48 protein-coding genes, 1 pseudogene and 1 riboswitch (1 of these 50 cut by a window edge) are annotated in these 56005 nt (G+C 73.3%); of the genes and pseudogenes, 16 read left to right on the top strand and 33 right to left on the bottom strand.

Features of this window, described 5'->3' with window-relative positions; all coding sequences use genetic code 11:
- Positions 1 to 2159, top strand: the 3' portion of a protein-coding gene (locus ACIRD3_RS26800) for an RICIN domain-containing protein (RefSeq protein ID WP_402221392.1). The gene continues 463 nt to the left of window position 1, outside the view; the window shows 2159 of its 2622 coding nt (coding positions 464-2622); its start codon lies beyond the left edge, outside the window; it ends in the stop codon at positions 2157 to 2159.
- A gap of 309 nt (positions 2160 to 2468) precedes the next feature.
- Complete coding sequence (locus ACIRD3_RS26795) at positions 2469 to 5138, top strand: protease pro-enzyme activation domain-containing protein (RefSeq protein ID WP_402221389.1); 2670 nt, start codon at positions 2469 to 2471, stop codon at positions 5136 to 5138.
- A gap of 135 nt (positions 5139 to 5273) precedes the next feature.
- On the opposite strand, the gene ACIRD3_RS26790 is transcribed toward ACIRD3_RS26795, so the two are convergent.
- Positions 5274 to 5507 carry a hypothetical protein gene (locus tag ACIRD3_RS26790; protein ID WP_402221388.1) on the bottom strand — a complete coding sequence of 78 codons (234 nt, stop codon included), beginning with the start codon at positions 5505 to 5507 and terminating at the stop codon, positions 5274 to 5276.
- Positions 5508 to 5705: 198 nt separating this feature from the next.
- On the opposite strand from ACIRD3_RS26790, the gene ACIRD3_RS26785 reads away from it, so the two are divergent.
- Positions 5706 to 6551, top strand: coding sequence for an HAD family hydrolase (locus tag ACIRD3_RS26785; RefSeq protein WP_402221385.1), 846 nt, complete (start codon positions 5706 to 5708; stop codon positions 6549 to 6551).
- Between the two features lie 253 nt (positions 6552 to 6804).
- Here ACIRD3_RS26785 and ACIRD3_RS26780 read toward each other — a convergent pair whose 3' ends face one another.
- The 10 genes and pseudogenes from ACIRD3_RS26780 to ACIRD3_RS26735 form a co-directional block, all read right to left on the bottom strand.
- Positions 6805 to 8613, bottom strand: coding sequence for a GAF domain-containing protein (locus tag ACIRD3_RS26780; protein WP_402221382.1), 1809 nt, complete (start codon positions 8611 to 8613; stop codon positions 6805 to 6807).
- 80 nt (positions 8614 to 8693) lie between these two features.
- Positions 8694 to 12188, bottom strand: a complete 3495-nt coding sequence (gene cydD / locus ACIRD3_RS26775) for a thiol reductant ABC exporter subunit CydD (protein ID WP_402221380.1) — start codon at positions 12186 to 12188, stop codon at positions 8694 to 8696.
- A gap of 4 nt (positions 12189 to 12192) precedes the next feature.
- Positions 12193 to 13245 carry a cytochrome d ubiquinol oxidase subunit II gene (gene cydB / locus ACIRD3_RS26770; protein ID WP_402221378.1) on the bottom strand — a complete coding sequence of 351 codons (1053 nt, stop codon included), beginning with the start codon at positions 13243 to 13245 and terminating at the stop codon, positions 12193 to 12195.
- 30 nt (positions 13246 to 13275) lie between these two features.
- Positions 13276 to 14820, bottom strand: coding sequence for a cytochrome ubiquinol oxidase subunit I (locus ACIRD3_RS26765; protein WP_402221377.1), 1545 nt, complete (start codon positions 14818 to 14820; stop codon positions 13276 to 13278).
- Between the two features lie 372 nt (positions 14821 to 15192).
- On the bottom strand, positions 15193 to 16560 hold the full coding sequence (locus tag ACIRD3_RS26760) for an oxygenase MpaB family protein (RefSeq protein WP_402221375.1): 1368 nt from the start codon (positions 16558 to 16560) through the stop codon (positions 15193 to 15195).
- Complete coding sequence (locus ACIRD3_RS26755; protein WP_402221373.1) at positions 16553 to 17134, bottom strand: Uma2 family endonuclease; 582 nt, start codon at positions 17132 to 17134, stop codon at positions 16553 to 16555. Before ACIRD3_RS26755 ends, ACIRD3_RS26760 begins: the two co-directional genes overlap by 8 nt.
- A gap of 279 nt (positions 17135 to 17413) precedes the next feature.
- Positions 17414 to 18373 (bottom strand): LAETG motif-containing sortase-dependent surface protein, encoded by a 960-nt coding sequence (locus ACIRD3_RS26750; protein WP_402221370.1) that lies wholly within the window; start codon positions 18371 to 18373, stop codon positions 17414 to 17416.
- A 173-nt stretch (positions 18374 to 18546) separates the two neighbouring features.
- Complete coding sequence (locus ACIRD3_RS26745; RefSeq protein WP_402221368.1) at positions 18547 to 20055, bottom strand: sensor histidine kinase; 1509 nt, start codon at positions 20053 to 20055, stop codon at positions 18547 to 18549.
- A 15-nt stretch (positions 20056 to 20070) separates the two neighbouring features.
- A complete protein-coding gene (locus ACIRD3_RS26740) occupies positions 20071 to 20898 on the bottom strand; it encodes a response regulator transcription factor (protein ID WP_402221365.1) in 828 nt (275 codons plus the stop codon).
- A gap of 254 nt (positions 20899 to 21152) precedes the next feature.
- A pseudogene (locus ACIRD3_RS26735) lies at positions 21153 to 21779 on the bottom strand (sigma-70 family RNA polymerase sigma factor); the annotation flags it as partial.
- Positions 21780 to 21950: 171 nt separating this feature from the next.
- Here ACIRD3_RS26735 and ACIRD3_RS26730 point away from each other — a divergent pair.
- A complete protein-coding gene (locus tag ACIRD3_RS26730; protein WP_402221362.1) occupies positions 21951 to 23003 on the top strand; it encodes an LUD domain-containing protein in 1053 nt (350 codons plus the stop codon).
- 65 nt (positions 23004 to 23068) lie between these two features.
- Here ACIRD3_RS26730 and ACIRD3_RS26725 read toward each other — a convergent pair whose 3' ends face one another.
- The 5 genes from ACIRD3_RS26725 to ACIRD3_RS26705 form a co-directional block, all read right to left on the bottom strand.
- Positions 23069 to 23482, bottom strand: coding sequence for a hypothetical protein (locus ACIRD3_RS26725; RefSeq protein WP_402221359.1), 414 nt, complete (start codon positions 23480 to 23482; stop codon positions 23069 to 23071).
- Between the two features lie 106 nt (positions 23483 to 23588).
- A complete protein-coding gene (locus ACIRD3_RS26720) occupies positions 23589 to 24167 on the bottom strand; it encodes a GNAT family N-acetyltransferase (RefSeq protein WP_402221357.1) in 579 nt (192 codons plus the stop codon).
- 39 nt (positions 24168 to 24206) lie between these two features.
- Positions 24207 to 24770, bottom strand: coding sequence for a hypothetical protein (locus ACIRD3_RS26715; protein WP_402221355.1), 564 nt, complete (start codon positions 24768 to 24770; stop codon positions 24207 to 24209).
- An 85-nt stretch (positions 24771 to 24855) separates the two neighbouring features.
- Complete coding sequence (locus ACIRD3_RS26710) at positions 24856 to 25053, bottom strand: DUF397 domain-containing protein (RefSeq protein ID WP_402221352.1); 198 nt, start codon at positions 25051 to 25053, stop codon at positions 24856 to 24858.
- Entirely contained in the window at positions 25046 to 25912 is an 867-nt protein-coding gene (locus ACIRD3_RS26705) for a helix-turn-helix domain-containing protein (protein ID WP_402221349.1), read from the bottom strand. The genes ACIRD3_RS26710 and ACIRD3_RS26705 overlap by 8 nt, the downstream gene beginning before the upstream one ends.
- A gap of 202 nt (positions 25913 to 26114) precedes the next feature.
- On the opposite strand from ACIRD3_RS26705, the gene ACIRD3_RS26700 reads away from it, so the two are divergent.
- Complete coding sequence (locus ACIRD3_RS26700; protein ID WP_402221346.1) at positions 26115 to 26480, top strand: ATP-binding protein; 366 nt, start codon at positions 26115 to 26117, stop codon at positions 26478 to 26480.
- Complete coding sequence (locus ACIRD3_RS26695; RefSeq protein WP_402221343.1) at positions 26477 to 26737, top strand: hypothetical protein; 261 nt, start codon at positions 26477 to 26479, stop codon at positions 26735 to 26737. Before ACIRD3_RS26700 ends, ACIRD3_RS26695 begins: the two co-directional genes overlap by 4 nt.
- A 65-nt stretch (positions 26738 to 26802) precedes the next feature.
- Here the strand turns inward: ACIRD3_RS26695 and ACIRD3_RS26690 are convergent, their stop codons facing one another.
- The 5 genes from ACIRD3_RS26690 to hisC form a co-directional block, all read right to left on the bottom strand.
- The gene (locus ACIRD3_RS26690; RefSeq protein ID WP_402221340.1) at positions 26803 to 27498 is read right to left on the bottom strand and encodes a hypothetical protein; all 696 of its coding nucleotides are present in this window, start codon (positions 27496 to 27498) and stop codon (positions 26803 to 26805) included.
- Positions 27499 to 27513: 15 nt separating this feature from the next.
- The gene (locus ACIRD3_RS26685) at positions 27514 to 28728 is read right to left on the bottom strand and encodes an ABC transporter permease (RefSeq protein WP_402221337.1); all 1215 of its coding nucleotides are present in this window, start codon (positions 28726 to 28728) and stop codon (positions 27514 to 27516) included.
- Positions 28725 to 29528 carry an ABC transporter ATP-binding protein gene (locus ACIRD3_RS26680; RefSeq protein ID WP_402221334.1) on the bottom strand — a complete coding sequence of 268 codons (804 nt, stop codon included), beginning with the start codon at positions 29526 to 29528 and terminating at the stop codon, positions 28725 to 28727. Before ACIRD3_RS26680 ends, ACIRD3_RS26685 begins: the two co-directional genes overlap by 4 nt.
- Positions 29529 to 29530: 2 nt before the next feature.
- Positions 29531 to 30952: an efflux RND transporter periplasmic adaptor subunit gene (locus ACIRD3_RS26675; protein ID WP_402221331.1), complete on the bottom strand. Its 1422-nt coding sequence runs from the start codon at positions 30950 to 30952 to the stop codon at positions 29531 to 29533.
- Between the two features lie 336 nt (positions 30953 to 31288).
- The gene (gene hisC, locus ACIRD3_RS26670; protein WP_402221328.1) at positions 31289 to 32368 is read right to left on the bottom strand and encodes a histidinol-phosphate transaminase; all 1080 of its coding nucleotides are present in this window, start codon (positions 32366 to 32368) and stop codon (positions 31289 to 31291) included.
- Between the two features lie 346 nt (positions 32369 to 32714).
- On the opposite strand from hisC, the gene ACIRD3_RS26665 reads away from it, so the two are divergent.
- The 3 genes from ACIRD3_RS26665 to ACIRD3_RS26655 all read left to right on the top strand — a co-directional run bounded on the left by ACIRD3_RS26665 (position 32715) and on the right by ACIRD3_RS26655 (position 36622).
- Positions 32715 to 33872, top strand: coding sequence for a LacI family DNA-binding transcriptional regulator (locus ACIRD3_RS26665; RefSeq protein ID WP_402221326.1), 1158 nt, complete (start codon positions 32715 to 32717; stop codon positions 33870 to 33872).
- Positions 33873 to 34125: 253 nt separating this feature from the next.
- Entirely contained in the window at positions 34126 to 35478 is a 1353-nt protein-coding gene (locus tag ACIRD3_RS26660; RefSeq protein ID WP_402221323.1) for a metallophosphoesterase, read from the top strand.
- Between the two features lie 229 nt (positions 35479 to 35707).
- Complete coding sequence (locus tag ACIRD3_RS26655) at positions 35708 to 36622, top strand: hypothetical protein (RefSeq protein ID WP_402221321.1); 915 nt, start codon at positions 35708 to 35710, stop codon at positions 36620 to 36622.
- 37 nt (positions 36623 to 36659) lie between these two features.
- Here ACIRD3_RS26655 and ACIRD3_RS26650 read toward each other — a convergent pair whose 3' ends face one another.
- Both ACIRD3_RS26650 and ACIRD3_RS26645 read right to left on the bottom strand, forming a co-directional pair.
- Positions 36660 to 37148: a hypothetical protein gene (locus ACIRD3_RS26650; protein ID WP_402221319.1), complete on the bottom strand. Its 489-nt coding sequence runs from the start codon at positions 37146 to 37148 to the stop codon at positions 36660 to 36662.
- Between the two features lie 90 nt (positions 37149 to 37238).
- Complete coding sequence (locus ACIRD3_RS26645) at positions 37239 to 38147, bottom strand: LysR family transcriptional regulator (protein ID WP_402221316.1); 909 nt, start codon at positions 38145 to 38147, stop codon at positions 37239 to 37241.
- A 170-nt stretch (positions 38148 to 38317) separates the two neighbouring features.
- Between ACIRD3_RS26645 and ACIRD3_RS26640 the strand changes: the two genes are divergently transcribed.
- Positions 38318 to 38704, top strand: coding sequence for a VOC family protein (locus ACIRD3_RS26640; protein ID WP_402221632.1), 387 nt, complete (start codon positions 38318 to 38320; stop codon positions 38702 to 38704).
- A 152-nt stretch (positions 38705 to 38856) separates the two neighbouring features.
- Here the strand turns inward: ACIRD3_RS26640 and thiC are convergent, their stop codons facing one another.
- The 4 genes from thiC to ACIRD3_RS26620 all read right to left on the bottom strand — a co-directional run bounded on the left by thiC (position 38857) and on the right by ACIRD3_RS26620 (position 42477).
- Positions 38857 to 40671: a phosphomethylpyrimidine synthase ThiC gene (thiC, locus tag ACIRD3_RS26635; protein WP_402221313.1), complete on the bottom strand. Its 1815-nt coding sequence runs from the start codon at positions 40669 to 40671 to the stop codon at positions 38857 to 38859.
- Positions 40666 to 40801: riboswitch (TPP riboswitch) on the bottom strand. It overlaps the preceding gene by 6 nt.
- A 163-nt stretch (positions 40802 to 40964) precedes the next feature.
- Positions 40965 to 41165: a DUF5326 family protein gene (locus ACIRD3_RS26630; RefSeq protein WP_402221312.1), complete on the bottom strand. Its 201-nt coding sequence runs from the start codon at positions 41163 to 41165 to the stop codon at positions 40965 to 40967.
- 248 nt (positions 41166 to 41413) lie between these two features.
- On the bottom strand, positions 41414 to 42082 hold the full coding sequence (gene tenA / locus ACIRD3_RS26625) for a thiaminase II (protein ID WP_402221310.1): 669 nt from the start codon (positions 42080 to 42082) through the stop codon (positions 41414 to 41416).
- A 77-nt stretch (positions 42083 to 42159) separates the two neighbouring features.
- Entirely contained in the window at positions 42160 to 42477 is a 318-nt protein-coding gene (locus ACIRD3_RS26620) for a cupin domain-containing protein (protein WP_402221308.1), read from the bottom strand.
- A gap of 109 nt (positions 42478 to 42586) precedes the next feature.
- On the opposite strand from ACIRD3_RS26620, the gene ACIRD3_RS26615 reads away from it, so the two are divergent.
- Positions 42587 to 42967: a phage holin family protein gene (locus ACIRD3_RS26615; RefSeq protein WP_402221305.1), complete on the top strand. Its 381-nt coding sequence runs from the start codon at positions 42587 to 42589 to the stop codon at positions 42965 to 42967.
- Between the two features lie 136 nt (positions 42968 to 43103).
- On the opposite strand, the gene ACIRD3_RS26610 is transcribed toward ACIRD3_RS26615, so the two are convergent.
- Entirely contained in the window at positions 43104 to 43529 is a 426-nt protein-coding gene (locus ACIRD3_RS26610; protein WP_402221303.1) for an SsgA family sporulation/cell division regulator, read from the bottom strand.
- Between the two features lie 137 nt (positions 43530 to 43666).
- Between ACIRD3_RS26610 and ACIRD3_RS26605 the strand changes: the two genes are divergently transcribed.
- Positions 43667 to 44209, top strand: coding sequence for an NUDIX domain-containing protein (locus ACIRD3_RS26605; protein ID WP_402221301.1), 543 nt, complete (start codon positions 43667 to 43669; stop codon positions 44207 to 44209).
- Between the two features lie 12 nt (positions 44210 to 44221).
- On the opposite strand, the gene ACIRD3_RS26600 is transcribed toward ACIRD3_RS26605, so the two are convergent.
- From ACIRD3_RS26600 to pdhA, 4 genes are all read right to left on the bottom strand, one after another.
- Complete coding sequence (locus ACIRD3_RS26600; protein ID WP_402221298.1) at positions 44222 to 45880, bottom strand: globin domain-containing protein; 1659 nt, start codon at positions 45878 to 45880, stop codon at positions 44222 to 44224.
- Between the two features lie 274 nt (positions 45881 to 46154).
- Positions 46155 to 47513: a dihydrolipoamide acetyltransferase family protein gene (locus tag ACIRD3_RS26595; RefSeq protein WP_402221629.1), complete on the bottom strand. Its 1359-nt coding sequence runs from the start codon at positions 47511 to 47513 to the stop codon at positions 46155 to 46157.
- A gap of 5 nt (positions 47514 to 47518) precedes the next feature.
- The gene (locus tag ACIRD3_RS26590; protein ID WP_402221295.1) at positions 47519 to 48520 is read right to left on the bottom strand and encodes an alpha-ketoacid dehydrogenase subunit beta; all 1002 of its coding nucleotides are present in this window, start codon (positions 48518 to 48520) and stop codon (positions 47519 to 47521) included.
- A complete protein-coding gene (gene pdhA / locus ACIRD3_RS26585) occupies positions 48520 to 49659 on the bottom strand; it encodes a pyruvate dehydrogenase (acetyl-transferring) E1 component subunit alpha (protein WP_402221294.1) in 1140 nt (379 codons plus the stop codon). The genes ACIRD3_RS26590 and pdhA overlap by 1 nt, the downstream gene beginning before the upstream one ends.
- Before the next feature lie 164 nt (positions 49660 to 49823).
- Here pdhA and ACIRD3_RS26580 point away from each other — a divergent pair, with 164 nt between their 5' ends.
- Complete coding sequence (locus ACIRD3_RS26580) at positions 49824 to 50279, top strand: Lrp/AsnC family transcriptional regulator (RefSeq protein WP_402221292.1); 456 nt, start codon at positions 49824 to 49826, stop codon at positions 50277 to 50279.
- 42 nt (positions 50280 to 50321) lie between these two features.
- Here the strand turns inward: ACIRD3_RS26580 and ACIRD3_RS26575 are convergent, their stop codons facing one another.
- Positions 50322 to 50906, bottom strand: a complete 585-nt coding sequence (locus ACIRD3_RS26575; RefSeq protein ID WP_402221289.1) for a TetR/AcrR family transcriptional regulator — start codon at positions 50904 to 50906, stop codon at positions 50322 to 50324.
- A 145-nt stretch (positions 50907 to 51051) separates the two neighbouring features.
- On the opposite strand from ACIRD3_RS26575, the gene ACIRD3_RS26570 reads away from it, so the two are divergent.
- From ACIRD3_RS26570 to ACIRD3_RS26560, 3 genes are all read left to right on the top strand, one after another.
- Positions 51052 to 52314 (top strand): hypothetical protein, encoded by a 1263-nt coding sequence (locus ACIRD3_RS26570; protein ID WP_402221286.1) that lies wholly within the window; start codon positions 51052 to 51054, stop codon positions 52312 to 52314.
- Between the two features lie 151 nt (positions 52315 to 52465).
- Positions 52466 to 54166, top strand: coding sequence for a phenylacetic acid degradation protein PaaN (gene paaN / locus ACIRD3_RS26565; RefSeq protein WP_402221284.1), 1701 nt, complete (start codon positions 52466 to 52468; stop codon positions 54164 to 54166).
- A 145-nt stretch (positions 54167 to 54311) separates the two neighbouring features.
- Positions 54312 to 55802, top strand: coding sequence for an FAD-dependent monooxygenase (locus tag ACIRD3_RS26560; protein WP_402221281.1), 1491 nt, complete (start codon positions 54312 to 54314; stop codon positions 55800 to 55802).
- Positions 55803 to 56005: the final 203 nt, after the last annotated feature.

Here is a 56005-nt window from a genome sequence, read left to right as displayed (position 1 = left end):
AGGCCCTGGACGTCTCCGGGTACTCCCCGGACCGGGGCGCGCAGATCATCCAGTGGCCCGGCACGGGCGGCGCCAACCAGCAGTGGAAGCTGGTGAAGTCGGGCGGCAGCCAGACCTCCGGGAACGGCTCGTACGTGTGGAAGAACGCCCCGGTGGCGGGCGGCGGTTACGTCACCGGGCTGGTCTTCAACCAGAAGGAGAAGGGCCTGCTGTACGCGCGCACCGACATGGGTGGCGCCTACCGCTGGGACACCGCGGCCGAGCAGTGGATCCCGCTGACCGACTGGGTGGGCGAGAAGGACTGGAACCTGCTGGGCATCGAGTCCCTGGCCACCGACCCGGTCGCCCCCGACCGGCTCTACCTCGCGGCGGGCACCTACACCAACGACTGGGCCGGCAACGGCGCGATCCTGCGCTCCACCGACCGCGGCCGCACCTTCCAGCGCACCGACCTGCCGTTCAAGCTGGGCGGCAACGAGGACGGCCGCGGCGCGGGCGAACGGCTGGTGGTCGACCCCGCGAACCACGACACCCTGCTGCTGGGCACCCGCAAGAACGGCCTGTGGCGCAGCACCGACGCCGGTGCGACCTGGAGCCAGGTCTCCTCGTTCCCGGTCAAGGACGGGGCGAGCTTCGGCACGGGCATCTCCTTCGTGACGTACGGCCCGGCCGGCAGCAGGACGGTCTACGTCGGCGTCGCCGACAAGTCCACCAACCTCTACCGCTCCACCGACGGCGGCAGCACCTGGCAGGCCGTCGCCGGGCAGCCCACCGGCTACGTGCCGCAGCACGGCGTGCTGTCCGGTGACGGCTCGCTGTACGTGACGTACTCCAACAACCCCGGCCCCAACAACGTGACGGCGGGTGCGGTCTGGAAGTACGCGACGAACGGCGGAGCGTGGAAGAACGTCTCCCCGTCCCAGGGCAACTACGGGTTCGCCGGCCTGGCCGTCGACCCGCAGAAGCCGTCGACGGTGATGGTCACCACCCTCGACCGCTGGTGGCCCGCGGACGAGCTCTACCGCTCCACCGACGGCGGTGCGACCTGGAAGACCCAGTCCGACAAGTCGGTGCGGGACGCCTCCGCCGCCCCGTACGTCGGCACCGGCATCGGGCACTGGATGACGGCCCTGTCCATCGACCCGTTCGACTCCGGGCACGTCCTGTACGGCACCGGCAGCGGCCTGTGGGGCAGCAAGGACGCCAACGCGACCGACAACGGCGGCACCAGCCACTGGACCGTTCCGGCCCGTGGCCTGGAGGAGACGGCGCTGTACGACGCGGTCTCCCCGCCCGGCGCCGCCGCCCTCATCACCTCGCTGGGCGACCAGGGCGGCTTCGTGTACGACGACCTGACGAAGGAGCCCACCGGGCGGCTGGTCAACCCGACGATCTACAACAGCACTTCCGTCGACTTCGCCCAGTCCAACCCCTCGCTGGTGGTCCGGGTCGGCAGGGGCGGCGAGCAGGACGGCGCCCTCTCCACCGACGGCGGCCACACCTGGAACGGCTTCAAGGGCGAGCCGGTGCCCGGTGCGGACAGCGGCCACATCGCGATCGCGGCGGACGGCTCCGGCTTCGTCTGGACCGAGGCCGGCCAGGCCCCGTACCGGTCCACCGACCGGGGCGCGAGCTGGTCGAAGGTCAACGGCCTGGGCAACGGGGCCGTGGTCGTCGCCGACCGGTCCTCGGCGGCCACCTTCTACTCGCTGTCCAACGGCACCCTCTACGCCAGCACCGACGGTGGCGCGAACTTCAGCGCCCGCGCCGGGAACCTGCCCGGCGGCAAGCTCAGCGCCGTCCCCGGCGTCGCGGGTGACCTGTGGATCTCCGCCGGCGGCAGGGGCCTGCTGCACTCCACCGACGGCGGCCGCAGCTTCAGCACGGTCTCCTCGGTGGAGTCCGCCTCCGGCCTCGGCTTCGGCAAGGCCGCGCCGGGCGCCTCGTACCAGGCGCTCTACCTGATCGGCCACGTGAAGGGGGTCGCCGGCGTCTTCCGCTCCACCGACGGGGGCGCCAGCTGGGTCCGCGTCAACGACGACGCCCACCAGTGGGGCAACTTCGCCGGAACCGCCCTCGTCACCGGCGACCCCGACGTCTACGGTCGCGTCTACGTCGGCACCAACGGACGCGGTCTCCAGTACGGCGACCCGTCCTGACCACGTCCTGATCCCGGGCCGGCCCCGGAACCCGAGCGGGGCCGCAGGCACGACTGCCTGCGGCCCCGCCGTGGTTCGGGGAAGGCCCCTCGTCCCGCCGATCCGACGGGGGAGGTGCTCCCACCGCGGTCACCAAAGGGACTTGAGCGGACATACGGGGACGCGGCGCCGGGGCCGGACCCACGGCCGGCGGCCGCGGACGGGGTCAACGGGGTATTCGCTTGCGGAGGCGTCGGCACGGCCTGATAGAACACCCGTCGGGCTCTCGTTCGAGGGTTCCTCTGATCATCCACATTGGGGGGAGCGCGGATGTCTCATCCGGCGCCACACGCCCGGCCCCTCTGGACGGCGAACCCGCTGTCCCGTGCGGCCACCCTGGCCATAGCCACCGCGGCTCTGGTCACCTACGCCGGCCTGCCGGCCGCGCACGCCGACGCGCCCACGACGCAGCGCGTGGGCAGCGTGCCGAACGCGATCCCGGCCGACGCGACCAAGACCGCCGCTCCGGCGGACGACACCCCGGTGCAGCTGAGCGTGCACCTGAAGTCGCGTGACGAGGCCGGCGCCAACGCGCTGGCCGCCGCGGTGAGCGACAAGTCGTCGCCGCTGTACCACCGCTTCCTGAAGACCGGTGAGTTCGCGCAGCGCTTCGGCGCCGACCCGGCCACCGTCGCCAAGGTCAAGCAGGCCCTCACCGCGCAGGGCCTGAAGCCCGGCGACCTCGCCGCCGACGGCCTGACCATCCCGGTCTCCACCACCGTCGCCCAGGCCAAGCGCGCCTTCGACGTCGAGCTGGCCGGCTACCAGACCTCCGACGGCCGCACCGGATTCCTGAACACCGCGGCCCCCGCGGTGCGTTCGGACGTTGCCGGGGCGATCACCGGCGTCGTCGGCCTGAACACCCTGGCGCAGGCGCACAGCAACCACGTGATCGGGGCCAAGGGCGCCGGCGCCACCGGGCTCGCGCACCCGGCCGCCACCCCCGCCGCGACCTCCGGCTACCCGACCCTGTGCGGCGGCGTGGCCATGCAGTTCGGCGGCAAGACCGACGGCAAGGACTACTTCAGCCCGGCCGCGCTCGCCTCGGCCTACGGGCTCAACGGCCTGACCGACGGCGGCTACGGCACGACCGTCGCCATCTTCGCCCTGGAGGACTACTCGGACGCCGGTCTGAGCGCCTTCCAGTCCTGCTACGGCACCAACGCCTCGGTGCAGCGGGTCCGGGTCAACAGCGGTGTCCAGGCCCCGCCGAGCGACAACGGCGTCGGCGTCGAGACCGCGCTGGACCTCGACACCGTCATCGGCCTCGCGCCCCGCGCGAACGTGCTGGTCTACCAGGGCCCGGACGCCTCGCGCGCCACCCAGGCGGACATCCAGAACACCTACCGCCAGATCGTCTCGGACAACCGCGCCCAGGTCGTCTCCACCAGCTGGGGCGTCTGCGACCAGGTGATGGCGGGCAGCGACCTCGCGGCCGAGCGGGACATCTTCCTCCAGGCGGCGCTGCAGGGCCAGACCGTCGTGGCGGCTTCCGGTGACGACGGCTCCAGCGGCTGCAACTACCTGAAGAACATGGGCGCTCCGGCGAACATCACCAACCTGCTGAGCACCTCCGACCCGGCGAGCCAGCCGCTGGTCACCGGCGTCGGCGGCACCAGCCTGAGCAGCAACGGCGGCACCGTCACCGAGACGGTGTGGAACCGCAACGGCGGCGCGAGCGGCGGCGGCGTCTCCCGCTGGTCCCTCGCGGCCAACGCCTACCAGGGCGGCTTCACCGGCCCGGGCTACACCACCACCAACTGCCAGGCCACCGGCACCAACATCTGCCGCCAGGTGCCCGACGTGGCCGCCGACGCCGACCCGGCGACCGGTTACATGGTCGCCACCGGCGCCGGCTCCTGGATGATCATCGGCGGCACCAGCGGCGCCGCTCCGCTCTGGGCCGCCATCACGGCGCACCAGAACAACCCGGGCTGCTCCGGCCGCGTGGGCTTCATCGCCCCGGCGTTCTACTGGGCCGCCAAGCACGGTCTCGGCGCGCTGCGCGACGTCACCTCCGGCAACAACGACATCGGCATCCAGGGCGGCCTGTACTGGGCCGGTTCGGGCTACGACATGGCCACCGGCCTGGGCACCCCGAACGCCGACAAGGTCATGAAGCTGGTCTGCAACCCGGACGCCGGCATGGACCGGACGATCGAGGTCGTGGAGAACGGCCAGCTGCACGAGGTCTACACCGACACCACCGGCTGGCACGACGGCACCGTTCCGGGCGTCACCGGCGTCTCCGCGCTGAGCTTCACCTACAACGCCAACGGCGCGCGGGTGATCGAGGCCATCGAGAACGGTGAGCTGCACGAGATCTACACCGACGCGACCGGCTGGCACGACGGCGCGATCCCGGGCCTGTCCGGCATCACCGCGATGAGCTTCAGCTACAGCCCCTCGGGCGCCCGCGTCATCGAGGCCATCAAGGACGGCGAGCTGCACGAGGTCTACAGCGCGGCCGACGGCTGGCACGACGGCGTGATCCCCGGCCTGTCCGGCATCACCGCGATGAGCTTCAGCTACAGCCCCTCGGGCGCCCGCGTCATCGAGGCCATCAAGAACGGCGAGCTGCACGAGGTCTACAGCGCGGCCGACGGCTGGCACGACGGCGTGATCCCCGGCCTGTCCGGCATCACCACGCTGAGCTTCAACTACAACGCGTCCGGTGTCCGCGTGATCGAGGCCATCAAGAACAACCAGCTGCACGAGGTCTACAGCGCCTCCGACGGCTGGCACGACGGCGTGATCCCCGGCATCGGCGGCAACATCACCGCGCTGTCGGGCAAGATCAACCCGAAGAACGACCGCGTGATCGAGGCGATCATGGACGGCCAGCTGCACGAGGTGCACAGCGCCGACGGTTACTGGTTCGAGGGCGCGCTGCCCGTCCCGAGCTCCGGCTCGACGGCCCTGTCGCTGGCGCTCCACTAAGGACGCCGCGGGGCCCGTGAAGGGGCCTCCCGGCAGCTCGCACCGCGGGCTGCCGGGAGGCCCCCGGCGTTTTCCGGCCCCGGCGTTCTCCCGGCCCCCGGCGTTCCCCAGGCCGGCCCCCGTCCGGCGACGCGGCTACGGGTGCGGGCGGGTGCGCTGGGCCGGGAGGCCGGGGGCGGCGGTGCGGCGGGCGAGGTCCGCGAGGGTGTGGAACAGGACGTCACCGAGCAGGACCGGGTCGCGCGCAGCGTCGCTCGCGTCCGGGCCGGAGGACCCGGAGTGGACGGACCCGGAGTGGACGGACCCGGGGCGGACGGACCCGGGGCGGACGGTCGGGGGCGGCTGGTCACGGAGCTGGCGAGTGGGCATGGCTCTTCCTGCCGACGGGGTGGCCGTGGGCAGTCCTGCCCTCCGTACCGCGCCGGGACACCCCGGGTGGCGGCGGATCGGCCGGAAAGCTCGTACGAAGGGCCGGATCGAGCCGCGCACGGCTCCCCACGGCACCCGGGAACGCCCGGGAGCGCCCGGTGCCCCGGCCCCGACCGCGCCGGTGACCGGGTGGCGCCGATGGGCGAAGATGGACCGGTGACCGAACCCCGCACCGCTCCCCGTCTCGTCGCCACCGATCTGGACGGCACCCTGCTCTGCTCCGGCGGCACCGTGACCGACCGCACCGCCGCGGCGCTGGCGGCGGCCGAGGCGGCCGGGGTGCAGGTGGTGTTCGTCACCGGGCGCCCGCCGCGCTGGATGCAGCAGGTGAGCCCGCACATCGGCGGCCACGGCGTGGCGATCTGCTCGAACGGCGGCGCGGTGGTGGACGTGCGGCGCGGCGAGCTGCTGGAGTCCTTCCCGCTGCCGGTGGAGACCACCCTGGCGGTGGTCGAGGTGCTGCGGGCCAAGCTGCCCGGCACCGCCTTCGCCTTCGAGTACCCGGACGGCTGGGCCCGCGAGGACGACTACGTGGTGCCGATGTGGGGCGACGAGCTGGAGCACGCGGTCGGCTCGGCCGAGGAGCTGCTGGGGCCCGACGGTCCGGTCCGGGGCCTGTTCAAGCTGCTGGCCAAGCACCCGGAGCTCGACCCGGACACCTTCCTGGTCGAGGCCCGGGCGGCGGCCGGGCACCTGGCCGAGATCACCCGCTCGGCGCCGATCCCGCTGCTGGAGATCAGCGCGCCCGGCGTCACCAAGGCCAGCACGCTGGCCCGCTGGTGCGCCGGGCACGGGATCGACCGCACCGAGGTGGTGGCCTTCGGCGACATGCCGAACGACCTGGAGATGCTGGCCTGGGCCGGCACCGCGTACGCCGTCGCCAACGCCCACCCGCAGGTGCTGGCGGCGGTGGCGCAGCACACGGTGAGCAACGAGCAGGACGGCGTCGCGGCGGTGCTGGAGGAGCTGCTCGGGCTCGGCTGACGCACCCGGGCGAGCCGACCGGCCCGCCGAAGCGCCCCACCCCAGGCGCCCGCCCCGCCCCAGGCGCCCTGCCCGAAGTGCCCTATCCGAAGCGCCCGTTGACGTAGTCCGAGGTCCGCTGGTCGCGCGGACCGCCGAAGACCTGCTCGGTCGGCCCGGCTTCGACGATCCGGCCCGGGGTGTCGTGGGTGGCCAGGAAGAACGCGCAGGTCCGGTCCGGGACGTCCCGGACCCAGCCGGGCTGCGAACCAGGTCAGAGCCGGGCCGTCCAGCGCACCACGGTGCCCTTCCGGTAGGGCCCGCGCTCGTGCCAGGCGTCGCCGCCCAGCGCCTCGGCGCGCCGGGTCAGGTTGCGCAGTCCGCTGCGCCGGCCGCCCTCCGGGATGCCCACGCCGTCGTCGGTCACGCTGAGCAGCACGCCGGGCCGCCCGCCCCGGTCCAGCGACTCCGGGTCGCCGCCCACCGGCCGGCCGTCGTCGCCCAGGTGGACGGTCGCGTCGACCTCCACGCCGACCCGGGAGGCCCGCGCGTGCCGGGCCGTGTTGGAGAGCATCTCCCGCAGCGCGGCCAGGAGTTGACGGCCGGTCTGCTCGCCGACCAGGCTCTCCACCGGCCCGACGAAGCTCACCGAGGGCTTGAAGCCGAGCGCCGCAGCGGCCTGGCTGGCCTCCCGCAGCACCCGGGTGCGCAGGGTGTCGGGCGCGTCACCGTGGTTGTCGTGCTGCAGGGCGTAGATGGTGGTGCGGACCTCCTGGATGGTGGCGTCCAGCTCGTCCACCGCCTTGCCGATGCCGGTCCTCACCTCGGGCACGACGGCCCGCCGGGCCGCGCTCTCCAGCATCATCCCGGTGGCGAACAGCCGCTGGATCACCAGGTCGTGGAGGTCGCGGGCGATCCGGTCGCGGTCCTGGAAGACGGCCAGCCGCTGCTGGTCCCGCTGGCCCTCGGCGAGCCGCAGGGCCAGCGCGGCCTGCGAGGCGAAGGTCCCGGCGAGCTGCTTCTCGGTGTCGGTGAACGGCAGGGCGCCGAGCGGGCGCCAGACGCAGAGGCCGCCGAGCACCCGCCCCGCGGCGACCATCGGCACGGCCATGGACGGGCCGAAGCGACGGGCGAGGCGCATCACCACGGTCGGGTCGGTGGACATGTCGTCCAGGTAGACACTCTCCCCCGCCAGCAACCGGGCCCCGAAGCTCTCCTTGGGCAGCAGCTCGCCGCGGACGAACTCGGCCACCTCGCCGGAGGCGTGGGCGACCCGCATCTGCCCGTCGCCGTCGCCCTCCGGACCGGTCGGCAGCAGGATCATGCCGAGCGCGGCGTCCGCCAGCTCCCGTACCTGCTCGGCCGCGACGGTGAGCGCGGCCTCGGCCTGCTCGGCGGAGAGCAGCGCGGTGGTGACGGCTGCCGCGCCCGCGATCCAGCGCTCGCGGCGGCGGCCCTCCTCGTAGAGCCGGGAGTTCTCGATCGCCACGCCGGCCGCCGCGGCGAGGGCGTGCACCACCTGCTCGTCCTCGGGGGTGAAGGCGCCGCCGCCCTTCTTCTCGGTGAGGTAGAGGTTGCCGAAGACCTCCTCGCGGACCCGGATCGGCACGCCCAGGAAGGTCCTCATCTGCGGGTGGTGCGACGGGAACCCGGAGGAGCGCGGGTCGGCGCCGAGGTCGGTGAGCCGCAGCGGCTCGGGGCGGTCGATGAGGACGCCGAGGATGCCGCGCCCGTCGGGCAGTTCGCCGATCTCGGCGCGGGTCTCGTCGTCCACGCCGACGTGGATGAAGTCGGCCAGGCCGGTGCCGCCGGGCGCGATCACGCCGAGCGCCGCGTAGCGGGCGTCGACCAGTTCGGCGGCGCCGGTAGCGATCCGGTGCAGGGTGGCGTGCAGGTCCAGCCCGGCGCCGATGGCGACCACCGCCTCCAGCAGCCGCTGCATCCGGTCGGTGACGGCGGCGGCCGACTGCAGGCGCTCGGCGACCTCGGTGACCAGGGTGTCCAGGCCGAGCGAGGCGATCTCGGGCACCCGGTGGGGTGTCGGCTCGGGAGTGGCCTCGGGGAGGTCCGGCGTGGGGTCCATGAAGAAAGCCTAGTTTGTACGCTTTTCAGGCGAAGGGCGGCGCGACGTCGAGGCGAAGGGCGGCGCGACGGCAGGCCGGGTCAGCGGGCCCCGGCCGGCTCCAGCAGGCCGTCCGCCTCCCGCTCCCGCCGCCACATCGCGTGCAGCCGCCCGTCCGGGTCGGCGAGCAACTCGGACCAGCGGCCCCGCTCGGCCACCCGGCCGCCGTCCAGCACCAGCACCTCGTCCACCGTGCCGTCGTCCAGCCCGGCCAGCCGGTGGGTGATCAGCACGGTGGTGCGGCCCTCGGTGGCGGCCAGCAGGTCGGCGGTGAGCGCGTCGGCGGTGGGCAGGTCGAGGTGCTCGGCGGGCTCGTCCAGGACCAGGACGGGGAAGTCCGCGAGCAGCGCCCGGGCCAGCGCGAGCCGCTGACGCTGGCCGCCGGAGAGCCGGGCGCCGTGCTCGCCGACCATCGTGTCCAGGCCGTCCGGCAGGCCCTCGGTCCACTCCAGCAGCCGGGCGGCGGCCAGCGCGGCGCGCAGCTCCTCCTCCCCCGCACCCGGCCGGGCCAGCCGCAGGTTCTCCCGCAGCGAGCTGTCGAAGACATGGGCGTCCTGCGCGCAGAGCCCGATCACCCGGCGGACGTCCTCCCCGGCGAGCGCGCGGCTGTCCACAGCCTGTGGACGGCCGTCGGCGAACCGCACCGACCCGGCGCCCGGCTCCAGGAAGCGCAGCAACGCCTGGGCGAGGGTGGTCTTGCCGGAGCCGGACGGGCCGACCACGGCGATCCGGCGCCCGGCGGCGAGGTCGAGGTCCACCCCGGTGAGCGTGTCCACCGCCTGCCCGGGGTGCCGTACGGTCAGCCCGCGCACGGCGACGGGCAGCGGCCGCTCGGGCAGCCGCGCCGGCTCCGCGGGTTCGCGGACCGAGGGTTCGGCGGAGAGCACCTCGTCCAGCCGGGCCCGGGCGGCGCGGCTGCGCTGGCGGGCCTGCACGGCGAGCGGCATCCCGGTGACCGCCTCGAAGGCGGCCAGCGGGGTCAGCACCACCAGGGCCAGGCAGACCGGCGCGAGCAACCCGGCTCGCACCCCCTGGACGCCGACGGCCGCCGCGGCGGTCACGGTCAAGCCGGTGAGCAGCGTGATCAGCCCGGTGCCGAGCGCCGTGGTGGCGGCCGACCGGGCGGCCAGCCGGGTCAGCGCGGCGTCGGCGGTGCGGACCGCGGCCAGCCGGCCGGGCAGCGCGCCGGCCACGGTGAGTTCGGCGGTGCCGGTGAAGGCGTCCACCACGGCGGTGGCGAGCCGGCCGCGGGCCGGGGCCTGCCGCCGCTCGGCGCCGGCCGACCAGCGGGCGGCCAGCGCGGGCACCAGCACGCCCGCGAGCAGCAGCCCCAGGCCGAGCACCGCCCCGGCGGCGGGCAGGAAGGCGGCCAGGGCCGCCGTCGAGGCGAGCCCGACCACGCCCGCGACGGCGGCGGGCAGCCGCCAGCGCAGGTAGTGGTCCTGCACCGCGTCCACGTCGGCGACCAGCCGGGAGAGCAGGTCGCCGCGGCGGAAGGCGGGCAGCCCGGCCGGGGCGAGCACGCTCAGCCGCCGGTACACGGCGGCCCGCAGGGTGCCGAGGGTGCGCAGCACGGCGTCGTGCGAGACCAGCCGTTCGGCGTAGCGGAAGACGCTGCGGCCGATGCCGAAGGCCCGCACCGAGGTGACGGCCATCATCAGGTAGAGCACCGGCGGCATCTGCGAGGCGCGGGAGATGAGGTACCCGGAGGTGGCCATCAGCGCGACGGCGCAGCCGAGGGCGAGCGCGCCGAGCAGCACGGACAGCGCCAGCCGGGGCGTCGCACCGGTCCCGGAGTCCTCGGCCTCCTCGGGTACCTCGGGGGCGGCCGTCGGCTGCCCGCTGTGGGCGAGCGGGGCCACCGGCCCGGCGGCCGGAACGGTGGCGGGTCCGGCCAGCCGGACCCGCTCGTCCACGACGGCCAGCAGGGCGGGCCGGTGCGCGACGATCAGCACGGTGCGGGCCGGGTCCTCGGCGAGGGTCCGGACGGCGTCCACGACGGCCTCCTCGGAGGCGCCGTCCAGGTGGGCGGTCGGCTCGTCCAGCAGCACCAGCGGCCGGTCGTCGGCGAGCAGCACCCGGGCGAGGGCGAGGCGCTGGCGCTGGCCGGCGGAGAGCCCGGCGCCGTCCTCGCCGAGTCCGGCGGCCAGGTCGGTCACGAAGTCGAGGGCGTGCGCGGCCTCCAGCGCCGTCCACAGCTGCTCGTCGGAGGCGTCCGGCCGGTAGAGCCGCAGGTTGTCGGCGACCGTTCCGGCGAACAGGTGGGGGTGCTGCGGCACCCAGGCGATCTGCCGGCGCCAGCTCGCCGGGTCCAGCTCGGCCAGGTCGTAGCAGCGGCCGTCGGCGGCGGTGATCCGGACGGTGCCGGCGGTGGGGGCGGTGAGACCGAGCAGGACCGCCAGCAGGGTGGACTTGCCGGCACCGCTGGGGCCGGTGAGGGCCGTGCCGGAGCCCGGACGCAGGGTCAGTCCGGCGCCGTCCAGGGCGGGTTCGGCGCGTCCGGGGTGCCGGACGACCAGGCCCTCGGCGGTGATCTCGGCCCCGGCGAGCGCGGGCGCCGGGGTGGTCCCGGCGGCGGGCAGCGGGGTCTCCAGCACCCGGAACAGCTCGTCGGCGGCGGTCAGGCCCTCGACGCTGGAGTGGTAGAGCGCGCCGACCTGGCGGATCGGGGCGTACACCTCGGGGGCGAGGACCAGGATCAGCAGCCCGGTCTCCAGGTCGAGGGTGCCGTCCACCAGCCGGAAGCCGACGGTGACCGCGACCAGGGCGACGGACAGGGTGGAGAGCAGTTCCAGGGTGAAGGAGGAGATGAAGGCGATCCGCAGGGTGCGCAGGGTGGCCCGGCGGTAGTCGGCGGTGATCCGGGCGATGCCGGCGGCCTGGGCGCGGGCCCGGTTGAACACCTTGAGGGTGGGCAGCCCGGCGACCACGTCGAGGAAGTGGTGCGAGAGCCGGGCCAGGGTGTCCCACTGCCGGTCCATCCGGGCCTGGGTGGCCATCCCGATCAGCACCATGAACAGCGGGATCAGCGGCAGCGTCCCGGCGATGATCGCGGCCGAGGTGAAGTCGGCGCCGACGATCCGCAGCAGCACGATCACCGGGACGACCACGGCCAGCGCCAGCTGCGGCAGGTACCGGGCGAAGTAGTCGTCCAGCGCGTCGACGCCGCGGGTGGCGAGGGTGGTGAGTTCGCCGGTGCGCCGGCCCGCCAGGTAGGCCGGGCCGAGCGCGGTGGCGTGGTCGAGCAGCCGGCGCCGCAGGGTGGACTTCACCCGGGCGACGGACCGGTGCGCGGTGAGTTCGGTGAGCCAGCCGACCAGCCCGCGCCCGACGGCCGTCAGGGCGAGCAGCAGCATCGGCGTGGTCAGTTCGGCGAGCGTCGCCCCGCGCTGGAAGGCGCGGACGACGATCTCGGCGATCAGACTCGCCTGGGCGACCACCAGGGCCGCGCCGGCCGCGCCGAGGAGCACGGATCCGGCGAGGAAGACCCGGGTGGTGCGGGCGTACCCGAGGAGTCGGGGGTCGACCGGCTTCATCGCGTCAGGCCCGGTCGGTGCGGCCGGCCGGCGCGCCGGGGTCGCCGGGCGCGGCGGGCGCGTGCCCGGGGATGTGCTGGACGCCGATCCGCTTGCGGAACACCCAGTACGTCCAGCCCTGGTACAGCAGCACCAGCGGGGTGAACACCGCCGCCACGACGGTCATCAGCTTCAGCGTGTACGGCGAGGAGGCCGCGTTGCCCACGGTCAGGCTCCAGCCGGCGTTCAGGGTGGACGGCATGACGTTCGGGAAGAGCGCCAGGAAGAGCGTCGCGACCGCGGCCGCGACGGTCACCCCGGAGAGGGCGAACGCCCAGCCCTCGCGGCCGCGCTGGTTGGCGGCCAGGGCGCCGAGCAGGGCGAGCACGGCGATCACCAGCGCGGCGAGGCTGCGGCCGTTGCCGCTGTCGTGCTGGGTCCAGATGAGGAAGAACAGCGCCAGCACGGCGGCGGCCAGCCCGGCCCGCAGGGCGGCCGCGCGGGCCCGCTCGCGGATCTCGCCGACCGTCTTGAGCGCGGCGAACACCGCGCCGTGGAAGGTGAACAGGGCGAGCGTCACCAGGCCGCCGAGCAGCGCGTACGGGTTCAGCAGGTCCCCGAGGCCGCCGACGTAGTTCTTCTGCGCGTCGATGTCCACGCCGCGCACGATGTCGGCGAAGACCACCCCCCAGAGGAAGGCCGGGAGGAGCGAGCTCCAGAAGATGGCCTCCTCCCAGTTCCGCTGCCAGCGGGCGCCGTCGCGCTTGGCCCGGTACTCGAAGGCCACGCCGCGCACGATCAGGCAGACCAGGATCACCAGCAGCGGGACGTAGAAGCCGCTGAAGAGCGTCGCGTACCAGTCCGGGAAGGCCGCGAAGGTGGCCCCGCCGGCGGTCAGCAGCCAGACCTCGTTGCCGTCCCAGACCGGGCCGATGGTGTTGATCAGCACCCGTCTCTCGGCGGTGTCGCGGGCCAGCCCCTTGGTCAGGACGCCGATCCCGAAGTCGAAGCCCTCCAGGAAGAAGTAGCCGATCCACAGGACCGCGATCAGCACGAACCAGACGTCGTGGAGTTGCATGTCAGATCCTCAGTTCCCCTGCGGTGTGCGTCAGTACGCGAAGGCGAGCGGCTTGTCGGCGTCCTCGTCCGAGGACGGCCCGCGCAGTGAGGGGTCCTCGGTGGGCGGCTGCTCGGTCACCACCGGGCCCGCCTTGGCGTACTTGACCAGCAGCCGGACCTCGATGACCGCGAGGATCGCGTACAGCGTGGTGAAGGTGGCCAGCGCCCCGATCTGGGTGCCGACGCCGACGTTGGGGGAGACCGCGCTGGCGGTGGTCATCAGACCGAAGACGGCCCAGGGCTGGCGGCCCATCTCGGTGAAGATCCAGCCGAAGCTGTTGGCGATCAGCGGGAAGCCCATGGTCAGGATCCCGATCCGCCAGCTCCACGCGGTCAGCAGCGGGCCGAGTTCGCGCCCGGGGGTGAGCATCAGCCGGGGCACTTCGGTCTCGCCGGTGCGGAACCCGGGGCGCAGGAAGAGCTTCTTCCGGGTGGTCCAGAGTCCGACCAGGCCGGCCAGGAAGGAGGTCATCCCGAAGCCGATCATGAGGCGGAAGCCCCAGTAGGTGACGAAGATGCTCGGGATGTAGTCCTTGGGGTCGCCGCCGTGCTGGGCGGCCTCGGCGGCGGCGGTGTCGTTGATGCCGGGGACGGAGGAGCTGAAGTCGCTGTGGGCGAGGAAGGACAGTATCCCGGGGACCTCCAGCTCGACCGAGTTGTGGCCCTTGCCGACGTCGCCGACCGCGAAGATCGAGAACGGCGCCGGCGCCTGGGTGTCCCACAGCGCCTCGGCGGCGGCCATCTTCATCGGCTGCTGCTCGAACATGACCTTGCCGAGTTCGTCGCCGCTGAGCGCGGTGCCGGCGCCGAAGACGACGGCGAGCACCAGGCCGAGCCGCAGCGAGGTCCGCATCGAGGCGGTCTTCCGGGGGTCGGCCGTCTCGGGCTTGCGCTTGGTCTTCCAGAGGTGGAAGGAGGAGATGCCGACCATGAACGCGGCGCCGGTGAGGAAGGCGGCGGTCAGGGTGTGGGCGACGACGGTGAGGGTGGTGTTCTGGAACAGCACCTCGGCGATGTCGGTCAGCCGGGCCTTGCCGGTGGCCGGGTCGATCGCGTAGCCGACCGGGTGCTGCATCCAGGAGTTGGCGGCCAGGATGAAGTACGCGGAGAGCACGGTGCCCAGCGCGACCATCCACATGCAGGCGCAGTGGATCTTCCTCGGCAGCTTGTCCCAGCCGAAGATCCACAGGCCGATGAAGGTGGACTCGAAGAAGAAGGCGATCAGCGCCTCCATCGCCAGCGGGGCCCCGAAGACGTCGCCGACGAAGCGGGAGTAGTCGGACCAGTTCATGCCGAACTGGAATTCCTGGACGATTCCGGTGACCACGCCCATCGCGATGTTGATGAGGAAGAGCTTTCCCCAGAACTTGGTCGCGTGGAAGTACTTCTCCTTGTTCGTCCGCACCCAGGCGGTCTCCAGCCCGGCCACCACGGCGGCCAGGCTGATCGTGAGCGGTACGAAGAGGAAGTGGTAGACGGTGGTGATGCCGAATTGCCACCGCGCGATGGTCTCGTGAGCGATTGCCAGTTCCACGTCGCCCTCTCTCCCAACCGGCCCGCACGTTCGGCGGGCGCATTCCGGACAAACTTCTTCTGTAGCCGCAGACCGTCGCCAAGCCGTGCAAGCTTGTCCGCTTGTGAACGTGAACACGTTCACAAGGGCCAGTATCCACCATCCTTACGGGGGAACAGCAGGTGGGGTGGGGCAGACGGACCTGTGCGGTGCGTCACGGTGTGCGGGGCGGTCCGCACAGTCTGCGGATCCGGCCCCGGCCGGGGCAACGAACGACCGGGCGCCCGCGGCCGCGCTCTTGGCCGAACCGGCGCTTGACAGGCCGACGCCCCGCTCGCGTCGGCGAGCGGGGCGTGCTGGCGAGCGGGGCGCGCCGGCGGCGGGGCGGCCCGATCAGGCGCGGCCGAGCAGCTGGGTGCCGCCGGTGGAACCGGCGCGGGCGGTGAAGAACTCGGTGAAGCCGTGCAGGAACTCCTCCCGGGTGATCCGCCCGTCCCCGTCCCCGTCCAGCTGACGGAACCCGTGCGACAGCTCGGCCGGGTGCACCCGCGGGCCGCCGAACACCGCGCGGTACTCGTCGAACTCCAGGAAGCCGCTGCCGTCGGTGTCGGCGGCGGTGAACACCGCCCGCAGCGCGGGCAGCAGCCCCTGCTCCAGGTAGGCGCCGTCCCGGTCGCAGCCCGCCACGGTCGCGGCCACGAACTCCTCCCGGCTGACCTTCCCGTCACCGTCGGCGTCCATCGCCGTGCGCAGCTGCTCCCACCAGCCCTCGAAGGCCCGGTGGACGCGGTCCTCGGCGTCCTCGTCCAGCTCCAGCTGCCAGCACACGTTGTGCGCCATCGCCCGCAGGTCGTGCGCGGTGATGAAGCCGTCGCCGGTCTGGTCGAGCACCTCGCGGAAGAAGCGGTCCAGCCGGGGCCCGCGGGTGTCGCGGCGCGGGCGGGGCAGCCGGCGCCCGGACGGGCCCGGCTCCTCCGGGGAGCGGTAGCGCAGCCGGTCCGGCAGCCGGCGCACCAGGGCCCCGGCGCCGCGGTGCAGCACCACCGACAGCAGCGCGCCGCGCCGGGTGGCCCTCAGTCCCAACCGCTCCCGCACCACCGGCGGCAGGTCCGCCACCGTCAGCTCGGCGATCACGGCCGCGGCGAGGCTCCGCACCACCCGCCAGCCGGCGTCCCCGAGGAACCACAGCCGCTGCGGCCGGGGTGCCTCCCGCACCAGGTCACCCATCAGGTAGCGCGCCGCCTCGGTGAACTCCAGCCGCTCCCGGGCGTACCGGGCGAAGTAGGCCGGCAGGTCCTTCACCGTGGCGGGGAGTTCGCCCTCCGGGAGGTCGAAGGCCGCCACCACCTCCTGGAACTCGGCGTAGGCCTCTTCCAGTTGGGCGGAGTCGTACGGGTCCCCGCCGAGCCGGCGCATGGCGACCACGCACTCGAAGAGGGTCAGCAGCACCCACGCTCTGGTGGCCGCGTCCCGGGCGTCGTACGCCTGCCCGTCCGGCCCCGTGCCGCGGATCCGCTTGTGCGCCCGCTCCAGCCGCGCGACCTCCCGCCGCAGCGCCTCGGCGTCCTGGTAGAACAGCCGGCGCCCGCTCCCCAGTGTGTGCTCCACCCGACGCCACGGGTGCGCCCGGTACGTCGAGTGCTCCGCCATCCCGGCCCCGACCACCGGATCCGCTCCCTGCAGCACCAGCAGCCGCCACGCCACCAGGACGATCCGCCACTCGGACAGGTCCCGCCTGAACGACGCCGAACGGTCAGTCACGGCGCTCGCCGGTGATCTCGGGGCCGATCACGAAGCCCTTGGCCGGGCCTTCGGGGATCACGGCTTCCTTGCCGTAGGGGATGCGGGCCGAGTACTCGTAGGCGCGGCGCTCACGGTCCGGCCCGGTGAGGATGGTCACGATGCCACCGTCATCGTGGTCGTCGATGATCACGTACACCGGAATGCCTGCGGCGGCGTAGGCGCGAAGCTTGAGGACATGGTCGCGCTTACGCGCCTCCGCACCGGGAGAGACGGTCTCGACGACCAGCGACACACCGGAAGCGAGTACCCCCACGCCCTCGGGATGCTCGATCTCATCGACATCGTCCGGTGCCACGAAGACATCCGGAATGAGTACCTTGAGGCCGGCGATGACGTTGCCGTCCTGCGCCGGCCCGTACCCGGTGCCCCTGAGATGGTCGTACAGAGCCTGCCCCAGCCGCCTGTTGACAGTGAAGTGACGAACTCCGCCGGTGGGTGACAACGTGATCGTCCCCTCGATGATCTCCGCGCGAAAGCCCTCGGGCACATCCATGGACTTCCACGCCTGCCACAGCAACTGGTCCAGGTTCACGACGGTCTCCTCGGCAACGAGCGCACACATTGAGACACCTTTTTCCCGTCCAGTCTGATCAGCCCGCGCGAGTCCGCACAAGCAACGGCTGCACGGTCGCACCCGACCCAGCGGCCGATCGGGTGAACGGGCTCCGGTTCACCCGATCGAGGAGTTATCGAGGAGTTTCGGGGCCGGAAACGCCGGAACCGCAGGACGGCCGGGGCCTGTCCTGCGGTTCCGGGTGGGTGCGGGTGGCGGTTCGCGGCCTCCTCCCGAGCGGGCGCGAACCGGGGTGGGTCAGCGGGTGGTGCGGGTGGCCGGCTTGCGGCGGGAGACGTGGAGGGCGGCGGCGCCGAGGCTGATGGCCAGGCCGGAGCCCAGGGCGAGGTAGGGGGTGGCCGGGTTGGAGCCGGTCTCGGCGAGCTCGGTGGACGAGCCGGTGGTGGCCCCGGTGGTGGTGGCCGCCTGCGAGGTGGTCGCGGTGGTCGAACCGGTCGTGGTGGCAGTCGTCGTGGTGGCCGTGGTCGAGGCCTTGGTGGTGTCCGAGGCCGGGGTCACGGTGGTCGGCTGCTGCACCGGCTGCGCGACGGGCTGCTGCACCGGCTTCTCCACCGGCTTCTCCACCGGCTGCTCGACCGGCTTCTCCACGGGCTTCTCCACCGGCTTCTCCGCCGCCGCCCTGGCCTCGGCCAGCGCCTTGTCCGCGGCGGCCTTGGCCGCGGCCGCGGCCTCGGTGGCGTCCTGGGCGGCGATGACCTTCTTCATCTCGGCGATCCGGTCGTCGTCCATCGCCCGCTGGGCCGCCTCGACCGCGGCCTTGGCCTCGGTCTCCGCGGTGTGGGAGGCGTTGGCGGCGTCGAAGGCCTTCAGCATCACCTCCCTGGCCTTGGCCAGGTCCTCCTCCTTGGCCCGGCCGTAGGCGGCGGCGGCTTCCCCGGCCGCCTTGTCCAGGGCCTCCCGGGTCGCGGTGGCCTTCGCCAGGGCGGCCTTGGCCTTCTCGTAGCCGGCGCGCAGCGCCTCCGGGAAGGTGTAGGCGTCGAACTTGGCCCTGAGCTCGGCCTCGTGGGCCTTCGCCTGCTCAAGGGCCTTGGCGGCGTCGGCGGCCGCCTTCTCCAACTCGGCGATCGAGCCGCTGCTGGTGTGGGCCCGGGCCGCCGGAGCCGACTCCGCGAAGGCCGGTGCCGCGGAGACCACGGCTGCGGGCGAGATCACGGCGGCGATGATGGCGGCCGAAACCAGGGAACGGCGGAGCTTCACGATGACCCCTTCCGGGTCGGTAGGAAAGCAGAAGCCTTGGTCCGGACAGGTCGTGCCGGCCAGGCAGAGCCGATCATAGGCAGACGCTTTCTTGACGCTCCATGCCGGTTTCCGGCAATGAGCGCGCCCCGGAATTTCCTGTTCGGCAACAGAATTGACGAGTCGACTTTTCCTCAGGAATCCCGGTCGCCGTGATCGGGAAGTTCGACCCGGAATGTCGCACCCTCGCCCGGGGCGGTCTCCAGGCTGAGGGTCCCGCCGTGCGCCCGGGTGAGGGCGGTGGCGATGGCGAGGCCGAGTCCGGCGCCGCCGCCGTTGTCCCGGCTGCGCGAGGCGTCGACCCGGAAGAAGCGGTCGAAGACCCGCTGGGCCTGCTCCTCGGTGAGTCCCGGGCCGGCGTCGGCGACCTCCAGCAGGCAGGTCCCGTCGGGCCGGACGCCCACGCCGATCCGCACCGGGGTGCCGGCCGGGGTGTGCTTGACCGCGTTGCCGACCAGGTTGGTCACCACCTGCCGCAGCCGCGCCTCGTCGCCGAGGACGGTCGCCGCGCCGGGCGCGCCGGTCCCGGCCGGGCCGGTGAGCGCGACCGGGCGGCTCGGGTCGAGTGCGGTGAGGTCGTGCAGGGCGTCGGCGGCGAGGGTGCGCAGGTCCATCGGGGCGAGGTCGAGCGGGCGTTCCTCGTCCAGCCGGGCGAGCACCAGCAGGTCCTCGACCAGGGCGCCCATCCGGTCGGCCTCGCTCTCGATCCGGGTCATGGTGCGCTTGACGTCCGCCTCGGTGGGCAGCGCGCCCATCCGGTACAGCTCGGCGAAGCCGCGGATCCCGGCCAGCGGGGTGCGCAGCTCGTGCGAGGCGTCCGCGACGAACCGCCGCATCCGGGCCTCGGATTCGGCGCGGGCCGCGAAGGCCGCCTCGATCTGGGTGAGCATCCCGTTGAGCGCGACCGACAGCCGGCCGACCTCGGTGCCCGGGGAGAGCTCGGGCATCCGGTGCGACAGCTCGCCGGCCGCGATCCGCGCGGCACCCTCCTCGATCCGTCGCAGCGGCCGCAGCCCGGCCCGTACCGCGAAGAAGCCGAGCCCGGCGATCAGCACCAGCACGGCGCCGCCGATGGCCAGGAAGGAGGTGCGCAGCTTGCCGAGGGTGGCGTCGATGTCCTCGCGGGAGACGGCGACCATGACGTGGGTCGGGGTGACGGGCGAGGCGAAGGCGCTGGGGCCGGGGGCCGGCCCGTGCGGCGTCTGGAGCGGCAGCACCAGCACCCGCCAGCGGTGGTGGCCGCGCTGGTCGGGCAGGTCGAAGGGGACGTCGGGGGCGGTCCGGGTCGGGTCCAGGCCGGCCAGCTGCGGCGCCGGGTCGCTGTCCGAGACGGGCTGGCGCATCACGGCCTGGACCTTGCCGTCCGAGGACAGGTACTCCACCAGGTACTGGCTGGGCAGGCTGATCCGCCGCCCGGTGACGCTGGGCCGGTTCGGGTCGGGCGTGGCCTGCCGGGCCGGCGGTTTGCGGGACAGCGGCGGCCCGTACCGCTGGAGTTGCTCGTCCAGCTGCTCCACCAGCTGGGCCCGGACGGTGCCGACGACGAAGGTGTCGCTGACCACGAGCCCGGTGGTGACCAGGGCGACGGCGAGCACCAGCAGCCGGGCGCGCAGCGACAGCCGGGACGAGAAGCGGGCGAACACGGGCGGCGGTGCCGGTCAGGCCTGCGGGGGGCGGCGCAGCGCGTAGCCGATGCCGCGCACGGTGTGGATCAGCTTGGGGCCGTGGGCCGGGCCGGAGTCGAGCTTGCGGCGCAGGTAGGAGATGTACGACTCGACGATGGAGAGGTCGCCGCCGAAGTCGTAGGCCCAGACGTGGTCGAGGATCTGCGCCTTGGAGACCACCCGGCCGACGTTGGCCATCAGGTAGTGCAGCAGCTTGAACTCGGTCGGGGAGAGCGAGACCGGGATGCCGCCGCGGGTGACCTCGTGGGCGACCGGGTCGAGGCTGAGGTCGGCGACGAGCAGTCGGCCGTCCTCGGCCGGCCCGCCGGCCCGGCGCAGGATGGCGCGGATCCGGGCGATCAGCTCCTCCAGGCTGAAGGGCTTGGTGACGTAGTCGTCGGCGCCCGCGGCGAGGCCCTGCACCTTGTCGCCGACGCCGTCCTTGGCGGTGAGGAAGAGCACCGGCAGGTGGTCACCGGGGTGCCCGTGGGCCGGCCCGGCTATCTGGCCGCGGTTGGTGCGCTCGCGCAGCTTCTCGACGACGGTGAAGCCGTCGAGGTCGGGGAGCATGACGTCGAGCACGACCAGGTCGGGCCGCTCGGCGGCGATCAGTTCGAGCGCCTCGGTGCCGCTGGCGGCGGAGGCGACCCGGAAGCCGGAGAAGCGCAGCGAGGCGGCGAGCAGTTCGCGGATGTTGGGCTCGTCGTCCACGACGAGCAGGAACGCCTCGCCCTGGCCCCCGGCCACCGTGGAGCCGCCTGGTGTGGTGACAGTGCCTTGCACGGGGGTTTCGCCTCCCGGTCGGACGATGACGTTCAGCATGAGGCTAGCCCCGGGAGGCTATGCGGCATGGATGAATGTTGGATTAACACCTTATCGGTCGGTTTTGCGACGACAAGCCCCTGGACGGGCGCTCGGTGGTGTGCGGATGGGCGTGGACACGCCCAGTGCGCCCCCGGGCCACCCTGCCCGCCCCCGCGCCGCGACCGGTATGACGTACCTCACTCCCGCGTGGCCGCGGTTCCCTCCGGCACGACCGGATCCGGGTGGGAAGGCGAGCCCGGCTCCGGACCCGGCTGCGAGTCCGTCGGCGCCACCGGGGCCTGCGCGGCGCGGATCCGCCGACGACCGGAGGCGGCCAGCTGCCGGCAGGCCGCGGGCGACTTCCCGACGATCGCGGCCACCTCCGCGAACGGGTACCGGAAGACGTCGTGGAGGACGAAGGCCACCCGCTCGGCCGGGGTCATGGAGTCCAGGACGACCAGGAAGGCCGAGCCGACCGACTCGTCCAGGGTGATCCGGTCCGCCGGATCCGCGGGATCCGCCGCGGTGGTGCCGGAGGTCGCGGAGGACGTCGCGCCGGACGTCGCGCCGGACGTCGCGGAGGACGTCCACTCCCGCCGCTCCGGCAGCGGCTCGGGGGTCCACTCGCCCACGTGGCGCTCCCGCCGCACCCGGGCCGAGGCGAGGACGTTCAGACAGATCCGGCTGGCGACCGTGGTCAGCCAGCCGCCGGGCGAGCCGATCGCCTCCCGCTCCCGCCGGGGCAGCGCGTACCAGCGGGCGTACGTCTCCTGCACCACGTCCTCGGCGTCGGCCGGCGAACCGAGCAGCCGGTACGCCAGGTCGGCCACCTGGCGCCGCTCGCCCATGATCGCGCCCAGGCCCGGATCGGGCCGCTCCACCGCTTCGTCCCCTCGCATCCCGCCCCGCCCCTTCGTCTCGTCGGCCCGCTCACTCTTCGACAGCGCGGCGCGCCGGATTGTGACGTCCCAGGGGTGTGACGTCCACCGCGCCGCCACCCGTTGCGTCCGCCGTGTCACATTCCGGCGCGCCGCGCGGTCCTTGCGGGCAGAGGGAAAACGGAGGACCCGATGAACGACTTCCAGGCGGTCGCCGACCGCGTCGAGATCCAGGCCCTGCAGTACGAGTTCACCGACGCCGTGATGATGCGCGACCGCGCCCGGCTCTCACGGCTGTTCACCCCGGACGGCGTGCTGCGGATGCCCGCCGTGCCGATCGAGCTGGTCGGCCCGGAGCAGATCCGCGTCGGCGGCGAGAAGCTGCAGGAGCAGTGGGACTTCTTCATCCAGACCACCCACCCGGGCAGCATCGAGATCGACGGCGACACCGCGACCGGCCGCGCCTCGATGCACGAACTGGCCCGCCTGAAGAACGGCACCGAGGGGCTCAACTACGCTGTCTACCACGACCGTTACCGCCGCACGGCGGACGGCTGGCGGTTCGCCGAGCGGGTCTACGAGGTCCGGTACCTCGACACCACCCCGCTGACCGGCGCGGCCCCCGGCCCCTCCCGCCTCCCCTTCACCGACCCGGCCCCGGCCGAGCGCCTGGAGCGGACGGCCGCCGCCCTGACCGCCAACGGCTTCACCGTCGAGGTCCTGGCCGACGCCGCCGCCGCGCGGGCCCGGATCGAGGAGCTGATCGGGGAGGGCGCGAGCGTCTTCACCAGCGCCAGCGAGACCCTCCGGCTCTCCGGCATCGACGAGGACGTCAACGCCGAGGACCGCTACCGGTCCGTCAAGTCGCGTGCCCTGGCGATGGACCGGGTCCTGGAGGCCCACGAGCTCCGCCGGCTGGTCGCCACCCCGGACGTCGTCATCGGCAGCGTCGCCGCCGTCACCGAGACCGGCACCCTCGTCGTCGCCTCCGCCAGCGGCAGCCAGCTCCCCGCCTACGCCGGCGGCGCCGCCCGGGCCATCTGGGTGGTCGGCGCCCAGAAGGTGGTCCCCGACCTGCCCACCGCCCTGCGCCGCGTGGAGGAGCACGCCCTCCCCCTGGAAACCACCCGCGCCCGGGCCGCCTACGGGCAGCCCAGCGCGGTCAACCAGCTGCTGGTCCTCAACGCCCCGGCCCGGATGACCCCGGGCACCGTCCTCCTCCTGCGCGAGGCCATCGGGTACTGAGGACACGGAAGTGCGTGGGAAGTCGGCCGGGCCGACTTCCCACGCCCGCCCCGGTGCCGCGGTTCTCACCCCTGGATCGAAGGGAAGGCGGCCTTCAGCGGCCCGGTGCGGGTGAGGACGGCGACGGCGACCAGGGCGAGGGCGGAGAGGCCCTGCAGGACGGCGTACCAGGCGGGGCAGAGGCCGGGGACCAGATCGACGCCGATGATGGCGATCGGCATGATCGTGGCCAGGGTGCGGACGCGGTCGAAGGCCTTGTGGTCGCCGGCGGCGGCGCGGGCCGCCATCCGGTGGACCAGCGGGGCGATCCCGAGGAGGAGCGCGCCGCGGATCCACATGAACGGCGTCGCCTCGTGGCCGGTGGAGGCCATCACGGCGACGGTGCCGAGGACGACGGCGCTGACGGCGCCGAAGAGCGCGAGGTACTTCCGCACCGTGGTGAACGTGCGCTGAACGGTCTGGACGGTCGCGGTCGCCATGGTTCTGTTCCCTCCGTGTCGTGGTGGGAACGACGCTACGGAGCGCGCGGCGGGCGCCATACGGGTCTGGCCCCACGGCCGGGTGGGGCCGGACCCACTCCCCGCGTCACCGGGAGCGCCGCCGCTCCCAGTCCTCCTTGAGCAGCTCGTACTCGACCTCGCCGTGCTCGGAGCCCGGGATGGCCTCCGGCCAGTCACCGGAGAAGTTCCGCAGGAACGTCAGGCCCGACTTCTCCATCACCCGCCGGGAGCGGGTGTTCACCGCCATGGTGTTCGCCGTGACACGCTCCGCGCCCAGGTCGGTGAACGCCTTGTCGATGAGGGCCAGCGAGCCCTCCGTGGCGTACCCCTTGCCCCAGGCCGCCCGGTTCAACCGGTAGCCCAGTTCGACCACCGCGGGGTCGTGGTCGGAGAGCGGGCGCAGTTCGAACCAGCCGAGGAAGGTGCCGGCGGCCTGCTCCTCGGCGGCCCACCAGCCGCGGGTCCCGGTGCACGGGTGGTCGTGCAGGAGGCGGGGGAGGATCCGGGTCCGGATCGCGTCGAGGTCGGCCGGCTTGCCGCCGTTGATGAAGCGCGTGACCTCGGGGTCGTCGTCCAGCGCGTACAGGTGGTCGGCGTCGGCCTCGGTGAAGGGACGCAGCACCAGGCGTTCGGTCCGCAGGAAGGGCGGCGGGAAGGATGGCATGCCGCGATCCTCGCCACGCACGGCCGGGCCCGCCATCGATTATCCGGCCCCGCCCGGATCAACCGGCTGACCCTTGACGGCCGCCCGCCCGGCCCACAGCACCGACCCGAGCAGCAGCGCGCCGGGGGCGACCCCGGCGACCACCGCGATCACGGCAGCCGAGGCACCGCACGCGGCCAGCACCAACCCGCCCACGCCACACGCCGCCATCGTCCCGGCGAGCACGTGGAGATCGGGCCGCTTCCAGACGACGGCGAGCCCGAAGAAGTGCACACCCACCACGAAGGTGATCCAGGCGACCGTCCCGGTGTGGAGCACCTTGTTGATCAGCATCAGGCCCGCCAGCAGCCCGACCGCCTCGGCGGCCACGACGTACCAGTACCCCCGCCCGAAGCCCACTCCGCCCGACGCGGTGGCGTCGGAGTCGCCCGCCGGAGCGGGGACGGCGGCACGACGGCCCGCGAACACGATCCGCAGGAACGCGAGGATGGCGAGCACCCGCAACGGGATGGCCGCGGGCGTCGGCAACGCCCCGGCGTTCGCCTGCACGAAGACGAACCCGAAACTGCCACCGATGAGCCGGCCGATCTGGTCTTTTCTCATGATCGTCAGATCTACAGCATGAAGATCATCCAGAAAAGCCCGTACCCCCTCGCCGCGAGCGGCGGGGGGCACGGGAGCGCTGCGGTCAGGCGGTGGTCAGGTGGTCGAACTCACCGGCCTTCGCGCCCCGGAGGAAGGCGGCGAACCTGGGAACGGAGGTCCGGACGATCACGTCGCCCTCGTCGGACTCACGGACCTCGATCACCCCGTCGACGGCACGCACCTCGACACATTCGGAGTTCGCAGCCGAGTAACTCGACTTCTGCCAGGTGGACTTAGGCATTATTGCTTTCCATATCACTCTTGATGGATTGGATGAAATCCCGGGACTCCTCCGCCGAGAGCGCCGCCGAATCGATTCGCTCAAGCAGGGAGCGAAACTGGGCGATATGGGCCGGCGCATCGAAGAGCACGCTGTCGAGACCTGAATCCATCTGCGCTGTGTCCAGCTCAGGAACCGGTCCTTCGACGTACGTGAAGTTCTCATGGTTGATCGGGAGCGCATCCACGGTGAACGGCACGACTCGGATCGAGATGGTCGACCGCTCGGAGTCCTCGATGAGACTACCGAGCTGATCGGCTTGAACTCCAGGGCCGCTGAACTGCATGCGCAGAGCCGCCTCATGGATGTACGCGGAGTACGGAGTCTCGCCGGACCGGACCACCTGCTGCCGCCGCATTCGGAAGGCCGTCCTCAGATCGACCTCGTGCGGGGGAAGGAGCGGGTAACCCCGGGCGAACACCGCAGAGGCGTAAGCGTTGGTCTGCAGCAGTCCAGGAATGAACGCCATGGTGTAGGTCGAGAGTCCGTGGGCGCGCCCCTCCATCTCGGCCATTTCCAGGAAGTGTTGTGAGAGGCGCCCTCGGTATTCCTCCCACCAGCCGCCCTTGTCGCGATCCGTGATGATCTCCGCGAGTGCGTCGATCAGCGGCTCGTTGACGCACATGCACAGCGCCGCGATCGTGCGCAGGCGTTCGACACTGATGCCGGTCCTGCCGCTCTCCATCTGGGTCACATGGGCGGGGTTGATGCCCAGCGAACGGGCGAGTTGGCTGCCGCCGAGGCCGGCCTGCTCGCGCATCCTGCGCAGCTCGGCACCCAACCGCAGCTGGCGGAGAGTTGGGTTCGATCGAAGAGCCATGGGGACCAGTCTGCCTCAGTGTGGCGACCACGTTCGGGGGAACTTCTCGCAGTCCGCCACAAATCTGTGGCGAGCCGCGCTATGGTCACTCCCAGATGGATCCTACGGTCCGTCAGCACATTTCCCGTTCCCGGCAGTAGGCCCCTTCCGCCTTCCCGCCGAACGGCTCCCCCTCCCACACCACAGCCTCGCGGAGGTCCCCGTGTGCACCCCTGACGCCACCCCCTCGCTCATCCTCAGCCGGCAGGCCCTCCGGGAGGCCCTGGTCCGGTGCGACTGGGACCCGGAGGCCATCTTCAACGCCGAACTCGCCCTCGCCGAACTGGTCGTCAACGCCTGGCGGCACGCGGGCACGGCCTCGCCCGTCGTCCACTTCTCGCTCCTCCACCGCACCCTCCGGGTCTGCGTCTCCGACGGGAGCGACGCGCTGCCGCAGGAGCGGGCGCCCGGCCTCACCGCCGAGTCCGGCCGCGGGCTGCGTCTGGTCTCCGGCCTCACCCACCGGTGGGGCGTCGACCCGCAGAAGCACGGCAAGACGGTCTGGTACGAGCTGGATTCCGTCGCGTGATCCGCGAACCCGTCCAGCCGGACGACCCGCGGATGCTCGACTACTCCGCGCCGCAGATCACCGCGCTGCTCGGCGAGTTGCACCGGCGGGGCCTGCCGTACGGGCTGCTCTGGGGTTCCGCCTCGGCCGGGGAGGACACCCTCGACGGGCGCCTGCTGGTCGACTTCGGCAACGCGCCGGTGAGCACGCTGCTCAACCTCCTCCACCTGCTGCGCGACCTGGACCGGAACGAGGTGTGGGAGCGGCACCCGCGATGAGCACGCGCGAAGGCCCCCACCCCTTTCCAGGGGCGAGGGCCTCGCGGTCGTCCGGCGCGTCCGGGTCAGCCGCCGGACGGGTTCCGGTTGCCGCCACCACCGCCGAAGCCTCCGCCGCCGAAACCTCCGGCGGCGTTGCCTTCGACGAGCTGGTTGGCGTCGTAGCCACCGTTGGCGTCGGGGGTGCCGACGACGGTCACGCTCTGGCCGGGCTGCAGGTCGGAGACCTTGCCCTCCTTGTTGAGCTGGACCTTCGTCGCGTCGCCGGTGGTGACCTTCACGGTGTTGCCATTGGAGTCTGTCAGGTACACGACGTTTCCGTCCACGGCTTTCACGGTGCCCCGGGCGAAGCCGGGCTGTCCGCCCTGCCCCTGCCCGCCCTGACCGGCACCCGGCCCCGCACCCGGCCCGGCGCCCTGGCCCCCACGGCGGCCACTCTGCCCGGCCCCCGCGCCCTGGCCGTAGCCCCCGCCCTGACCGTACCCGCCGGCCCCCCGCTGCTGCCCGGCGGAGGCCCCCGCCGCGACCGGCCGGGACGACTTCCCGCCCGAGGACGACCCGTTGTCCTTCTGGTACCAGACCCCGCCCGCGAACGCCGTCGTCGCGACCACCCCGCCGGCCAGCACCAGGCTGAGCCAGGGCAGCTTCCGCCGGGGCGGCGCGGCCAGTTCGGCGCTCACGTCGCGGGCGTCCGGCGGGGTGGAGAGCAGGGCGACCTGCTCGGCCGGGGTGCCGCTGACCGTGGCGATCTCTTTGCTCATGGTGTGGAGGAGTCCCTATTCGTGCCGGAGGGCGTCGATCGGCCGCAGCGAGGCGGCCCGGTTGGCGGGGTAGCTGCCGAAGAACAGCCCGATGGCGACGGCGATGCCGAACGCGCCGAGCACCGACTCGGGGATCACCACCGGCTTGATGCCGACGATGCTGAAGTGCGAGCCGACCATCCCGGCCGCGACTCCCAGGCCCGCGCCGATCACCGACAGCAGCGTCGACTCGGTCAGGAACTGCCCGAGGATGACCGCCCGCGGCGCGCCGAGCGCCTTGCGGATGCCGATCTCGCGGGTCCGCTCGGTGACCGTCACCAGCATGATGTTGGTGATCCCGATCCCGCCGACCAGCAGCGAGATCGCGGCGACCGCGCCGAGCAGCACCGTGAAGGTCTTGGTGGTGCTCTCCCGCGCCGTGAGCAGCGAGGCCTGGTTGGTGATCCGGAAGTCGGCCTTGGCCGGGTCGGCGATCGCGTGCGCCGCGAGCAGCACCCGGGTGATCTCCGACTGGGCCGCCGTCGTGCTGTCCGCCGAGGCGGCCTGCACCAGGATCTGGTTGACCGCGCCGAAGCCGGTGAACGCGTTCTGCACCGTCGGCAGCGGGGCGATCACCACGTCGTCCGGGTCGGTGAACCCGCTGCCGCCCTTGGCCTGCAGCACGCCGACCACGGTGAACGGCGTGCCGCCGAGGACGATCCGCTTGCCGACCGGGTCCTCGGTGTCGAACAGCTGCTTCGCCGTGGTGGCGCCGAGCACCGCGACCTTGCGCGAGCCGAGCACGTCGTCGTCGGTGAAGTACTCGCCCTTCGTGACCTTCTGGTTGGCGGTCTCGAAGTACGCCGGGTAGGTGCCCACGATCGAGCCCGGGCTGTACGAGATGTTCCCGTACAGAGCCGTCCCGCTGGTGGTGACGACGGGGGCCACCGACTTGATCGCGGCGGAGGCGTCGGCGTCGGTCGCCAGCGCCCTGGCGTCCGCCACCGTCAGCTTCTTCACCGAGGAGGCGGCCCGCGCCCCGCCGGCCGCCGAACCGGAGCTGACGGTGAGCGCGTTGGTGCCGAGCGAGGTGATCGACTCCTTGACCGCGACCGACGAGCCGTTGCCGACCGCCAGCAGCAGGATGACCGAGGCGACGCCGATCAGCACGCCGAGCATGGTGAGCGCGGAGCGCACCTTGTTGGCGGCCAGGCCGCCGACCGCGAAGCGGAGCGTCTGCCAGAGGATCACGCCGACACCCCCAGCGCGCCGAGGGCGGGCGGCGGCCCGTCCACCGGGGCCTGCCGGACGTCGCTCACGATCTGCCCGTCGACCAGCCGCAGCACCCGCTTGGCGTGCGCCGCGACCTCGTCCTCGTGGGTGATCAGCACGACGGTGCGGCCGGTGGCGTTGAGCCCGTCGATCAGGGCCAGCACCTCCTCGGTGGAGCGGCTGTCCAGGTTCCCGGTGGGTTCGTCGGCGAGCAGCATCGCGGGCGCGGTGACCAGCGCCCGCGCCACCGCGACGCGCTGCTGCTGACCGCCGGACAGCTCGTTGGGCTTGTGACCGGCCCGCTCGCCGAGGCCGACCAGGGACAGCGCGGCCAGCGCCCGGCGCCGCCGTTCCGCCGCCCGGACGCCCGCGTAGGCGAGCGGCAGCTCGACCTGGGCGAGGGCGGTGGTGCGCGGGATCAGGTTGAAGGACTGGAAGACGAAGCCGATCTTGCGGTTGCGCACCAGGGAGAGCTGCTGCTCGTCCAGGTGGCCGACGTCGACGCCGTCCAGCAGGTAGCGGCCGGAGGTCGGGACGTCGAGGCAGCCGAGGATGTTCATCAGGGTGGACTTGCCGGAGCCCGAGCTGCCCATCACGGCGACGAAGTCGCCCTGCTCGATGTCCAGGCTGACGCCCTGGGGCTCGCCGGTCTCCGGATCCGAGGGGCCGCGCAGCGCGTGGACGGTGGCGTCGCCGTGCCCGTACGCCTTGGTGAGCCGGCGGATCCGGATCACCGGCACGGGCGCCGCGGGGACGCGCTTGTCGATGACGTGACGCACGATCAGCCCCTGCCGCCGCGGCCGGCGCCGCCGCCACCGGTGCCGCCACCGCCGCCCGGGAAGACCGCACCGCCGCCGTTGCCGCCCGCGCCCCGGCCGCCGCCGCCCGCGCCCGGGAAGGAGCCGTTCGGGAAGCCGTTGGTGCCGCTGGTGGTGGGGAGTTCGACCTTGTCGCCCTCCTGCAGGCCGGAGACGACCTGCACCGTGCTGTCACCCTCGACGCCGACGCCGACGGTGACCCGCTCGGTGGCGCCGTTCTCGTGCACCACGGTCGCGGTGCGGGAGGTGCCGGTGCCCGACAGGGCGGAGGCGGGCAGCGAGAGCGCGTTGTCGGCCTCGCCGGTGATCACCTGGACGGTGGCGCTGAGGCCGGTGCGCAGCGTGCTGGTGTCACCGGTCAGCTGCAGGGTGGCCGCGTACTGGACGGCGGAGGAGCCGGCCGCGCCGCCGGAACCGCTACTGACGGGCAGCGAACTGACCGACAGGACGGTCGCGTTGAGCTTGGTGTCGGACTGCGCGTTCAGCGTGACGGTGGCCGCCTCGCCCTTCTTCAGCTTCAGCGAGTCGAGCTCGGAGAAGTTCGCGGTGACCTGCATCCCGGTCGGGTTGGTGAGCACGATGAAGCCGCTCGGGGCGGCCGAACCCGTGCCGGCCCCGGTCGACTTGGCGGAGCCGCCGCCGGTGGACCCGGAGGCGGTCGCGCCGACCGTGTCGCCGACCTTGTTGGCGATCGAGGCGACGGTGCCGTCCGTCGAGGCGGTCAGCGTCGTGCCGGCCAGCGCCGCCTGGGCGTTGGCGAGGTTGGTCTGCGCGGTGGCGACCTGCTGCTGGGCCTGGGCCACGGCCGCGTCGTCGACCTTGGTGGTGGTGATGGTGGTGGTCTGCGGGGCGGGCGTACTGCTCCCGCCCGCCCCGCGTCCGCCACCGCCGCCACCGGCCGCGGACCCGCCGCCGGTCGCGCCGCCGGACCCGGTCCCGCCGCCGGACCCCCCGGTCGTCGGTGCCGGGAGCGGCTCGGTGGTCGTCGTGGTGACCCCGGCCTCCGCCTTGGTGAGGTTGGCGTTGGCCGTGGTGAGGGCCACCCTGGCCGCGTCCACCTGCTGCTGGGCCGCCGTGGTGTCGACGGTGGCGAGCACCTGGCCCTTCTTGACGGCGTCCCCGACCGCGACCTTGACCGCGGTGAGCTTGCCCCCGGTGGTGAAGTCCTGGGCCGCGTCCGTGGGAGACACCAGGGTGCCGGTTCCGGACACGGTGGCCAGGACGGTGCCCTTGGCGACCGTCGCGGTCCGCGCCGCGGGCTTGGCCGAGGCCGGGCCGGAGCTGCCGCTGACGGTGGTGTACACCAGGGCCGCACCGCCCAGCAGGGCCACACCCAGCGCGGAGTTGAGGAGGACGGCACCGCGCCGCCGTGGGAGCACCTTCATGCCGGACAGCTTCGCGGGGCGCTCTTGCGGCGCCCTGGGCGCGCGCTGGGAGAAGACTGACCGGGCGGATCCGGGCATGACGGGCGGAACAGCCGCTCAGCGCGGCCCGCTTGGGTGCTCCGTGACCCGCCGTTGGCCGAACTCCCAGCGGGCTCCCAGCGATCCACAGCCATCCGGGAGCTGGCCGGGAACGCACCGGGACACTCCGGTGACGCGCCGGTGACGCGTCGGCGACGGCAGCGGGCACGACAGGCCGGACAGCAGTACGGGCGGCTGCGGGAACGCCGCAGGGGCGCACCGGGAACCCGGCACGCCCCTGCGCCGCCGCAACGGACCTCAGAGCGACTTGCGGAACGCCTCCGCCACCGACAGGAAGATCGAGTTGCCCTCGGCCTCCCCGATCGACACCCGCACGCCCTCCGGGAACGGCCGCACCATCACGCCGGCCGCGGCACAGGCGGCCGCGAACTCCTGCGAGCGCTCGCCGAGCCCCAGCCAGACGAAGTTGGCCTGCGAGTCCGGGATCTCCCAGCCCTGGGCGCGCAGCCCGGTCACCACCCGGGTGCGCTCCTCGACCAGCGCCTCCACCCGCTCCATCAGCGCCTCCTCGGCGCGCAGCGAGGCGACGGCGGCGTTCTGGGCGAGCTGGTTCACGCCGAACGGGACGGCGGTCTTGCGCAGCGCGTTCGCGACCGGCTCGTGCGCGATCGCGAAGCCGACCCGCATGCCCGCCAGGCCGTACGCCTTGGAGAAGGTGCGCAGCACGCAGACGTTCGGGCGGTCGCGGTAGAGGTCGATGCCGTTGGGCACCTCGGGGTCGCGGATGAACTCGATGTACGCCTCGTCCACGACGACCAGGACGTCGCCGGGGACGGCGTCCAGGAAGCGCTCCAGCTCGGCGCGGTGGATCACGTTGCCGGTGGGGTTGTTGGGGTTGCAGACGAAGATCAGCCGGGTGTTCGGGGTGATCGCGGCGAGCATCGCGTCCAGGTCGTGGTCGCCGCCCGCGGTGAGCGGCACCGGGACGGGCGTGGCGCCGGCGACCTGGGTGATGATCGGGTAGGCCTCGAAGGAGCGCCAGGCGAAGATCACCTCGTCGCCCGGACCGGCCGTGGCGAGCACCAGCGACTGGGCGACGCCGACCGAGCCGGTGCCGGTGGAGATGTGCTCGGCGGGCACGCCGAAGCGCTCGGCCAGCACCGCGGTCAGCTCGGTGACGCCCATGTCGGGGTAGCGGTTGAGCGAGCCGGCGGCCTTGACGGCGGCCTCCAGCACGCCGGGCAGCGGCTCGTACGGGTTCTCGTTCGAGGACAGCTTGTAGGCGTCGGCGCCGGCCGGCTTGCCGGGCTTGTAGGTGGGGATGCCGTCCAGGGTCGGCCGCAGGCGCGGGCCCTGCGCTGACGTACCACTGCTCACGGTCGTACTCCGTTTCCAGAAGTTGCACAACTGTCCGGTGCGCCGACCCGCCACGGACGGGTTCGCCCTCCGTGCCCGGGATCTCCTGACGCGCCCGGACCACCCCGGTCGGGTGCCTTGCACGATACCGACCGCCCTCACCCGTAGGAGTGAGATGCCCGGACGGCTTACCGGCTCAGATCAGCCATTCTGCCGGGTTCCTTTGGCACATGTCAGAGGTAAGAGGCCTGGTTTCAGACGGGTATCGAAGGGGCGCACCCCGGCTCACTCTTGGAGAAACGTATCTCCGAAGGCTCCCGATGCGCCGGTCACAGACCCTTGTCAGGAGCCATACGATCGGTCCGCCATGACAGCAGCAGCCAACCAGAGCGGTCGGCGTCCCACCACCTCACGGCGTCTGGAGCGGGCCGGCATCCGGGATGTGGCGGCAGCCGCCGGAGTGTCGATCACCACCGTCTCCGACGCGCTGAACGGTAAGGGCCGCCTGCCCGACGAGACCCGCAGCCGGGTGCGCGAAGTCGCCGAGCGCCTCGGCTACCGCCCCTCGGCGGCGGCCCGCACCCTGCGCACCGGACGGTCCGGCCTGATCGGGCTGACCGTCACGACCTACGGCGAAGAACCCTTCACCTTCACCGAGTTCGCGTACTTCGCCGAGATGGCCCGGGCCGCCACCAGCGCGGCCCTCGGCCGCGGCTACGCGCTGGTGGTGCTGCCCGCCTCCTCGCGCCACGACGTCTGGGGCAACATCGCCCTGGACGGCACCGTGGTGATCGACCCGCCCGACCAGGACCCGCTGGTCAGTGAGCTGTACCGGTCCGGCGTGCCGGTGGTCAGCGACGGCAAGCCGGGCAACTGCCCGGTCACCGCCTGGGTCGACAACGACCACGAGGCCGCCGTGCTCGGCATCCTCGACCACCTCTCCGAAGCCGGCGCCCGCCGGATCGGCCTGCTCACCGGCACCAGCACCGACACCTACACCCGGCTCTCCACCGAGGCCTACCTCGCCTGGTGCGCCAAGGTCGGGCAGGAGCCGGTGTACGAGGCCTACCCGGCGCACGACCCGGCCGCCGGCGCCGTCGCCGCCGACCGGCTGCTCGCCCGCCCCGACCGGCCGGACGCCGTCTACGGACTGTTCGACCCCAACGGGACCGACCTGCTCGCCGCCGCCCGCCGGTACGGCCTGCGGGTGCCGGACGACCTGCTGCTGGTCACCTGCAGCGAGAGCGACGTCTACGCGACCACCGAACCGCCCATCACCACCCTCTCGCTCAAGCCGCGCAAGATCGGCACCACCGTGGTCAACCTGCTCATCGACGCCATCGAGGGCGTGGACTCCGGCACGGGCGTCGACATCGCCCGGCTGTTCCCGCCGAGGTTCCGCACCGCCGGCAACGGACCGCCGCCGGGCACCCTGATGCCGACCGAACTGATCGTCCGCGCGTCCTCCCAGCGCCGGAGCCCGCGCACCACCGTCAGCCCGCCCCGCCCCCCGGGCGAGGTCTAGACCCCGCACGCCGCCCGGCGCCGGACAGGCGCACGCCGACCCCCGGCCGGGACCCCGGCCGACCCCCCCGATCAACGCCCCGATCGACCACCGACCGAGGCCGGGTGAGCACGAAGGACGCCCGGCCAGAGCCGACGAGACCATACCGAGCCAGGACAAACCGGACCCTGCGGGGCCGCCCGGCTGACGCTCCGGAGGATTGGATGCCCACCAGGTGACGACGGCGGGAGAGTGGTCTTCCTATGATGGGCGAATGACACCCGAGGACCGCTTCCCCGGGCCCGAGCACCCCCACTCGGGCCCCCGCCACCAGCCGGACCTCGATGTGCTGCCGTACGGCACCTATTACGAACCGGAGCCCGCGCAGGGCTACCCGGGCACCCCGTACGACGCCGAGACGTACAGCGGCTACGGCGGCGCCCGCTACCTGGAACAGCACTGGACCTCCGACGGACAGGGCCACACCGTGCACGCCCACGGCAACGCGGTGGGCCAGGCCCCGGCCTTCTCCCACCAGGACCACACCGGCTACGACGGCCGGCCCGGCTACGAGGAGCACCCCGGCTACGACGGCCAGGACCACGCCCCGTACGAGGGCCAGGACCACGCGGCCTACGAGGACGACGGCGGCTACGACGACCGCGCCGGCTACGAGCCCACCCTGCCCGACCAGCCCTCCCCGGCCCTGCAGCTCGAAGGCCGCGACGACCCGCCGACCATCGAACTCGGCCCGCCGCTGCCGCTGCCCGACCCCGCCGCGCCGACCTACCCGTACCCGGCCCCCGGCCCCGGAGAGCCGCCCGGCCCGGTCTACGTCGTCGGCGACGTGCACGGCTACCTGGAGGAGCTGCGCGCCGAACTGCACCACCAGGGCCTGATCGACGCGGACGGCCACTGGTCGGCCGGCCGCGCCCGGATCTGGTTCCTCGGCGACTTCACCGACCGGGGCCCCGACGGCATCGGCGTCATCGACCTGGTCATGCAGCTCGCCGCCGAGGCCGCGGCGGCCGGCGGCTACTGCCGCGCCCTGATGGGCAATCACGAACTGCTCTTCCTCGGCGCCGCCAAGTACGGCGACGAGCCGGTCCAGTCCACCGCCGGCACCGCCTCCTTCCTCGCCGCCTGGCGGCTCAACGGCGGCCAGCAGAACGACCTGGACCGCCTGGAGGCGCACCACATCAGCTGGCTGTCCCGGCTCCCCGCCATCGCGCTGGAGGACGACCACCTGCTGCTGCACTCCGACACCACCGCCTACCTGGAGTACGGCGAGTCCATCCCCGACGTCAACGACGCCGTGCACGCCCTGCTCGCCGACGGCAGCGTGGACGAGTGGTGGGACTGCTTCCGCCGCTTCACCAAGCGCTTCGCCTTCCGCGGCGACGCCGGCCCGACGGCCGTCCACGAGCTGCTCGGCACCTACGGCGGCGGACGGATCGTGCACGGGCACAGCCCGATCCCGTACCTCACCGGCGCGGTGCACGCGGACGACGGCCAGCCGCCGCACATCCCCGGACCGTACGTGTACGCGGACGACCTCGCGGTGGCGATGGACGGCGGCGTCACCATGGAAGGGCGCCTGCTCGTCGCCCGACTTCCCATCAACTGAGGACCCACGCCGAACGGTTGTTCCCGGCGCCCGGGCCGTCGCACGCGCGCGGCCCGGGGCGCGAAATTCCGGAAACCGACTGTCAGCCCGGGCACACCCGCCCCTACCATGAGGCACACCACACCCGGCCGCCCGTCCGGCGGCCCGCCTCCGCGCCCGGTTCGGCGTCCTGAGGGCGTCCCGCGCCCCCGGGGCGGAGCGAACCGGGGTCCGCACGAACGGGGTCCCCATGTCCAACCCCCCGCCGCTGCTCGCCGAGGACCGCCCGGAGTACGAGCGCCTCCTCGCCGAAGCCCTGCGCGACCGCACCGTCCTCACCGCCCTGCGCGCCCCCGGCGCGCTCGCCACCGACCAGCTGCGCATCCGCGCCCTGCGCGACGCCGACGCCGTCAACGCGGCGGCCGCCACCGAGTACGCCCACTACACCCGGCTGCGCGACAGCCTGCGCGCCACGCCCCCGCCGCCACCCGGCACCGAGCCCACCGCCCCCGGCCTGCTCACCCAGCTGCGCTCCGCGAACGGCGGCGCCGGACTGTTCCCCGTCCTCACCGTGCTCACCCCGATCCTGGCCTGGGCCGCCGCCGTGTTCCTGCTGCTCATCGGCTACCTGCTGCGCGCGGCCGACCCCGACCTCGTCCTCGCCCGCTCCCTGGTCACCGCCGGCTGGGTCGCGCTCGCCGCCGGCGTCGCCGCGATGGCCATCGGCATCGTCGGCCTGCTCCTCACCGCCATACGCGACGGCACCGCCGCCGCCCCGGCCGGCACCGACCCGGAGCTCGCCGCCGAACTCTCCGACGCCCGCGCCGCATGGCGCACCGCCCTGCGCGACCGGGGCCTGCTGCCCTACCTGCACGCCGCGCTCCCCCCGGTCCCGGGCGCCGAAGGCGCCTCCCGGACGGCTGCGGCCGAAGACCCGGAGTCCACCGGCCCCGAGTCCACCCACCCCGAGTCCACCGGCCCCGAGTTCAGCAGCCCGGACTTCAGCAGCCCCGGCTACACCTCCCCGTCCTTCAGCAGCCCCGGCCCCGACGGCCTGACCGACCCCGAGGGCCGCACCCCCCGCCCCGCCGCCTTCACCACCCCCGACTTCACCGGCCCCGGCTACACCCCACCGGCGTTCACCAGCCCCGACGACGTCACCTGACCCGCCCGGGGCCGCCGACCCGGGCCCCCGGCCCCGGTCACCCCACCGGCGCCGGAGCCACCGTCCGCAGCGAGGCCCGCGCCCCGTCGCCCAGCAGCCGTGCGGTCAGCGCACGCTGGCCCCGCGCGATCCACCGCACCGGCCAGCGCAGCAGCACGTACAGGCAGAGCCCCCAGCCCGCCGCGTGCACGGCCCACACGCCGGCCATCGTCGGCCCGCCCCAGGCCTGGTGGTAGTCCGTGTCCAGGTACCAGACCGGGTAGCCGAAGTTCCGCACCGAGTTGAACAGCGCGTACCCGGTGAGCAGCAGCGCGAGCGCGTCCAGCGGCAGACCGAGCACCGCCCGGGCCAGCACCCGCCCGCCCGTCCAGCCCCGGCCGCCCGACACCCGCTGCTGCCACCGGCCCGCCCTCCCGGGCCGGCCGGCCAGCACCAGCGCGGCGCCGACCGCACCGGCCGGCAGTGCCAGGCCGGCCCGGACCGCGGCACGGACGTCGGTGCTGATCTGACGGTGGATCGGGGACATCGTCGGCTCCTTCACGCTCGTTCGTTCGACGTCCTCACTCTCGCCCGTCGGAGTGCCCCCGGTCGTCACACCGGGGAGCCGCCCTCGCCGTCATACCGGAGTACTACGCCCGCCCCCGGGGCCGGCCGCGTCCGCCGCCGCCCGGACGAAGGCCAGGACCCGGGCCGTCGAGTTCCCCTCCCGCCAGACCGGCCCGCGGAGGATCGGCGACGCGTCGTGGATCGGCACGTAGGCCACGTCCGGGCGGGGGTAGTAGCGGCGCGAGTGCTCGCCGACCGGCAGGACGCCACGGCCCATGGCGACCAGGCTGAGCATCTCGGAGAACGTCCCGCCGGACGGGCCCTTGGGCACCGGGCGGCCGGACGGGGTGTGCTCGGGGGTGCGGTCCCGTTTGAAGGACGCCGAGGTGACGGCCGGGTACTGCACCACCGGGTGGTCGGCCAGGACCTCGACCGACACCGAGGACTCCGCGGCCAGCGGGTGCCCGGCGGCCACTGCCAGGACCCGCCGCTCGCTCAGCAGCACCGGGCCGTTGGCCATCCCGTCGAAAGGGTAGGAGGCGATCAGCACGTCGACCGAGCCGTCCTCCAGACTCGTCCGGGAGTTGCCCAGCTGGACCTCCCGGACGTCGACCCGGCAGTCCGGGTGCCGCTCCCCGAACAGCGCCACCGCCCTGAGCAGCACCGGCGCCGTCCACTCGCCCAGGAACGCCACCCGCAGCTCCCCGGTGACCCCCCGGGCGGCGTCCTCCGCCCGCCGTAGCGCGGCCGCCATCGCCTCCACCACCGGGACCAGGTCGTCCGCCAGCTTCCCTCCCACGGCGGTCAGTCGGACCGAGCGGCTGGTGCGTTCGAAGAGCGGGCCGCCGATCCGGCGCTCCAGCTTCTTCACCACCTGGCTCACCCTCCCGGTGGTCAGGTGCAGGCGCTCGGCCGTCCGGCCGAAGTGCAACTCCTCCGCGAGAGCGAGGAAGACCTCGATCTCCAACCGCTCCAGCAACCCGCCCGCCGCCCCTCGATCGTTGAATCAGGCTCAACGATCGTACGGCCGTTCGCCGTTGATGGAGCGGCCGGCCCGAGGGATCGTGGAACACGTCACCGCCCGCGAGGAACGGCCCGCGGCACGCACCGCGGCCGGGATCCCCCATGACCCCACCCAAGGAGACCCTGATGCGCGTCGTGGCCTTCGACCACCTCGTCCTCAACGTCTCGGACGTCGAGCGTTCCCTGGCCTTCTACACCGGCCTCCTCGGCCTGGAGCCCGTCCGCGTCGAGGAGTGGCGCGCCGGAGAGGTGTCCTTCCCCTCCGTCCGGGTCACCCCCGACACCATCATCGACCTGACCGCCCGCCCCCGGCAGGAGTCCAACGTCGACCACCTCTGCCTCACCGTCGAGCCCCTCGACTGGCAGGAGGTCATCGACTCCGGCACCTTCGACGTCCTCGAAGGCCCGGTCCCCCGCTACGGCGCCCGCGGCACCGCCACCTCGGTCTACGTCCGCGACCCCGACGGCAACACGGTCGAACTCCGCTGGTACCCCGAGCCCCCCGCCGCCTGATCCCGGCCTGCCCCGGTCCCACGGGGGTGGGCCGGGGCAGGCCCACCGCGGCGTCCCGACGCCGCGGTGGCCCGGACGCTGCGGTGACCCGGACGCCGCGCGGGGAAGCCCCCTCCACTTCCCGGAGCAGCGCCGTACGGGAGACCGGCGGGTCAGTCCGCCAGGGGGAGGTAGACGCGGCTGCCCTGGGCCTTGAACTCCTCGGACATGGCCTGCATGCCGGCCTCGGCCTCGGCGTCGTAGCCGGAGGCCACGGCGGTGGCGCCGTCGCCGTGTTCGTCGCGGATCTTCTGGGAGATCTTCATCGAGCAGAACTTCGGGCCGCACATGGAGCAGAAGTGGGCCGTCTTGGCGGGTTCGGCGGGGAGGGTCTCGTCGTGGAAGTCGCGGGCGGTCTCCGGGTCGAGGGCCAGGTTGAACTGGTCCTCCCAGCGGAACTCGAAGCGGGCGTCGGAGAGGGCGTCGTCCCATTCCTGGGCGCCGGGGTGGCCCTTGGCGAGGTCGGCGGCGTGGGCGGCGATCTTGTAGGTGATCACACCGGTCTTGACGTCGTCGCGGTTGGGCAGGCCCAGGTGCTCCTTGGGCGTGACGTAGCAGAGCATCGCGGTGCCCCACCAGGCGATCATCGCGGCGCCGATGCCCGAGGTGATGTGGTCGTAGCCGGGGGCGACGTCCGTGGTCAGCGGGCCGAGGGTGTAGAACGGCGCCTCGTCGCAGATCTCCTTCTGGAGATCCATGTTCTCCTTGATCTTGTGCATCGGGACGTGTCCCGGGCCCTCGATCATCACCTGGACGTCGCGCTCGCGGGCGATCCGGCCGAGCTCGCCGAGGGTCTGCAGCTCGGCGAACTGCGCCTCGTCGTTGGCGTCGGCGATCGAGCCGGGGCGCAGGCCGTCACCGAGCGAGAAGGTCACGTCGTAGGCGGCGAGGATGTCGCAGAGTTCCTCGAAGTTGGTGTAGAGGAAGTTCTCCCGGTGGTGCGCCAGGCACCAGGCGGCCATGATCGAGCCGCCGCGCGAGACGATGCCGGTCTTGCGGCGGGCGGTCAGCGGGACGTAGCGCAGCAGCACGCCGGCGTGGACGGTCATGTAGTCGACGCCCTGCTCGCACTGCTCGATGACGGTGTCCCGGTAGACCTCCCAGCTCAGCTCCTCGGCCTTGCCGTCCACCTTCTCCAGGGCCTGGTAGAGCGGCACGGTGCCGATCGGCACGGGGGAGTTGCGCAGGATCCACTCGCGGGTGGTGTGGATGTTGCGGCCGGTGGAGAGGTCCATGACGGTGTCGGCGCCCCAACGGGTGGCCCACGTCATCTTCTCCACCTCCTCCTCGATCGAGGAGGTGACGGCGGAGTTGCCGATGTTGGCGTTGATCTTCACCAGGAAGTTGGTGCCGATGATGGCCGGCTCCACCTCCGGGTGGTTCACGTTGACCGGGATGACGGCCCGTCCGCGGGCCACCTCCTCGCGCACGAACTCGGGCGCGAGGCCCTCGCGCAGCGCCACGAACTCCATCTCCGGGGTCACCACGCCGCGCTTGGCGTAAGCGAGTTGGGTGACGGCGACGCCGCCGCGGCCGCGCAGCGGGCGGCGCGGGCGGCCGGGGAAGACGGCGTCCAGGTTGCGCAGGTTGCCGCCGCGCGGCGCGGTGTGCTTGATCCCGTCGTCCTCGGGGCGCGGCTCGCGGCCGTCGTACTCCTCGACGTCGCCGCGCTGGCGGATCCAGGCGTCGCGCAGCGCGGGCAGGCCGCGGCGCACGTCGGGCTCGTACGACGGGTCGGTGTACGGGCCGGAGGTGTCGTACAGCGGGACGGTCCTGCCGTTGGTGAGCAGCACCTCGCGGTACGGGACCCGCAGGTCGGGGCGGGATCCCTCGCGGTGCGCCTTGCGCCAGGCCGGGGTCGGGTAGCCGGTGCGCTCACTGCTGGGGGCGCTCTGGGCAGACTGCGGCTGTGCTTCGAACGTGGTCATCTGACCTCTACTCCCTACGCCGGCATTACCCGGTCCAGGTTCCTGCGGTCGACGCAGCCGTCGGTCCGTCCGTCGACGGTCCGGTCAGCGCCCTCTCAGCCCGGTGCTCCGAGCTCCCGCGTCGCAGGCGGTTGCCTGCACATGACGCCCAACACCGTAGCGAGCCGATTGCCGCAGGTCCAGAGCGGGTCCGTCCCCCGGCCCCGGGAACGGCGACCGACGCCCGGGAACGGCCGAGGCCCGGCTCCCCGTGACGGGGGCCGGGCCTCAGGGCGGCGGTTGGGGGAGCAGGGTCAGCTCTTGGCCGCCTTCTTCACCAGGATCACCACGGCGGCCGCGATGCCCACCACCACCAGCAGCTTGATCACGATGCCCAGCAGGAACCCGACCACGCCGAACACGAAGGCGACGATGTTCCAGGCCAGCACCAGGACCAGCACCGGGATGACGATGTTGCGCACCCAGGAGGGCAGCGACTTCCAGAGCTCAGCCATGTCGGATCCTCTTCTCCCCTCGGGTCGGCCGCCGTCCGGAGCCGCATCCCGCTTGCTTTCGATACGTCGATCGTACGGGGGCCGGAGTGCCGGAACGAGGCCCAACGGCCCGGAGAGAACCCCGAGATCACCCCGAGCCCGACCCCCGGGAACACCCCCGGCCGACCTCCGGGAAGAACCCCGGGAAGCTCCCCGGAGCAGGTCCCCGGGAGCCGTCGGACACCCGCACCGGCCGGCTCCGCCGCCGGTCAGACCGGCCAGCGCTCGCCGCGCCAGGCGGCGTCCCAGAACATCCACTCGTAGCGCGAGGTGGTCACGAAGTGCTCCACCACCCTGCGGCGTTCGGCCGTCGAGAGCTCCTCGCCGATCCGGTCGGTGAGGGCCAGCACCCGGCGGACCACCGACTGGAACGCCTCGTCGCCGTAGGTCGCGATCCACCGGGCGTAGAGCGGGTCGGGGGAGCCCTGGGCGAGCAGCGCCTCGCCGACCCGGGCGTAGATCCAGTAGCAGGGCAGCACCGCGCCGACCGCCTCGGCGAAGGAGCCGCCGTAGACGGTGGCCAGCAGGTAGCTGGTGTAGGCCCGGGTGGTGGGCAGCACCGGCTCGGCGGCGGCCTGCTCGGCGGTGCCGCCGAAGGCGGTCAGGAACTCGGCGTGCATGCCCTGCTCGGCGGCCAGCGCGCCGACCGCGTCGTCGGCGAAGGCCCGGACGTCCTCCTCGCCGGGCGCCTTGGCGGCGCAGACGGCGAGGGCGCGGGCGTAGTCGCGCAGGTAGTGCGAGTCCTGGACGACGAAGTGGCGGAAGGCCTCGCGCGGCAGGGTGCCGTCGGTGAGGCCGGCCAGGAAGGGGTGGGCCAGGATCTCGGCGTAGACCGGCTCGATGGCGGACCAGAGTTCTTCGGTGAGGCTGCGGGTCATGCCGCCGACCCTAAACGGCCGCGCGCGGACCGGGCCGCCCGGTCCGGTCCCGCCCGACTGCTCAGTCCTCCGGCTGCTCAGTCCTCCGGCGGGGAGAACACCACCAGCACCCGCAGCTCCTCGGTGACGTGGTGGAACCGGTGCGGGGTCCCGGCCGGGACGTACACGACGGTGCCGCGCCCGACGGCCGCGGTCTCGGCGCCGACGGTCAGCTCGGCGCGGCCGCTGATCACCTGGTAGATCTCGTCCTGGTCGTGCGCGGTCTGCGGGTCGGTGTCGCCGGGGGAGAGCGCGTACAGCCCGGCGGACATCCGCGGTTCACGCAGGAACCGCAGGTACGCGCCGTCGTTGGCCGCCCGCTCGGCGTCCAGTTCGTCCAGCCGGAACAGCTTCACCGCCGCCGTCCTCCCCTCGTCCGTCCGCCTCCGGGACCAGGGGCATTCAACACCAAAACCGCCGTGTGGTGGTTCCCCGCGGCCGGTCCGCCTGCCAGGCTTGGGCGGCATGAAGGGTTTCGTCATCAAGACACTGATCAACGCGGCGGCCATCTGGGTCGCCGCCTGGATCGTCAGCGGCATCCAACTCGCCCAGGGCGGGGCCGACTGGCAGCACAAGGCGCTCACGGTGCTCGGCGTCGCCGTCGTGTTCGGCCTCGTCAACTGGCTGATCAAGCCGGTGGTCAAGCTGTTCTCGTTCCCGCTGTTCATCCTCACGCTGGGCCTGATCACCTTCGTGATCAACGCCCTGATGCTGATGCTGACCTCGTGGGCGTCCGGAAGGCTGGAGCTGGACTTCCACGTCACCAACTTCGGGGCCGCGCTGATCGGTTCGCTGATCATCAGCCTGGTGGCCTGGGGCCTGCACCTGGCCCTGGACGACGACTGACGGCGCCGTGCCCGCCCGCGCGAGAGGGCCCGCCCCGGTGGACCACCCGGGTACGGGCCCCTTCGTCGTCCGGGCCGGGACTCCCCCCTGCAGGGCTCCCCGCAGGACTCCCCCTGCAGGACTCCCCGCTGACCGGTCACCCCGCGTTCTCCCGCCCCCTGAGGATCTCCGCGAGCCGGGCGTCGAGCTCCCGCCCGGTGCACTCCCGCCCGATCGGCACCAGCGCGACGGTGCGCGCCAGGAACGCGACCAGCGGCGCCGCCGGGGCGCGCAGCACGGACCGCCCGTCCGGGGAGCGCAGGACGACGCACAGCTCCGCGCGGTCCTCGCCGACCGGGCGGACGCGCACGTCGCCCTCGCCCGCCGGGCCACCGGTCCCGTCGAGCAGCAGCTCACGCGCGAAGAACCAGGTGACCGGCGCGTCGCCGGGCAGGTGGAAGGTGAACCGGACGGCGTAGGGGTCGGCGGCCTCGTACCCGACGTCCGTCGGAACGCGGACGGAGAGCTCGGGCGAGACCACGAGGTCCATCGCCAGACGGATCCGGACCGTGCCGTGCTGCATGCTCCACTACCTCTCGTTCGTGGCCGGCGGCCCGTTCCCGGGCGGTGACCGGGGCGACGTTTCGGCCCAATCCCCGGGTTTCGACGCATTCCCGGCGCGGGAGACTCCCGCACAACGCTCCAGCCCCGGAGGTGGCCATGGACCCCGAGAACCGCACCCCGCCACCGCGCCCGGTCGTGAAGCGCACCGCGCGGGCGATCCTGCTGGAGCTGGACCCGGACGATCCGTACGGCCCGGCCTCGATCGTGCTGATCCGGCGGGTCCGGCCGGACGCGCCGCACCCGTACTGGATCACGCCCGGCGGCGGGGTCGAGCGCGAGGACCGGACGGTGGTCGAGGCGCTGCACCGCGAGGTGGACGAGGAGCTCGGCGGCAAGATCGTGGACGTGGTGCCCGCCTTCGTCGACACCATCAGCCACCCCTTCCACGACGACGGGACGCTGCTGCACCCGCACGGGGTGAAGGTGCAGCACTTCTTCGTCTGCCGGCTGGTCTCGATGGACCTCAGCCGGCGGCACGGCCCGGAGGTGACGGACCCGAACGGCGAGTACGAGGTGGTCCGGCTGCCGTTCACCCGGGAGGGCGTCACCTCGGTCAACGTCGTGCCGCCCCGGCTGCGGGCGTACCTGGCGGCCAACATCGAGGGCATCCGCGCGCTGCTCGCGCCCGACCTCGGGTGATCACCCGGCCGCTCAGCCCGCCGCCAGGTCGCCGACCAGGTCGTGCCGGATCCGCTCGGCCGGCACCCCCGAGCGCAGCAGCACCCCGACGCCCCGGCGCACCATCGCGGGCGGTCCGCTGAGCACCGCCTCACGGCCCGCCCACGGGCCGAACCGGCTGACCACTTCGGGCAGTTCGCCGGTCAGCGCGCCCTCGGCCGGTCCGGTGCCGGACAGCACCGGCCGCACCGTGAGCCAGGGGTGCAGCCGGGCCAGCTCGCGCAGCCCGTCCAGGTCGTACAGCTCGGCGGCGCTGCGGGCGCCGTAGAACACCTCGACCCGGCGGCCGGATCCGCCGTGCTCGGCGGCCTCCTCGACCAGCGCGCGGATCGGGGCGATGCCGGTGCCGCCGCCGAGGCAGAGCAGGTCCGGGCCGGCGGTGTGGTCGACGGTCATCGAGCCGGCCGCCGGGCCCAGCCGCAGGACGTCGCCGGGAGCGGCCCGGTGGACCAGCGCGTTGCTCACCCAGCCCGCCTGGACGGCCTTGACGTGGAAGGTCAGCAGCCCGTCCGGGCGCGGCGCGGTGGCGAAGGAGTAGTGCCGCCAGACCCGCGGCCACCAGGGCGTCTCCAGGCTGGTGTACTGCCCGGCGCGGTACGGGTAGGCCTGGTCCGGGCGGACGGTGATCACCGCGATGTCCCGGGTGCGGCGCTCGTGCCGGACGACCTCGCCCTGCCACCAGGGCGGCGAGGTGCGGGCGGCCTCCTCGGCGGCCTCGATCATGATCGAGGAGATCAGCCGGTAGGCGCGGCGCCAGGCCAGCTCGGTGTCGGCGTCCCAGCGGCCGCCCGCGTACCGGGCCAGCGCCTGCACCAGGCACTCCCCGACCGGGGCGTAGTGGCCGGTCAGCGTGCCGTAGCGGCGGTGGCCGCGGCCGAGCCCGGCCAGCTTGGCGGTCAGGGCCACCGGGTCCTCGGCCCCGCGGGCGGCGTCCAGCAGGGCGCGGAACAGCCGGTCGCGCTGGACGTCCATGGCGGCGGGGAAGAGCGAGCGGACCTCGGGGTGCTGCAGGAACAGCAGCGCGTAGAAGTGCGCGGTCGCCCGGTCGGCGACCGGCTCGACGGCCGCGAGGCTGGCCCGGATCAGCTCGATGTCCCGGGCGGTGAGCGGCAGTTCGACGGCGGAGGCGTCGGGGGCGGCGGTGGGTGCGGTGGGTGCGGCGGCGGGTGCCTCCTGCTCGGGAAGCGCGGCCGGGGTCTGCACCGGGGCCGCCTGCATGCTCCAGGCGTCACTCCAACTGTCCCCGGGTCCTGCCCAGTTGAGCCCGGGTGCGTCGGCGAACAGCGGACGGAAGGCCGGCGAGCTTCCGGTGACCGAGACGGCCTCCGGGTGGCTCGGCGCCGGAACGGCCGGCGGCTCGGTCGGCATCGCCGGGACGGACAGCACGACCGGGACGGCCTCCGGCAGGGGAGCGGCCGCCACCGGCGGCAGGTCCGGCGGATCCAGCGGCATCGGCGGCCGCAGGGTCTCCTCCGGGGAGGGCGCCGGCGTCAACGCCTCGCGCGCCGGCGCCCCGAGAACCCGGGCCGACGCCTGCGCCGCCTCGGGCGGGAGCTCCGGCAGGCCCGGGACGGAGGCCGCGCCCGCCGAGCCGTGCCCGGTGCGGACCAGAAGTGTTCTGCGGGACTTCACCGCTACGTTTCGAGTACCCAAGAGAATCGTTTCGCCTCCGGCCGGCCTGCGCCACCACCTGGCTTGTCTCTGCTGACGCCTAGGCAGCGTGGCACGCCCGAACTGCTCATCCGACAAATCACGCGAAGCCCGGACGCCCGGGCCCGGAACGCGCTACTCTCACTCGATCGCGGTCGCCCTGAGTGGCCCCCCGTCCACCCAGGGCGACCGCGGCCTGCTCACGGCGGTCGCCCTCGACGCCGGCGGCCGCCCGTCCGGAGCGCCGCCGGAGCCCTCAGAGCTGCCGCAGCAGCATCCCCGGCTGTTCCACGCAGTCCGCGACGAACCGCAGGAAGCCGCCCGCCGTCCCGCCGTCGCAGACCCGGTGGTCGAAGGTGAAGGACAGCTGCGTCACCTCGCGCACCGCCAACTCGCCTCCGTGGACCCAGGGTTTGGCCACGATCCGGCCGACACCGAGCATCGCCGCCTCGGGGTGGTTGAGGATCGGGGTGGACCCGTCCACGCCGAACACCCCGTAGTTGTTCAACGTGAAGGTGCCGCCGGCCAGTTCGGCCGGGGTGAGCGATCCCTTGCGCGCTGACTCGGTCAACCGTCCGAGCTCCTCGCCGAGTTGCTCGGTGCTGCGGTTCTGCGCATCCCGCACCACCGGGACCACCAGACCGCGCTCGCCCTGCGCCGCGAAGCCCAGGTGCACCGCCGAGTGCCGGACGATGCCCGAACCATCCTCGGTCACCGAGGAGTTGAGCTCCGGGAAGCGCGCCAGTGCGACCGTGCAGATCCGCGCCAGCAGCGCCAGCACGCTCACCTTCGGGCCCGGGGTCGCGTTCAACTGCCTGCGCAGTGCCATCAGTTCGGTGGCATCGGCGTCCACCCAGCAGGTCGCGGCCGGGATCTCCCGGTGGCTCCGGCTGAGCTTCTCGGCCACCGCCTTGCGCAGCCCGCGCAGCGGTACCACGCCGTCCTGGGCGACCGACGGACCGACCGCCGGACCGACCGCCGGCGCCGCCGGGGCCGCGACCTTCGCCGCGACCGCGCGTTCGACGTCCGCCCGCATGATCAGCCCGTCCGGCCCGCTCCCGGTGAGCGCGGCCAGGTCGACCCCCTGCTCCCGGGCCAGCCGCCGCACCAGCGGCGAGATCACCGGCACCACGACGGGGGCGGCGGGCGCGACGGAGGCAGCGGGCACGACCGGAGCGACCGCGGCAGCAGCAGCCGGAGCAACCGGAGCCGCCGCGACCGCAGCCACCCCGACCCGGCGCCGCCGCCCGCCCTTCCCGGTCTCCGCGACGCCGTACCCGACCAGCGGCCGCTCGACCTCGGCGGAGACCGCGACGGCGGGCGCGGAACCGCCCCCGCCACCGGACGCCTCCGGGGCGCCCCCGGTCGTCGACGCCACCGCGACCGTCACCAGCGGCGCGCCCACGGCGATCTCCTCGCCCTCCGCGCCGTACCGCGCGGTGACCACCCCGCCGTACGGGCAGGGCACCTCGACCACCGCCTTGGCGGTCTCCACCTCCACCACCGGCTGGTCGACCGCGATGACCTCGCCGACCTCGACCATCCAGCGCACCACCTCCGCCCCGGTGAGCCCCTCACCGAGGTCGGGCAGCCGGAACTCCCGCACGACGGGCATCATGCTCAGTCCTCCCACTGCAGTCGGGCGACCGCGTCCAGGATCCGGTCCACCCCGGGCAGGTGGTGGTGCTCCAGCATCGGCGGCGGGTACGGGATGTCGAAGCCGGTGACCCGCAGCACGGGCGCCGCCAGGTGGTGGAAGCAGCGCTCGGTGACGCGCGCGGCGATCTCCGCGCCGGTGCCGCCGAAGCCGGTCGCCTCGTGCACCACCACGGCCCGCCCGATCGAGCGCACCACCCGGCAGACCGTCTCGTCGTCGAACGGCACCAGGGTGCGCAGGTCCAGCACCGCGAGGTCCCAGCCCTCGGCCTTCGCCGTCTCGGCCGCCTCCAGGCAGACCGGCAGCGAGGGGCCGTAGGTGATCAGCACGGCGGACGTCCCGGGGCGGCGCAGCACGGCCCTGCCGATCGGCTCGACGGCCGCCGCCGGGTCCAGCTCGGCCTTGCCCCAGTAGAGCCGCTTGGGCTCCAGGAAGACCACCGGGTCGTCGGAGGCGATCGAGGCGCGCAGCAGCCCGTACGCGTCGGAGACCGTCGCGGGGGTGACCACGTGCAGGCCGGGGGTGCTGGTGTAGTACGCCTCGGAGGCGTCGCTGTGGTGCTCGACCCCGCCGATGCCACCGCCGTACGGGACCCGGACGGTGATCGGCAGCGGGAGCCGGCCCGCGGTGCGGTTGCGCATCTTGGCGACGTGCGAGAACAGCTGCTCCAGCGCCGGGTAGGCGAAGGCGTCGAACTGCATCTCGACCACCGGGCGCAGCCCGTACATCGCCATGCCGATCGCGGTGCCGAGGATGCCGGCCTCGGCCAGCGGGGTGTCCAGGCAGCGGTCCGGGCCGAACTCGGCGGTCAGCCCGTCGGTGATCCGGAAGACGCCGCCGAGCGCCCCGACGTCCTCGCCGAGGACGTGCACCGCCGGGTCCTCGCGCATGGCGTCCCGCAGCGCGGAGTTGAGTGCCTGCGCCATGGAGGCGGTACGGGCACCGGAGGTGAGGACGGTCGACATCAGTGCTGCACCTCGGCCTCGGCAGCCAGCTCGGCGGACAACTGGGCGGCCTGCTCCCGCAGTTGCGGGGTCGGCTCGGCGAAAACGTGGGCGAACAGGGACATCGGGTCGAGCTCGGGGTCGGCGTGGAACTCGGTCCGCATCCGGTCCGCCAGCGCCTCCGCCTCGTCCGCCGCCTCCCGCACCAGGGCGTCGTCCAGCACGCCGAGACCGCGCAGCGCCCGTTCCATCAGCAGGATCGGGTCGTGCTCCCGCCAGGCCTCCACCTCGGGGTCGGTGCGGTAGCGGGTGGCGTCGTCGGCGTTGGTGTGCGCCTCGATCCGGTAGGTCAGCGCCTCGACCAGGGTCGGGCCGCCGCCGCAGCGGGCCCGCTCGACCGCCTCGGCCAGCACGGAGTGCACGGCGGGGGCGTCGTTGCCGTCCACCAGCCGGCCGGGCATGCCGTAGCCGACCGCCTTGTGCGCCAGGCTGGGCGCGGCGGACTGCGCGCTGAGCGGGACGGAGATCGCGTAGCCGTTGTTCTGCACCAGGAAGACCACCGGCGCGTTGAGCACGGCGGCGAAGTTCAGCGCCTCGTGGAAGTCGCCCTCGCTGGTGCCGCCGTCGCCGAGCATCGCCAGCGCGACGGCGGGTTCGCCGCTCAGCCGGGCGGCGTGCGCCAGCCCGACGGCGTGCGGGGCCTGGGTGGCGAGCGGGGTGCAGAGCGGGGCGGTGCGGCTGGCGCGCGGGTCGTAGCCGGTGTGGGCGTTGCCGCGCAGCAGGGTCAGCGCCTCCAGCGGGTCGACGCCCCGGGAGACCACGGCGAGGGTGTCGCGGTAGCTGGGGAACAGCCAGTCCTGCTCGCCGAGCACCAGCGCGGCGGCGATCTGGCAGGCCTCCTGGCCGGTGGACGCCGGGTAGACGGCGAGGCGGCCCTGCTTGGTCAGGGTGGTCGCCTGCTGGTTGTACCGGCGGCCGACGACCAGGCGGCGGTAGAGCTCGCGCAGCAGCGCCGGCTCGTACTTCTCCAACGCGGGGGTGCCGAGCACCCGAACGGGGGAGAGGTCCGGGAGGAGGGGGGCCGGGTCGGTGCGCGGGGCGGTGGCTCCGGGCGCCCAACCGGGCACGCCCGTGTGGTGTCTGTGGTCGAGAACGGTCATCTCGGGGCACCTCCAGGGGTGGCGGGGGCTCCCTACCGATTGTTCGGTCGTCTGTTCATCTTGACCAGAAGCGTGACAAGGTGGTGGACATTCGGCCTGAGCGGCGGTCGACTGGTGGCAGTACGTCCAATCGGTGAGGGTGGGGGGTCATGTCGGCTGAACAGATGTCCAGACTCGATCGGGTCGACCGGTCGATCCTGCGGCTGCTGCAGCAGGACGGTCGCGCCTCGATCCGCTCGGTCGCCGAGCGGGTGCACGTGTCCCGGGCCAATGCGTACGCCCGGATCTCCAGGATGGTCGAGGACGGCGTCATTCGCGGCTTCACCGCCAGGGTGGACCACGAACGGGCAGGTCAGGCCGCGTCCGCGTACATCACCCTGAAGATCGTCCAGAACTCCTGGCGCACGGTCCGCGAGCAGCTGCTGGAGCTGCCCGGGGTGGCGCACATCGCGCTGGTCGGCGGCGACTTCGACGTCCTGCTCCTGGTGCACACCGCCGACAACCGGGCACTGCGGGAGCTCGTGCTCAACCGCATCCAGTCCATCCCCCAGGTGCTCGGCACCCGCACCATGCTGGTCTTCGAGGAAACCGACCAGGTCCCCCCCGATCCGCAGATCTGACGAGCGCCCACTCACCTCCGGGCCGCTCGGGCTGGGGAGCGCCTACCGCGCCCGCAGGCCGTCGAAGGCCAGGTGCACCACCGCGTCCGCGACCCCGTCGGCCGCCTTGAGCCCCGGCCGGTACCACTCCACGATCGAGTTGATCATCCCGAACAGCAGCCGGGTGGCCAGCCGCGGCTCCACGTCCCCGCGCAGCGCGCCGTCCGCGACCGCCGCCCGCAGCAGCTCGGCGACCTGGTGGTCGAAGTCCCGGCGCCGCTCCAGCGCCCACTGCTCGGTGGCCGTGTTGCCGCGCACCCGCAGCAGCAGCGTCACGTACGGCAGCTCCGCCAGCAGCACCTCGGCGGTGCGCCGCACCACGTGCTCCAGCCGCTCCACCGCCGGGCCCTCGACCGCGGCCGGCTCGGCCAGGATCGCGAACAGCCCGTCCAGCGCCCGCCCGACCGCCAGCCGCAGCAGCTCCTCCTTGCCGCGGACGTGGTGGTAGATCGAGGACTTGGAGATCCCGGCCGCCCGGGAGAGGTCCTCCATCGAGGTGCCGTCGTAGCCGCGCTCGTTGAAGACGTCGACGGTCACCGCGAGCAGTGACTCCACGGTGTAGGTGGTGCGCGTGGTGTGATCGGCCATCCTCCGAGTATCCCCGGCCGTACCGCGCGGTACGCGATCGGGTCCGCTCCCACCGGGCCCGGTCCGGCCCACCCCGGCCCGAAGCCGCAGGCCCTAGACTCTCCGGACGATCCGTCCACGTCCAGCAGGCTGGGGTCCACGGCTGATGAACGCAATACCGGCAGTCGCCTCCGACGCGCCCGAGCAGCGCAGCGGGGAGCCGGAGGAGGGGCGCACCTGGCAGGAGCGCGCCCAGGTGCTGGTGGTCCGCTTCGGCCCGGCGGTGTGGTGCTACGCGGTGCTCAAGCTGGTCGGCTTCACGGCGTTCATGAAGCTGCTCACCTTCGCCGGCGACTACGCCAAGAAGCCGGCCCGGTTCGGCGGCGGCGCCAACCCCTGGGACGTGCTGGCCAGCTGGGACGGCTGGTGGTACCAGCAGGTGGCCCAGTTCGGCTACCACCCCGCGCTGGTCCAGATCCCGGGACCGGAGGGCTTCAACGTCGAGCAGAACTCGGCCGCCTTCTTCCCGCTCTACCCGGGCCTGATGCGGCTGACCTCGGAGGTCACCCCCTTCGGCCTGTACGGCGCCGGGATGCTGGTCTCGGTGGTCGCCTCGCTGTTCGCCGCCGCCGGCATCTACGCCGTGGTGGAGAAGCTCTCCGGGGACGTCCGGGCGGGCGTGATCGCGGCCGGGCTCTGGGCGATCGCCCCGGGCTCGGGCGCCGAGTGGGCGGTCTACTCGGACTCCCTCTTCGTCGCGCTGGCCGCCTGGGCCTGCTACTGCGTGATGACCAAGCGGTGGATCGCGGCCGGGGCGATCACCCTGGTCGCCGGCCTCAACCGGCCGACCGCCGCGGCGCTGATCGGCGCGGTGGGCCTGGCCGCGCTGGTCGAGCTGTACCGGCGGGAGAGCGGCGTGCTGCGCCCGCTGGCCGCGATGCTGATGGCCCCGGTCGGCCTGCTCGGCTACGTCGGCTGGGTCGGCTGGAAGACCGGGGAGTGGGGCGGCTACTTCCGGCTGCAGCACGACGCCTGGCTGCACTACTTCGACTGGGGCCAGGGCACCTGGCACGCGATCCGCGGCGTGCTGCTCGGCCGCAACGACTACCCCTTCGCCTTCCCGGTGCCGGACCTGCTGGCCACCCTGATCGTGCTCACCCTGCCGGTGCTGATCGTGCTGCTGGTCCGGCTGCGCCCGCCGCTGGTGCTGACCGCCTACACCCTGGCCACGATCGTCTCGGTGCTCGGCAGCCTCGGCATCTTCGGCAACACCTCGCGCTACCTGCTGCCCGCGTTCCCGCTGCTCGTCGCGCTCGCGATCGGGATGCGCAAGCTGAGCTGGCCGGTGCTGGCGGCCGTGCTGGGCACCGGCGCGCTCGCCTCCGGCTGGTACGGCGGGTACGTGCTGTTCGAGCTGGGCGTGCCGTAAACCGGGACCACCCGAAGCCCCGGAGGGCGCGTCCGCCACGGACGCGCCCTCCGTCCGTCCGGGCGGATTCCCCTCCCCACACCCTCTTGAGCCGACCGATCGTTCGGTTACTCTGTGACGTGTCCCGTCCTCCCCTCTGAGGAGCGCACAGATGTCCGCAGCGGTCACCCACCCCCTCGTCAGCGAGCTGGTCGCGCGCCACCAGGCCACCCTGGACGCCGCGCTCGACGCCGCCGCCAAGCGCGACTACTGGTCGCCCTACCCCGAGTTCCCCAAGGCGTACGGCGAGAGCGGCCCGGCGGACGGCAAGGCCGCCTTCGACGCCCTGCTCGGCAAGCCCTTCACCCTGGCGGGCCACCCCACCGACGGCGACCAGGTCGGCGGCGAGGCCTCCCCGTACGGCGTCGAGCTGGGCATCACCTACCCGCACGCCGACCCGGACGCCCTGATCGCCGCGCTCAGCGCCGCCCGCCCCGGCTGGGCCGCCGCCTCCCCGCTGGAGCGCGCCGCCGTCTGCCTGGAGATCCTGCACCGGATCAACGCCCGCTCCCACGAGTTCGCCCAGGCCGTCATGCACACCACCGGCCAGGCCTACGGCATGGCCTTCCAGGCCGGCGGCCCGCACGCCCAGGACCGCGGCCTGGAGGCCGTCGCCTACGCGTACGCCGAGCAGACCCGGCTGCCGAAGCAGGCCGGCTGGACCAAGCCCCAGGGCAAGCGCGACCCGCTGGTGATGACCAAGGAGTTCACCGTCGTCCCGCGCGGCCTGGCGCTGCTGATCGGCTGCAACACCTTCCCCACCTGGAACGGCTACCCCGGCCTGTTCGCCTCCCTGGCCACCGGCAACCCGGTGCTGGTCAAGCCGCACCCGCGCGCCGTCCTCCCGCTCGCGCTGACCGTCGCGATCGCCCGCGAGGTGCTCGCCGAGGCCGGCTTCGACCCCAACCTGGTCTGCCTGGCCGCCGAGCACGAGGGCGGCACCGTCGCCGCGACCCTCGCGGTCCGCCCCGAGATCAAGATGATCGACTACACCGGCTCCACCGCCTTCGGCGACTGGCTGGAGGAGCACGCCAAGCAGGCCCAGGTGTACACCGAGAAGGCCGGCGTCAACGCCGTCCTGATCGACTCCACCGACGACTACAAGGGCATGCTGTCCAACCTGGCCTTCGCGCTCTCGCTCTACAGCGGCCAGATGTGCACCACCCCGCAGAACGTGCTGATCCCGCGCGGCGGCATCAGCACCGACCAGGGGGACAAGACCTACGACGAGGTGGTCGCCGACCTCGCCGGCGCGATCGAGGGCCTGCTCTCCGACGACGCGCGCGCCGCCGCCATCCTCGGCGCCGTGGTCAACCCGGGCGTGCTGCAGCGCTCGGCCGCGGCGGCCGGCGGCGAGTACGGCGAACTCGCCCTCGCCCCCCGCGCGGTGACGTCGCCGGACTTCCCCGGCGCGACCGTCCGCACCCCCGCCCTGGTCAAGCTGGACGCCGACAAGCCGGACGACCGCTCGGTCTTCCGCAGCGAGTGCTTCGGCCCGGTCTCCTTCGCCGTCGCCGTCGAATCCACCGCCGCCGGCGTCGAGTTGCTGCGCACCACGGTCCGCGAGAAGGGCGCCATGACGGCCTCCGGCTACACCACCTCGCCCGAGGTGGAGGCCCTGCTGGTCGAGGCCGCGCTGGACTCCGGCGTCTCGCTCTCGCTCAACCTGACCGGCGGGGTCTACCCCAACCAGACCGCCGCCTTCTCCGACCTGCACGGCACCGGCGCCAACCCGGCCGCCAACTCGGCCTACTGCGACGGCGCGTTCGTCGCCAACCGGTTCCGCACGGTGGAGATCCGCCGGCACAGCTGATCCCCCCGCACCACCACCCGGGCCCGGCGGTCACCGACCGCCGGGCCCGGCGGTTCACAGCTCACGCCCGGGCCAGCGATGATGGAGGCTGGGAGAACGCCGGGAACGGCGTCCAACCGCCCTCCGAACACCGGGAGCTGAATACATGGCCGTGAAGCCGACGACCGAAACCGACGTCCTGATCGTCGGCGCCGGACCGACCGGACTGCTGCTCGCCGGCGACCTCGCCGCCGCCGGCGTCGGCGTCACCGTGCTGGAGAAGCGGGCCGCCGAGTCCAACCTCACCCGGGCCTTCGCCGTGCACGCCCGCACCCTGGAGCTGCTGGACGCCCGGGGCCTGGCCGAGGACCTGATCGCCACCGGCCGCCCGCTCGACTCGCTGAAGCTGTTCAACCGCTTCCGCATCGACCTCGGCTCGCTGCAGACCCGCTTCCCGTTCGTCCTGATCACCCCGCAGTACAACGTCGAACGGCTGCTCCTGCAGCGCGCGGAGAAGGCCGGCGCGACGGTGCTGCGCGGCGCCGAGGTCACCGGCCTGCGCCAGGACGCCGAGGGCGTGACGCTGGAGACCGCGGACGGGCACACCCACCGCGCCGCCTACGCCGTCGGCACCGACGGCGTCCACTCCGCGGTCCGCGACCTGCTCGGCATCCCGTTCCCCGGCGAGTCGGTGGTGGACTCCGTGGTGCTGGCCGACGTCCGGCTGGAGCGCGAGCCCGCCGAGGCGATCACCGGCGGCGCCAACGAGACCGGCTTCGCCTTCATCGCCCCCTTCGGCGACGGCTGGTACCGGGTCATCGCGTGGGACCGCAACGAACGCCACCAGGACGGCACCGTCCCCTCGACCGAGCAGCTCGCCGCCCTCCTGGAGAGCGTCCTCGGCGAGGACTACGGCCCGCACGACGTGCGCTGGAGCTCCACCTTCCACAGCGACGAGCGCCAGGTCCCCACCTACCGCTCCGGCCGGGTCTTCCTGGCCGGCGACGCCGCCCACTGCCACTCCCCGGCCGGCGGCCAGGGCATGAACACCGGCCTGCAGGACGCCGCCAACCTCTCCTGGAAGCTCGCCGCCGCCCTGAACGGCCGGGCCACCGACGCCCTCCTGGACACCTACCAGACCGAACGCCACCCGGTCGGCAAGACCGTCCTGCGCACCTCCGGCGCCCTGATCAGGCTCGCCCTCGCCGAGTCCGCCCCCACCCGCGCCCTGCGCGGAGCGCTCACCGCGCTGGGCGGCCACCTCGACCTGATCACCGAGCGCGGCGCCCGGCTGGTCTCCGGCATCGAGATCTCCTACCCCGCCCCCAAGGGCGCCCACCCCCAGGTCGGCAAGCGCGTCCCGGACCTCCGCCTGACCGCCCTCAGCAAGCCCGTCGAGGGCGCCCCCGCCGCCCCCGAGCGCCTCTACGAGGCCCTCCGCGCCGGAACCTTCGTCCTCGTGAGCAACGACGAACTGGCCGCCGCCGAACCCTGGGCCGACCACATGGTCGCCACCGCCCCCGCCGACCCGCACGGCAAACTGCGCGACACCGTCCTCCTGATCCGCCCCGACGGCTACGTCGCCTGGGCCGCCGTCGACCCCGGCCAGAACGAACTCACCACCGCCCTCACCACCTGGCTCGGCACCCCCGCCTGACCCCACCCAGCGCCACCCCCCAGCACCCACCCGCAGACCCCACCCCACCCCCTCACCTCACCTCCCCACCCCACCTCCCCCTCACCCGACGAGGCGAGAGGGAGTGCTGCGGAAGGGGCGGCGCAGGGGGTGGCCCGGAGAGGGGCGTTGCGGGTGATTTTCAGACTGCCAACGGCGCCCAGCACTCATCCCACAGAGTCGGC

This window comes from Kitasatospora sp. NPDC093550 (assembly GCF_044764985.1).
In the GTDB taxonomy this organism is placed as follows: domain Bacteria; phylum Actinomycetota; class Actinomycetes; order Streptomycetales; family Streptomycetaceae; genus Kitasatospora.
The sequence above is the reverse complement of the archived record's forward strand: the minus strand, read 5'-3'. Positions and strand labels throughout refer to the sequence as shown.

What these genes read in the sequence shown, in the direction of transcription:
- ACIRD3_RS26560 (WP_402221281.1), top strand. Translation starts at nt 54,312, where the DNA reads ATGGCCGTGAAGCCGACGACCGAAACCGACGTCCTGATCGTCGGCGCC.
- ACIRD3_RS26740 (WP_402221365.1), bottom strand. Translation starts at nt 20,898, where the DNA reads ATGCTGAACGTCATCGTCCGACCGGGAGGCGAAACCCCCGTGCAAGGC.
- ACIRD3_RS26710 (WP_402221352.1), bottom strand. Translation starts at nt 25,053, where the DNA reads ATGCCTAAGTCCACCTGGCAGAAGTCGAGTTACTCGGCTGCGAACTCC.
- ACIRD3_RS26725 (WP_402221359.1), bottom strand. Translation starts at nt 23,482, where the DNA reads ATGGCGACCGCGACCGTCCAGACCGTTCAGCGCACGTTCACCACGGTG.
- ACIRD3_RS26655 (WP_402221321.1), top strand. Translation starts at nt 35,708, where the DNA reads ATGTCCAACCCCCCGCCGCTGCTCGCCGAGGACCGCCCGGAGTACGAG.
- ACIRD3_RS26675 (WP_402221331.1), bottom strand. Translation starts at nt 30,952, where the DNA reads ATGAAGGTGCTCCCACGGCGGCGCGGTGCCGTCCTCCTCAACTCCGCG.
- ACIRD3_RS26580 (WP_402221292.1), top strand. Translation starts at nt 49,824, where the DNA reads ATGTCCAGACTCGATCGGGTCGACCGGTCGATCCTGCGGCTGCTGCAG.
- tenA (WP_402221310.1), bottom strand. Translation starts at nt 42,082, where the DNA reads ATGACCCGCAGCCTCACCGAAGAACTCTGGTCCGCCATCGAGCCGGTC.
- ACIRD3_RS26640 (WP_402221632.1), top strand. Translation starts at nt 38,318, where the DNA reads ATGCGCGTCGTGGCCTTCGACCACCTCGTCCTCAACGTCTCGGACGTC.
- ACIRD3_RS26615 (WP_402221305.1), top strand. Translation starts at nt 42,587, where the DNA reads ATGAAGGGTTTCGTCATCAAGACACTGATCAACGCGGCGGCCATCTGG.
- ACIRD3_RS26650 (WP_402221319.1), bottom strand. Translation starts at nt 37,148, where the DNA reads ATGTCCCCGATCCACCGTCAGATCAGCACCGACGTCCGTGCCGCGGTC.
- ACIRD3_RS26570 (WP_402221286.1), top strand. Translation starts at nt 51,052, where the DNA reads ATGAACGCAATACCGGCAGTCGCCTCCGACGCGCCCGAGCAGCGCAGC.
- ACIRD3_RS26780 (WP_402221382.1), bottom strand. Translation starts at nt 8,613, where the DNA reads ATGGACCCCACGCCGGACCTCCCCGAGGCCACTCCCGAGCCGACACCC.
- cydB (WP_402221378.1), bottom strand. Translation starts at nt 13,245, where the DNA reads ATGCAACTCCACGACGTCTGGTTCGTGCTGATCGCGGTCCTGTGGATC.
- ACIRD3_RS26590 (WP_402221295.1), bottom strand. Translation starts at nt 48,520, where the DNA reads ATGTCGACCGTCCTCACCTCCGGTGCCCGTACCGCCTCCATGGCGCAG.
- ACIRD3_RS26610 (WP_402221303.1), bottom strand. Translation starts at nt 43,529, where the DNA reads ATGCAGCACGGCACGGTCCGGATCCGTCTGGCGATGGACCTCGTGGTC.
- ACIRD3_RS26605 (WP_402221301.1), top strand. Translation starts at nt 43,667, where the DNA reads ATGGACCCCGAGAACCGCACCCCGCCACCGCGCCCGGTCGTGAAGCGC.
- paaN (WP_402221284.1), top strand. Translation starts at nt 52,466, where the DNA reads ATGTCCGCAGCGGTCACCCACCCCCTCGTCAGCGAGCTGGTCGCGCGC.
- ACIRD3_RS26705 (WP_402221349.1), bottom strand. Translation starts at nt 25,912, where the DNA reads ATGGCTCTTCGATCGAACCCAACTCTCCGCCAGCTGCGGTTGGGTGCC.
- ACIRD3_RS26665 (WP_402221326.1), top strand. Translation starts at nt 32,715, where the DNA reads ATGACAGCAGCAGCCAACCAGAGCGGTCGGCGTCCCACCACCTCACGG.
- thiC (WP_402221313.1), bottom strand. Translation starts at nt 40,671, where the DNA reads ATGACCACGTTCGAAGCACAGCCGCAGTCTGCCCAGAGCGCCCCCAGC.
- ACIRD3_RS26730 (WP_402221362.1), top strand. Translation starts at nt 21,951, where the DNA reads ATGAACGACTTCCAGGCGGTCGCCGACCGCGTCGAGATCCAGGCCCTG.
- ACIRD3_RS26715 (WP_402221355.1), bottom strand. Translation starts at nt 24,770, where the DNA reads ATGAGAAAAGACCAGATCGGCCGGCTCATCGGTGGCAGTTTCGGGTTC.
- cydD (WP_402221380.1), bottom strand. Translation starts at nt 12,188, where the DNA reads ATGAAGCCGGTCGACCCCCGACTCCTCGGGTACGCCCGCACCACCCGG.
- ACIRD3_RS26690 (WP_402221340.1), bottom strand. Translation starts at nt 27,498, where the DNA reads ATGAGCAAAGAGATCGCCACGGTCAGCGGCACCCCGGCCGAGCAGGTC.
- ACIRD3_RS26720 (WP_402221357.1), bottom strand. Translation starts at nt 24,167, where the DNA reads ATGCCATCCTTCCCGCCGCCCTTCCTGCGGACCGAACGCCTGGTGCTG.
- ACIRD3_RS26795 (WP_402221389.1), top strand. Translation starts at nt 2,469, where the DNA reads ATGTCTCATCCGGCGCCACACGCCCGGCCCCTCTGGACGGCGAACCCG.
- pdhA (WP_402221294.1), bottom strand. Translation starts at nt 49,659, where the DNA reads ATGACCGTTCTCGACCACAGACACCACACGGGCGTGCCCGGTTGGGCG.
- ACIRD3_RS26785 (WP_402221385.1), top strand. Translation starts at nt 5,706, where the DNA reads ATGGGCGAAGATGGACCGGTGACCGAACCCCGCACCGCTCCCCGTCTC.
- ACIRD3_RS26575 (WP_402221289.1), bottom strand. Translation starts at nt 50,906, where the DNA reads ATGGCCGATCACACCACGCGCACCACCTACACCGTGGAGTCACTGCTC.
- ACIRD3_RS26595 (WP_402221629.1), bottom strand. Translation starts at nt 47,513, where the DNA reads ATGCCCGTCGTGCGGGAGTTCCGGCTGCCCGACCTCGGTGAGGGGCTC.
- ACIRD3_RS26790 (WP_402221388.1), bottom strand. Translation starts at nt 5,507, where the DNA reads ATGCCCACTCGCCAGCTCCGTGACCAGCCGCCCCCGACCGTCCGCCCC.
- ACIRD3_RS26630 (WP_402221312.1), bottom strand. Translation starts at nt 41,165, where the DNA reads ATGGCTGAGCTCTGGAAGTCGCTGCCCTCCTGGGTGCGCAACATCGTC.
- ACIRD3_RS26660 (WP_402221323.1), top strand. Translation starts at nt 34,126, where the DNA reads ATGACACCCGAGGACCGCTTCCCCGGGCCCGAGCACCCCCACTCGGGC.